The sequence below is a fragment of the Embleya sp. NBC_00896 genome (assembly GCF_045207785.1).
GTDB lineage: Bacteria > Actinomycetota > Actinomycetes > Streptomycetales > Streptomycetaceae > Embleya.
Window position 1 is genome coordinate 4579520 of the sequence record NZ_CP108776.1, and the last position, 56780, is coordinate 4636299.

General features: G+C 70.5%; 53 protein-coding genes (2 of these 53 running past the window's edge). 32 read left to right on the top strand and 21 right to left on the bottom strand.

What is annotated here, in order from left to right:
• On the bottom strand, positions 1-386 hold the 5' portion of the coding sequence (gene folP / locus OG928_RS20880) for a dihydropteroate synthase (RefSeq protein ID WP_406291102.1). The gene continues 427 nt to the left of window position 1, outside the view; the window shows 386 of its 813 coding nt (coding positions 1-386); its start codon is at positions 384-386; the stop codon falls past the left edge of the window.
• Between the two features lie 197 nt (positions 387-583).
• Between folP and OG928_RS20885 the strand changes: the two genes are divergently transcribed.
• Positions 584-1183, top strand: coding sequence for a DivIVA domain-containing protein (locus tag OG928_RS20885; protein ID WP_406285990.1), 600 nt, complete (start codon positions 584-586; stop codon positions 1181-1183).
• Positions 1180-1758: a DNA-3-methyladenine glycosylase I gene (locus OG928_RS20890; protein ID WP_406285992.1), complete on the top strand. Its 579-nt coding sequence runs from the start codon at positions 1180-1182 to the stop codon at positions 1756-1758. The genes OG928_RS20885 and OG928_RS20890 overlap by 4 nt, the downstream gene beginning before the upstream one ends.
• Before the next feature lie 142 nt (positions 1759-1900).
• On the opposite strand, the gene OG928_RS20895 is transcribed toward OG928_RS20890, so the two are convergent.
• Positions 1901-2698 (bottom strand): enoyl-CoA hydratase/isomerase family protein, encoded by a 798-nt coding sequence (locus tag OG928_RS20895; RefSeq protein WP_406285994.1) that lies wholly within the window; start codon positions 2696-2698, stop codon positions 1901-1903.
• Positions 2699-2979: 281 nt separating this feature from the next.
• Between OG928_RS20895 and OG928_RS20900 the strand changes: the two genes are divergently transcribed.
• Positions 2980-3147 carry a DUF3117 domain-containing protein gene (locus OG928_RS20900; protein ID WP_078976897.1) on the top strand — a complete coding sequence of 56 codons (168 nt, stop codon included), beginning with the start codon at positions 2980-2982 and terminating at the stop codon, positions 3145-3147.
• Between the two features lie 160 nt (positions 3148-3307).
• Here OG928_RS20900 and OG928_RS20905 read toward each other — a convergent pair whose 3' ends face one another.
• Positions 3308-3973, bottom strand: a complete 666-nt coding sequence (locus OG928_RS20905) for an O-methyltransferase (protein WP_406285996.1) — start codon at positions 3971-3973, stop codon at positions 3308-3310.
• A 336-nt stretch (positions 3974-4309) separates the two neighbouring features.
• On the opposite strand from OG928_RS20905, the gene sigE reads away from it, so the two are divergent.
• The 5 genes from sigE to OG928_RS20930 all read left to right on the top strand — a co-directional run bounded on the left by sigE (position 4310) and on the right by OG928_RS20930 (position 9036).
• Positions 4310-4927, top strand: coding sequence for an RNA polymerase sigma factor SigE (gene sigE / locus OG928_RS20910; protein WP_355535070.1), 618 nt, complete (start codon positions 4310-4312; stop codon positions 4925-4927).
• Positions 4928-5034: 107 nt separating this feature from the next.
• On the top strand, positions 5035-5655 hold the full coding sequence (locus OG928_RS20915; protein ID WP_406285998.1) for a zf-HC2 domain-containing protein: 621 nt from the start codon (positions 5035-5037) through the stop codon (positions 5653-5655).
• A gap of 178 nt (positions 5656-5833) precedes the next feature.
• Positions 5834-7483, top strand: coding sequence for a trypsin-like peptidase domain-containing protein (locus tag OG928_RS20920; RefSeq protein WP_406285999.1), 1650 nt, complete (start codon positions 5834-5836; stop codon positions 7481-7483).
• 152 nt (positions 7484-7635) lie between these two features.
• Positions 7636-8070: a sec-independent translocase gene (locus OG928_RS20925; protein WP_406286001.1), complete on the top strand. Its 435-nt coding sequence runs from the start codon at positions 7636-7638 to the stop codon at positions 8068-8070.
• Positions 8071-8391: 321 nt separating this feature from the next.
• Entirely contained in the window at positions 8392-9036 is a 645-nt protein-coding gene (locus OG928_RS20930; RefSeq protein WP_406286002.1) for a hypothetical protein, read from the top strand.
• A 121-nt stretch (positions 9037-9157) separates the two neighbouring features.
• Here the strand turns inward: OG928_RS20930 and OG928_RS20935 are convergent, their stop codons facing one another.
• A complete protein-coding gene (locus OG928_RS20935; protein WP_406286005.1) occupies positions 9158-10306 on the bottom strand; it encodes an Mrp/NBP35 family ATP-binding protein in 1149 nt (382 codons plus the stop codon).
• A 75-nt stretch (positions 10307-10381) separates the two neighbouring features.
• On the opposite strand from OG928_RS20935, the gene OG928_RS20940 reads away from it, so the two are divergent.
• The 3 genes from OG928_RS20940 to OG928_RS20950 are packed head-to-tail and all read left to right on the top strand — an operon-like array spanning position 10382 to position 13047.
• On the top strand, positions 10382-11275 hold the full coding sequence (locus OG928_RS20940; protein ID WP_406286006.1) for an amidohydrolase family protein: 894 nt from the start codon (positions 10382-10384) through the stop codon (positions 11273-11275).
• Positions 11276-11308: 33 nt separating this feature from the next.
• Entirely contained in the window at positions 11309-11785 is a 477-nt protein-coding gene (locus OG928_RS20945) for a macro domain-containing protein (protein ID WP_406286008.1), read from the top strand.
• 20 nt (positions 11786-11805) lie between these two features.
• A complete protein-coding gene (locus OG928_RS20950; protein ID WP_406286010.1) occupies positions 11806-13047 on the top strand; it encodes a benzoate/H(+) symporter BenE family transporter in 1242 nt (413 codons plus the stop codon).
• On the opposite strand, the gene OG928_RS20955 is transcribed toward OG928_RS20950, so the two are convergent.
• The 3 genes from OG928_RS20955 to OG928_RS20965 form a co-directional block, all read right to left on the bottom strand.
• Positions 13022-13603, bottom strand: a complete 582-nt coding sequence (locus tag OG928_RS20955) for a TetR/AcrR family transcriptional regulator (protein ID WP_406286013.1) — start codon at positions 13601-13603, stop codon at positions 13022-13024. The genes OG928_RS20950 and OG928_RS20955 overlap by 26 nt on opposite strands.
• Positions 13604-13721: 118 nt before the next feature.
• Positions 13722-14303: a DUF1003 domain-containing protein gene (locus OG928_RS20960; RefSeq protein ID WP_406286015.1), complete on the bottom strand. Its 582-nt coding sequence runs from the start codon at positions 14301-14303 to the stop codon at positions 13722-13724.
• On the bottom strand, positions 14293-15582 hold the full coding sequence (locus OG928_RS20965; RefSeq protein ID WP_406286017.1) for a magnesium transporter MgtE N-terminal domain-containing protein: 1290 nt from the start codon (positions 15580-15582) through the stop codon (positions 14293-14295). Before OG928_RS20965 ends, OG928_RS20960 begins: the two co-directional genes overlap by 11 nt.
• A 138-nt stretch (positions 15583-15720) precedes the next feature.
• On the opposite strand from OG928_RS20965, the gene OG928_RS20970 reads away from it, so the two are divergent.
• Both OG928_RS20970 and OG928_RS20975 read left to right on the top strand, forming a co-directional pair.
• Positions 15721-16476 carry a hypothetical protein gene (locus OG928_RS20970; RefSeq protein ID WP_406286019.1) on the top strand — a complete coding sequence of 252 codons (756 nt, stop codon included), beginning with the start codon at positions 15721-15723 and terminating at the stop codon, positions 16474-16476.
• Between the two features lie 106 nt (positions 16477-16582).
• Positions 16583-17533, top strand: a complete 951-nt coding sequence (locus OG928_RS20975; RefSeq protein WP_406286021.1) for a hypothetical protein — start codon at positions 16583-16585, stop codon at positions 17531-17533.
• A gap of 223 nt (positions 17534-17756) precedes the next feature.
• Here the strand turns inward: OG928_RS20975 and OG928_RS20980 are convergent, their stop codons facing one another.
• Entirely contained in the window at positions 17757-18293 is a 537-nt protein-coding gene (locus OG928_RS20980; protein WP_406286024.1) for a hypothetical protein, read from the bottom strand.
• A gap of 115 nt (positions 18294-18408) precedes the next feature.
• Between OG928_RS20980 and OG928_RS20985 the strand changes: the two genes are divergently transcribed.
• The gene (locus tag OG928_RS20985; protein ID WP_406286026.1) at positions 18409-19377 is read left to right on the top strand and encodes an HpcH/HpaI aldolase/citrate lyase family protein; all 969 of its coding nucleotides are present in this window, start codon (positions 18409-18411) and stop codon (positions 19375-19377) included.
• A gap of 106 nt (positions 19378-19483) precedes the next feature.
• On the opposite strand, the gene OG928_RS20990 is transcribed toward OG928_RS20985, so the two are convergent.
• Positions 19484-20386, bottom strand: a complete 903-nt coding sequence (locus OG928_RS20990; protein WP_406286028.1) for an RNA polymerase sigma factor SigF — start codon at positions 20384-20386, stop codon at positions 19484-19486.
• A gap of 180 nt (positions 20387-20566) precedes the next feature.
• On the opposite strand from OG928_RS20990, the gene OG928_RS20995 reads away from it, so the two are divergent.
• The 3 genes from OG928_RS20995 to gltX all read left to right on the top strand — a co-directional run bounded on the left by OG928_RS20995 (position 20567) and on the right by gltX (position 22984).
• Entirely contained in the window at positions 20567-20908 is a 342-nt protein-coding gene (locus OG928_RS20995; RefSeq protein ID WP_237535536.1) for an STAS domain-containing protein, read from the top strand.
• A gap of 182 nt (positions 20909-21090) precedes the next feature.
• A complete protein-coding gene (locus OG928_RS21000) occupies positions 21091-21462 on the top strand; it encodes an ATP-binding protein (protein WP_406286030.1) in 372 nt (123 codons plus the stop codon).
• A 154-nt stretch (positions 21463-21616) separates the two neighbouring features.
• On the top strand, positions 21617-22984 hold the full coding sequence (gene gltX / locus OG928_RS21005; protein WP_406291104.1) for a glutamate--tRNA ligase: 1368 nt from the start codon (positions 21617-21619) through the stop codon (positions 22982-22984).
• Positions 22985-23075: 91 nt separating this feature from the next.
• Here the strand turns inward: gltX and OG928_RS21010 are convergent, their stop codons facing one another.
• Both OG928_RS21010 and OG928_RS21015 read right to left on the bottom strand, forming a co-directional pair.
• Positions 23076-24671 (bottom strand): hypothetical protein, encoded by a 1596-nt coding sequence (locus OG928_RS21010; RefSeq protein ID WP_406286032.1) that lies wholly within the window; start codon positions 24669-24671, stop codon positions 23076-23078.
• 358 nt (positions 24672-25029) lie between these two features.
• On the bottom strand, positions 25030-26712 hold the full coding sequence (locus OG928_RS21015) for a hypothetical protein (protein ID WP_406286034.1): 1683 nt from the start codon (positions 26710-26712) through the stop codon (positions 25030-25032).
• A gap of 607 nt (positions 26713-27319) precedes the next feature.
• On the opposite strand from OG928_RS21015, the gene OG928_RS21020 reads away from it, so the two are divergent.
• On the top strand, positions 27320-27868 hold the full coding sequence (locus OG928_RS21020; RefSeq protein WP_406286036.1) for a hypothetical protein: 549 nt from the start codon (positions 27320-27322) through the stop codon (positions 27866-27868).
• 179 nt (positions 27869-28047) lie between these two features.
• Here the strand turns inward: OG928_RS21020 and OG928_RS21025 are convergent, their stop codons facing one another.
• Positions 28048-28494 (bottom strand): hypothetical protein, encoded by a 447-nt coding sequence (locus OG928_RS21025; RefSeq protein ID WP_406286038.1) that lies wholly within the window; start codon positions 28492-28494, stop codon positions 28048-28050.
• A gap of 278 nt (positions 28495-28772) precedes the next feature.
• Here OG928_RS21025 and OG928_RS21030 point away from each other — a divergent pair, with 278 nt between their 5' ends.
• Entirely contained in the window at positions 28773-29300 is a 528-nt protein-coding gene (locus OG928_RS21030; protein ID WP_406286039.1) for a hypothetical protein, read from the top strand.
• Positions 29301-29631: 331 nt separating this feature from the next.
• On the opposite strand, the gene OG928_RS21035 is transcribed toward OG928_RS21030, so the two are convergent.
• The 4 genes from OG928_RS21035 to OG928_RS21050 all read right to left on the bottom strand — a co-directional run bounded on the left by OG928_RS21035 (position 29632) and on the right by OG928_RS21050 (position 36719).
• On the bottom strand, positions 29632-30759 hold the full coding sequence (locus OG928_RS21035; protein ID WP_406286042.1) for a hypothetical protein: 1128 nt from the start codon (positions 30757-30759) through the stop codon (positions 29632-29634).
• Positions 30760-31109: 350 nt separating this feature from the next.
• A complete protein-coding gene (locus OG928_RS21040; RefSeq protein WP_406286044.1) occupies positions 31110-33479 on the bottom strand; it encodes a hypothetical protein in 2370 nt (789 codons plus the stop codon).
• Between the two features lie 375 nt (positions 33480-33854).
• The gene (locus OG928_RS21045) at positions 33855-35177 is read right to left on the bottom strand and encodes a WxL domain-containing protein (protein WP_406286045.1); all 1323 of its coding nucleotides are present in this window, start codon (positions 35175-35177) and stop codon (positions 33855-33857) included.
• A gap of 312 nt (positions 35178-35489) precedes the next feature.
• A complete protein-coding gene (locus tag OG928_RS21050) occupies positions 35490-36719 on the bottom strand; it encodes a hypothetical protein (RefSeq protein ID WP_406286048.1) in 1230 nt (409 codons plus the stop codon).
• An 839-nt stretch (positions 36720-37558) separates the two neighbouring features.
• Here OG928_RS21050 and OG928_RS21055 point away from each other — a divergent pair.
• The 9 genes from OG928_RS21055 to OG928_RS21095 all read left to right on the top strand — a co-directional run bounded on the left by OG928_RS21055 (position 37559) and on the right by OG928_RS21095 (position 48815).
• Positions 37559-38326, top strand: a complete 768-nt coding sequence (locus OG928_RS21055; protein WP_406286050.1) for a hypothetical protein — start codon at positions 37559-37561, stop codon at positions 38324-38326.
• A gap of 347 nt (positions 38327-38673) precedes the next feature.
• Positions 38674-40275 carry a hypothetical protein gene (locus OG928_RS21060; RefSeq protein WP_406286053.1) on the top strand — a complete coding sequence of 534 codons (1602 nt, stop codon included), beginning with the start codon at positions 38674-38676 and terminating at the stop codon, positions 40273-40275.
• Between the two features lie 269 nt (positions 40276-40544).
• Positions 40545-42284 carry a WxL protein peptidoglycan domain-containing protein gene (locus OG928_RS21065; RefSeq protein ID WP_406286055.1) on the top strand — a complete coding sequence of 580 codons (1740 nt, stop codon included), beginning with the start codon at positions 40545-40547 and terminating at the stop codon, positions 42282-42284.
• A 2-nt stretch (positions 42285-42286) separates the two neighbouring features.
• Positions 42287-43510 carry a hypothetical protein gene (locus tag OG928_RS21070; protein WP_406286057.1) on the top strand — a complete coding sequence of 408 codons (1224 nt, stop codon included), beginning with the start codon at positions 42287-42289 and terminating at the stop codon, positions 43508-43510.
• A complete protein-coding gene (locus OG928_RS21075; RefSeq protein WP_406286059.1) occupies positions 43507-44298 on the top strand; it encodes a hypothetical protein in 792 nt (263 codons plus the stop codon). Before OG928_RS21070 ends, OG928_RS21075 begins: the two co-directional genes overlap by 4 nt.
• Before the next feature lie 48 nt (positions 44299-44346).
• Complete coding sequence (locus OG928_RS21080) at positions 44347-45669, top strand: hypothetical protein (protein ID WP_406286062.1); 1323 nt, start codon at positions 44347-44349, stop codon at positions 45667-45669.
• A gap of 210 nt (positions 45670-45879) precedes the next feature.
• Complete coding sequence (locus tag OG928_RS21085; RefSeq protein WP_406286065.1) at positions 45880-46722, top strand: hypothetical protein; 843 nt, start codon at positions 45880-45882, stop codon at positions 46720-46722.
• A gap of 144 nt (positions 46723-46866) precedes the next feature.
• Positions 46867-47538: a response regulator transcription factor gene (locus OG928_RS21090; protein WP_406286067.1), complete on the top strand. Its 672-nt coding sequence runs from the start codon at positions 46867-46869 to the stop codon at positions 47536-47538.
• Positions 47539-47549: 11 nt separating this feature from the next.
• Entirely contained in the window at positions 47550-48815 is a 1266-nt protein-coding gene (locus OG928_RS21095) for an ATP-binding protein (RefSeq protein ID WP_406286069.1), read from the top strand.
• A 39-nt stretch (positions 48816-48854) separates the two neighbouring features.
• On the opposite strand, the gene OG928_RS21100 is transcribed toward OG928_RS21095, so the two are convergent.
• Complete coding sequence (locus OG928_RS21100; RefSeq protein WP_406286071.1) at positions 48855-49409, bottom strand: GtrA family protein; 555 nt, start codon at positions 49407-49409, stop codon at positions 48855-48857.
• Entirely contained in the window at positions 49406-49903 is a 498-nt protein-coding gene (locus OG928_RS21105; RefSeq protein WP_406286074.1) for a GtrA family protein, read from the bottom strand. The genes OG928_RS21100 and OG928_RS21105 overlap by 4 nt, the downstream gene beginning before the upstream one ends.
• A gap of 234 nt (positions 49904-50137) precedes the next feature.
• Between OG928_RS21105 and OG928_RS21110 the strand changes: the two genes are divergently transcribed.
• A complete protein-coding gene (locus tag OG928_RS21110; RefSeq protein ID WP_406286076.1) occupies positions 50138-51277 on the top strand; it encodes a 5-(carboxyamino)imidazole ribonucleotide synthase in 1140 nt (379 codons plus the stop codon).
• Entirely contained in the window at positions 51274-51807 is a 534-nt protein-coding gene (gene purE / locus OG928_RS21115) for a 5-(carboxyamino)imidazole ribonucleotide mutase (protein ID WP_406286078.1), read from the top strand. The genes OG928_RS21110 and purE overlap by 4 nt, the downstream gene beginning before the upstream one ends.
• Before the next feature lie 43 nt (positions 51808-51850).
• Here purE and OG928_RS21120 read toward each other — a convergent pair whose 3' ends face one another.
• Positions 51851-52276 (bottom strand): CoA-binding protein, encoded by a 426-nt coding sequence (locus OG928_RS21120; RefSeq protein ID WP_406286080.1) that lies wholly within the window; start codon positions 52274-52276, stop codon positions 51851-51853.
• A 106-nt stretch (positions 52277-52382) separates the two neighbouring features.
• Positions 52383-53702 (bottom strand): UDP-glucose dehydrogenase family protein, encoded by a 1320-nt coding sequence (locus OG928_RS21125; protein WP_406286083.1) that lies wholly within the window; start codon positions 53700-53702, stop codon positions 52383-52385.
• A 216-nt stretch (positions 53703-53918) separates the two neighbouring features.
• Between OG928_RS21125 and OG928_RS21130 the strand changes: the two genes are divergently transcribed.
• Positions 53919-55079 carry an acyl-CoA dehydrogenase family protein gene (locus OG928_RS21130; protein ID WP_406286085.1) on the top strand — a complete coding sequence of 387 codons (1161 nt, stop codon included), beginning with the start codon at positions 53919-53921 and terminating at the stop codon, positions 55077-55079.
• A gap of 292 nt (positions 55080-55371) precedes the next feature.
• A complete protein-coding gene (locus OG928_RS21135) occupies positions 55372-55833 on the top strand; it encodes a DUF6299 family protein (RefSeq protein WP_406286086.1) in 462 nt (153 codons plus the stop codon).
• Positions 55834-55878: 45 nt separating this feature from the next.
• On the opposite strand, the gene OG928_RS21140 is transcribed toward OG928_RS21135, so the two are convergent.
• On the bottom strand, positions 55879-56780 hold the 3' end of the coding sequence (locus OG928_RS21140; RefSeq protein ID WP_406286088.1) for a hypothetical protein. 1933 nt of this gene lie beyond the right edge of the window; 902 of the gene's 2835 nt are visible here — the last part of the coding sequence; its start codon lies beyond the right edge, outside the window — the gene reads right to left on this strand; it ends in the stop codon at positions 55879-55881.

Below are 56780 nucleotides of genomic sequence, written 5' to 3' on the forward strand. Positions count from 1 at the left end.
GGCTGCGCGCGCCCCGCGTGCGTGCACACGATGCCGACGTCGTACTTCGCGGCCACCTCGGCGAGCTTGGGGTCCACGCCGCCCCACGCGTCGTTCATCAGATCCGCGCCGGCCTCGCAGACCGCCTCGGCGACCTCGTGCCGCCACGTGTCGACACTGATCACCACGTCGGGGTGCCTGTGGCGCACCTCCGCGACGAACGACGCCGTTCGGCGGATCTCCTCCGCGACGTCCACCTCGGCCCCCGGCCCCGCCTTCACGCCCCCGATGTCCACGATCCCCGCGCCCTCGGCGACCGCGCGTTCGACCGCGTCCAGGGCCGGTCGATCGTCGAATGTCGCGCCCTTGTCGAAAAACGAGTCCGGCGTCCGGTTGATGATCGCCATGATCACCAGCTCGTCGCCACCGAACTCCCGTCGTCCCAGCCTCAGCGTCGTCACCCCGTCGACCTCCGCCCAACCACACCCGGCACGTGCCACTTGACCCCCTGATCGTGGCACGATCGTCCCGTGCGACGACCCGGGGGCTTCCCGAAGCGGCCCGGGCACCCATCACCTGCACCGCCGTCGAAGGGGAGCCGTCCGTGTTCTGGATCCAGCTTGTCGTGGTGACCGGGGTGATCCTCGTGATCGCCGCGGTCGTGCTCGGAGCGGGTGGCTCCCTCCCCGACTCGCACCGCGAACAGCCCGAGCTGAGGATGCCCGAGGACCGCCCGCTCACGAGCGCCGACATCGACCACGTCCGCTTCCCGGTGGTCTTCCGCGGCTACCGGATGAGCGAGGTCGACTTCGTGCTCGACCGGCTCACCGGCGAACTCGCGGCCCGCGACGCCCGCATCCTCGAACTCGAGTACAAGCTGGCCGGCACCACCCCGGCGGGCCTCGCGGTCGCGGCCCCGGGCGGTACCGCCGCCGTGGGCGCCACCGCGCTCGGCGCGAGCCGCTCGACCCCGCCACCGCGCGGATCCGGCACGACGCTGTCGCTGGAGAAGCCGGAGTCGGCCGAGTCGGAGCAGACGATCACCCGGACGGCGGATCGGACCGCCGACGCCGCCGAGACCGCCGACGCGCCGACCGTTGCCGAGGCGCCCGAGCCGGCCGAACCGACCGATGTCGCGGACGCCGCGGACGCCGCGCGGGACGCCGACGCCGAGAGCGACCCGAAGGGCGACCCGAAGCCGTGAGCGTCGTCGGCGGTCCGGTCGCGGGACCGGACGGACTCCTGCGGTGCCCGTGGGGCGCGACCGGCCCCGACGACTATCGGGCCTACCACGACACCGAGTGGGGCGTGGCCGTGCACGGCGAGGACCGGCTCTACGAACGGCTGTGCCTGGAGGCGTTCCAGTCCGGCCTCTCGTGGCTGACCATCCTGCGCCGCCGGGCGGGCTTTCGCGCCGCCTTCGCGGATTTCTCGATCGCGCGGGTGGCGACCTTCGACGACACCGACCGCGTGCGGCTGCTCGCCGACGAGGGGATCGTCCGCAATCGGGCCAAGATAGACGCCGCGATCGCCAACGCACAGGCCGCACAGGCCCTCCAGGGCGGCCTGGACGCGCTCGTGTGGTCCTTCGCACCCAAGGGCACCCGCAAGGCCCCCAAGGCCGTCTCCGACGTCCCGGCGGTCACCGAGGAGTCCACCGCCCTGGCCAAGGAACTCAAACGCAAGGGATTCCGCTTCGTGGGCCCGACCACGGCGTACGCCCTGATGCAGGCGTGCGGCCTCGTCAACGACCACCTGAAGGGCTGCACCTCGCGCTGAGCGGCACGGGCCCGGGTCCGGGGCGGCGTGCGGCACGCCCCGGACGCAGGGCCGAACGGGTGGTCGGCGGAACCCGCACGGGAGACGGGCGCCCACCCCGCGGGAGCGCGCGGGCGCCTTACGGCCGACGCCGCGGGTTCGCTCAGCGGCCGAGGAAGACCGGCTTCTCCTTGGCCACGAAGGCCGCGACCGCGATCCGGTGGTCCTGCGAGCCGCCCGCGCGCAGTTGCAGCTCGTTCTCCTTGTCCAGCGTCTCGACCAGCGAGTGCGACGCGCCGTAGGCCACCGACTCCTTGAGCGCGGCGAGCGCGACGGTCGGGCCCTCGGCGAGCCGGCGGGCCAGCTCGCGGGCCGTGTCGGCGAGCTCGTCGGCCGGCACCACCTGGTTGGCCAGGCCCAGCTCGAGCGCCTCCGCGGCCTTGACCGTGCGCGGGAGCATCAGCAGTTCGGTGGCCTTCGCCGGGCCGATCAGGCGCGGCAGCGTCCACGACGCCCCCGAGTCGGCGGTCAGCGCGACGCTCGCGAACGCGGTGTTGAAGCCGGCCGTGTCCGCCATGATCCGAAGATCACACGCCCACGCGATCGCCGCGCCCGCTCCCGCCGCGACGCCGTTGACCGCGGCGACGACCGGCTTGGCCATCGTCGCGATCGCGGTGACCAGCGGGTTGTAGTGCTCGCGCACGGTCGCGAAGGTGGCCTCGGGGCCGGTCTCCAGCTGTCGGATGTGCGCCTTGAGGTCCTGGCCGGCGCAAAACGCCCGGCCGGTGCCGGTCAGCAGCACGGCCCGCACGGCGGGATCGGCCGCCGCGCGCAGGATCGCGTCGCGCAGCGCGATCTTGGTCGGCTCGTCGAGCGAGTTCATCGCGTCGGGGCGGTTCAGCGTGACGGTCGCGACCGCGTCGTCGATCTCGTACAGCACATTGTCGGCCTTGTCGGCCATGACTTGCCTCCACGTCACTTACATCGGCGCAGGTGGGATGTGCACAGCATGGCGGACCGCTTCCCCGGGCCCACGCGCGCCCCTGACGGAACGTCAGCTGATTTCGGACCCGGGACGGACCATCTCATTCCGCTCCGTACGGACGGGGTTCGCGAGGTCGACGGGACCCGATGTTGCTCACCCCACCGTTCGATGCGGGATAATGGTCCCTGATCAATGCTCTCGAAGACCGGTGGCCGGTTTGAGCACCGGTGCGTCGATATGCAGGAAGGGGAACGAGCATGGCGGCCATGAAGCCGCGGACGGGCGACGGCCCGCTCGAGGTGACCAAGGAAGGGCGGGGCATCGTCATGCGCGTTCCGCTTGAGGGCGGTGGACGGCTCGTAGTCGAGCTGTCGGCCGATGAGGCCGGCGCCCTGAGCGAGGCGCTGAAGAACGCCGTGGGCTGACCCCCTGGGGCGACGCCCTCGACGAAAGTCGTGAGCGACGGCCCCGGTACGGACATGGAAGCTCATGTCCGTACCGGGGCCGTTGGCATGTGCCGGCCTTTGCCGGTCCCGTGCGGCTGCGCCGTTCGAGTGTCGTGTGCCGGCGTCGTCGTCGGGCGGATCAGCCGCGGCGGGCCGCGCACAGCAGGCCGTCGCCGACCGGCAGCAGGGCCGGGACGAGCGACTCGTGCTCGCGGATCACGCGCAGTACGTCGCGCACGGCCGCAGTCGCCGCGTCGCGGTGGGCGGGGTCGGCCACCCGGTCGTGCAGGAACGCGTTGTCGAAGCACACCACGCCACCGGGCCGCAGCAGCCGCAGCGCCTCGGCCAGGTAGTCCAGGTACTCGAGCTTGTCGCCGTCGCAGAACACCAGGTCGTAGCCGCCGTCGGCGAGCCGCGGCAGCACCTCCAGGGCCCGGCCCGGGATGAACCGCGCGCGACCGCTGGGAAAGCCCGCCTCGGTGAAGGTCTCCTTCGCGAGGCGCTGGTTCTCGGGGTCGGCGTCGACGGTGGTGAGCACCCCGTCGGGACGCATGCCCCGCAGCAGGTAGAGGCCGGAGACCCCGGTCCCGGTTCCGATCTCGGCGACCGCCTTGGCCGCCACCGCGGCCGCGAGGAAGCGCAGCGCGGCGCCGGCACCGGGACCTATCGGGACCACGCCGACATCCCGGGCGCGGGCGCGGGCGCCCGCGAGGACGGCGTCCTCGCCGACGTACTCTTCCGCGAACGCCCAGCTAGCCTGGCGATTGCCGGAAATGGCTTCCTCCTCTGTCCTGGCCGCCCGCACGCGTTCGGGGCGGGTCGGCCACCTGAGCGCAAGGGTATTACCGAGGGGTCACGCTCCTCGTCGGGGAGCGCCGCGCGAGCGCGTACACCCGACCGATGGGCGCACCGCGCCCGGACCGGGGAACCCCGCCCGGGCGCGGTTCGTTGGCCCCCCGGAAGACAGGTGAACGAGAGGCTCGTGGCCTCGCGGCACCGCAGGCGGGACGGATGAGCGCCCCGGCGCCCTTATCCGGGCTTAACAGGCAAGAGCTTTATGGTGGTTGCGCTACTCGGAAGAGGAGGTGTGGCAGTGGTCGACCACCGCGGGGAACAATCCTGTACCCGCGACGCGTCGCCGATGCCGGATCACGTGGCCGAAGCCGCAAACGCAACCAGCAGCCCAGCCCAGGCCGAATGGGTCCCGCCGTCGTGGGAGGACATCGTCCGCACCCACTCGGCTCGGGTCTATCGGCTCGCCTACCGCCTCAGCGGCAACCCGCACGACGCGGACGACATCACCCAAGAGGTGTTCGTCCGCGTGTTCCGATCGTTGTCGAGCTACACGCCCGGCACGTTCGAGGGTTGGCTGCACCGCATCACCACGAACCTTTTCCTCGACATGGTTCGGCGCCGTCAGCGCATCCGGTTCGAGGGTCTCGGCGACGACGCGGGCGAACGGCTCGCGGGTCGCGAGCTCTCGCCCGCGCAGGCATACGACGACGCCCACCTGGACGCGGACGTCCAGCAGGCGCTGGATGCCCTCGCCCCGGAATTCCGCGCCGCGGTCGTGCTGTGTGACATCGAGGGCCTGTCGTACGAGGAGATCGCCACCACGCTCGGAGTGAAACTCGGGACCGTGCGCAGCCGCATTCACCGCGGCCGGTCCCAGCTCCGTGCGGCGCTGCGGCACCGTGCTCCCCGGAACAAGGCAGGCCAGGAGACGGCTGCGGAGGTCCGGACCACGGTGCGGAGATGAGGGACCGTGATCAGTGGTGAGCCCGGCGATTGCATGGGCAGGGGGGTAGTGAGTGCGACACGGACGAGGCGCGCCGCGACCTTTCGTGTGGCATGCGAGGTGGGGACATGAGCCACCTCGACGACAGGCTCGGCGCCTATGTGGACGGCGAGCTGGGCCATGAGGCCCGAGAGAAGGTGCTGGCGCACCTCGCCGAATGCGCGGAATGCCGCGAGGAGGCCGAGGAACAGCGCCAGGTGAAACAACTGCTCGGCAAGGTGCCGCAGCCGGGGCCGTCGGGTGACCTGATGGCGCGACTGCTCGCGCTCGGCGAGCCCACGCGGGACCAGCCTCCGCCGCCCGCGGCGGGGGATCGCTTCACGTTCCCGACCGCCGGTCGACCGACGGCCTCGGCGCGGGCGCGCTCGCGATCGAGGGGTCCGCGGGCCGGGCGGCCGGGCAACATGCCCGAGCGGGTCCGCCCGCCGGTGAACCGGCGCCGGCTGACGTTCGCCGCCGCGGGTGCGTTCTCGATGATGGCCGTCGCGCTCAGCAGCGCGTTCGTGCCGGGTGGGACGAGCGGCGGCACCGAGGGTCGACCCGCGGCGCCCGCCGTCGAGCGATACCTCGTCGAGCAGGCCGCGACTACGACCCCGCTGCCCGCCGGCGCGGGTTCCAGGCGTCCGGGCCTCGTGCTGGCGGGGACACCACTGACGGTCCCGATACAGGAGATCGACTACGCGCGCTGAGCCCGCACGTGTGAGCCCGCCGATCGCCGGCGGGCTCACACGTGGGTCGGGGTCGCGCGCGTGGAGTGCTGTGGGGCGGGTATCCACTGCCGCCATGACGACACCGGTCGGCACGCGAAAGACTGTGACCGTGCCGTAGACGGTGCTCGGCACATCGGGAGCGGTAGGAAGGCACACGATGAGCGACGCATACGGCCGCGGGGGAGCGGAGCCGCCGCGAGGCGACGACGCGCCGGCCGCGCCGGTATTCGACCACGACGCGGAGCCGGAGGCATTCCCGACCAGACCGTCCCTGGACAAGCGCCCGTCGGGCGAGTCCGCCGAACCGGCGGCGGAGCCCGAGACGACGGTGCTGCCGACGGCCGATCCGGCCGCCGAGCCGGACGCGTTCGGGCCGGTCGCGCCGGACGTCCGGGAGGCGGTCACCGCGGAGGTGCCCGTCGTGCACGGAACGGCCGAGATGCCGGCCGCGGACGACCCGGGCTACGACCCGTTCGCGCCGCCCCCGCAGCCGCCGCCGGTCGCGCCGCCGGCACGGCCGCGGTGGTCCGGGCGGCCCGATGCGCCGTACGCGGCGTATCCCGGTGCCGCGCCGCACGGCTACGGGCCCTACGGTCCGTACCCCTCGTATGCCCCGCACGCGTCCTACGCGCCCTATCAGGCCGTGCCGTACGGCTATTCGGTACCCGGGGACATGACGGGCGCCGGCGGGCCCACAGAGGACCTCGGCAGGCGCTACGGCAAGCGGCTCGTGTTGTGGGCCGCGCTGGTCGCGTTGGTGGCCGGGTTGATCGGCGGCGGCGTCGGGGCCTGGGTCGCCGACCGGGAGGACACCAAGGTCCGGCTGGGCGAGGCGCCCGCGATCGGCCCGGCCCGGCCCAAGGACAGCATCGCCGGCCTCGCCGGCAGCACGCTGCCCGGCGTCGTGTACATCCACGTGCGCACCGGCCGGGGCGAGTCCACCGGCACCGGCTTCGTGCTGGACACGGCCGGCAACATCCTGACCAACAACCACGTCGTCGAGTCGGCCGCGTCGGGCGGCACGATCAGCGTGACCTTCAACGACGGCCAGCAGACCACCGCGACGCTGGTCGGCCGGGACACCGGCTACGACCTCGCGGTCGTGCGGGTGTCCGGGGTCCAGGGGCTGCACCCGCTGCCGCTGGGCAACTCCGACGGCGTCCAGGTCGGCGACCCGGTCATCGCGATCGGCGCGCCGTTCAACCTGGAGGGCACCGTGACCTCCGGGATCATCAGCGCCAAGGACCGCGCGGTCAGCGCCGGCACCTCGGGCAGCGACGTCTCGTACATCAGCGCGCTGCAGACCGACGCCCCGATCAACCCCGGCAACTCCGGCGGCCCGCTGATCGACGCGTCGGGCGCGGTGGTGGGGATCAACTCCGCGATCCGCTCGGCCGGCGGCGGCCAGGGCAACCCGTTCGGGACGCAGCAGGAGGCCGGCAGCATCGGGCTCGGCTTCGCGATCCCGATCAACCAGGGGCGCCGGGTCGCGCAGCAGCTGATCGACACCGGCAAGGCGTCCCACCCCGTCATCGGCGTCTCGCTCGACATCGCCTACCAGGGCGACGGCGCGCGGATCGCGACCGAGGACGTCAAGGGCACGCCGCCGATCCGCTCCGGCGGTCCGGCCGAGCGGGCCGGGCTCAAGCCGGGCGACGTGATCAAGGCGATCGACGGCCGCAGGGTGCACGACGCCAACGAGTTGATCGTCGCGATCCGGTCGAAGGCCCCGGGCGCGGTGGCCAAGATCACGATCGAGCGCGACGGCGCCGAGCGCACCGTCGACATGACTCTCGAAGCCGGGTGACCCGGACATGACGGGCGCGTGTCCGGCGGGTCACATCTTTCGCCGATAGGTGGTTCGGTGCCGGCCGCGGCCTTCCGCTTCGGGCGCCGCCGACTACTCTGAGGGGGTTCGGTCGCCCGGCCGAGCCCCCTCGCGCATCTCGTGGAGTCCAGGTGTTCGACGTCGGTGCGCCGGAGATGGTCGCGCTCGTCATTCTTGCGATCATCGTGTTCGGCCCGGAGAAACTGCCGAAGATGATCGGTGACGTGGCCCGCACGATCCGCAAGTTCCGCGATTTCTCCTCCGGTGCCCGGGCGGACCTGAAGAAGGAACTCGGCCCGGAGTTCCAGAACATGCACCTCGAGGACCTCAACCCGAAGACCTTCGTCCGCAAGAACCTGATGGGCGACGGCGACGACGACCTCGGGATCAAGGAACTGCGCGACTCGCTCGGCAAGGACTTCGAGGAGATCAAGGGCCTCGCGAGCGGCAGCCCGTACGACTCCGACGTCCCGGACACGTCCTACGCCCCGCCGTCGCTGCAGAAGAAGGGCAGCGCCCGGATCGAGCCCGGCGAGCGCCCCCCGTACGACGCGGACGCCACCTAGCAACCAGGCCACACCCGGCCCCGGCGGATCCGCCGGATCCCTCGGACGGGGCCTCGGCCCGCCCGGGGTGGATGTTCCCGGCCACCGTCCCCTCGAAAAAAGACCCGACCGCCTCCGCCGGACAGCGGTGCGGAGGTACGCGCGCGTTCGGGCAGTATGGATCCGAAGTACACGGGCGGTGTGTGGTCGGTTACTCGGCGGATACATGTACCGGGCGGTGGGTCCATCCGGAGTCGCCGGGGCGGGGCGTGGGCTCCGGGCATGGCATACCGAGGCAGCCGGCGGCGCCGTCGCGACGCGCGAGAGGACCTGAGGCGGAGTATGGACACAATCAGCCACGCGGGCGAGGCGTTGCCGGCCGACGAGGCCGGCAAGCCCGATCTGCTGGGGGAATACCTGGTCGCAGACTTTCCCTGGTACGGCCTGGACGAGGGCTGGAACGGGCGGCGCTGGCTGTCGTCGGTGTGCAAGGGCCGACGCGCGATCGAGTACGGGACGCTCGGTCACGGCGACCTGCGGAGCCGGCGGCCGGGTGACCCGACACCACGCCGATTCGTGTCCGTGGTGACCGTTCCACGACGGCCCAAGCGGCCGGCCGGGGACGGCACCGGACAGATGGAGGCCACCTCGAAGGCGAGCGCGGCGTCACTCGCAGGAGTGGCGTTGCTCGCCGACAGTTGGCCGTGGCAGTTGGACCGCACGACCCGCGCCGAGTGGCTGCATCAGCAGACCAACATCGCGTGGGACCTGTCCGACAACCTGACCGGGCCGGGCTGGACCGACCTGGCGATTCCGGTCGACGGCGTTCCGTCGCGGTTCCGCTATCGCGAGTCGACGTACGGCTGGGTGCTCGCGGGCGAGAGCTCGGGCGTCTTCCTCGGGATGTACGGCCGCGGCGCGAGCGCGTACGGCCTGGGTCTGTCCCGCTCGGTGGACCTGAGCAAGTACGCGACCCCGGACTCCTGACCGTGCCGCGTCGGCCGAGGTCCGGTGCGGAGGATCTTGACGTCATGGTCCGCCGACACCGCGTGTCGTGTCCATGACGTCAAGATCGACGCGGGGGAGCCCGGTCGGACGGTGGGCCCGGTCAGAAGTTGCGCAGCGGGGTCAGCCCCAGCTGCAGGCCGGACAGCCCGCGTTCGCGGCCGCCGAGCTTGGCGGCGATCTCGGTCAGCGCGATCGCGGCCGGGGAGTCCGGGGCGTCGACGACGACCGGCCTGCCGGTGTCGCCGCCCTCGCGCAGCCGCGTGTCGATCGGGATCGAGCCGAGCAGCGGGACCCTGGTGCCGGTGGCCGCCGACAGGCCGTCGGCGACGCGCTGACCGCCCCCAGAGCCGAAGATGTCGACCATCTCGCCGCAGTGCGGGCACGGCAGGCCGGACATGTTCTCGATCACGCCCGCGATCGTCTGGCGGGTCTCGACCGCGATCGTGCCCGCGCGCTCGGCGACCTCGGCCGCCGCCTGCTGCGGCGTCGTGACGACCAGGATCTCGGCGTTCGGGACGAGCTGCGCGACCGAGATCGCGATGTCGCCGGTGCCCGGCGGGAGGTCGAGCAGCAGGACGTCGAGGTCGCCCCAGTAGACGTCGGCGAGGAACTGCTGGAGCGCGCGGTGCAGCATCGGACCGCGCCACACCACCGCCGCGTTGCCGGGGGTGAACATGCCGATCGAGATGACCTTCACGCCCAGCGCCGACGGCGGCATGATCATGTTCTCGACCTGCGTGGGCTTGCCCTCCGTGCCGAGCATGCGCGGCACCGAGTGGCCGTAGATGTCCGCGTCCACGACGCCGACCTTGAGCCCCTGCGCGGCCATCGACGCGGCCAGGTTGACGGTGACCGACGACTTGCCGACGCCGCCCTTGCCGGACGCCACCGCGTACACCCGGGTCAGCGAGCCCGGTTGCGCGAACGGCACCTCGCGCTCGGCCTGGCCGCCGCGCAGTTGGTTCGCGAGCTCCTTGCGTTGCGTGTCGCTCATCACGTCCAGCTCGACCTCGACCGAGGTCACGCCGGGCAGGGCGGCGACCGCGGTCTCGACCCGGCTGATGATGGTCTCGCGCATGGGGCAGCCGCTGACGGTCAGGTAGACCGCGACCGCGACCCGCCCGTCCTCGTGGATCTCGACGGACTTGACCATGCCCAGTTCGGTGATGGGCCGGTGGATCTCGGGGTCCTGGACGGTCGCCAGCGCATCCTGGACGTCGTCCGCCGAGGGCAGGGTTTCTGAAGCCATACCGTGAGCTTACGACCCTGCCGCGAAAATCCTTTGAGAGCATCGACCTCCGAGCCGAACGGGGAGGTGGCCGAGATGACCACGGTGACCGAAGAGACGCGAGTGGCGCAGTTCCGGCGGGAGCTCGGCCTCGATTCGTTGATCGACGTGCACACGCACTTCATGCCGGGGCGTGTGCTCGACAAGGTGTGGGCGTATTTCGACGCGGCCGGTCCGCTGATCGGGCGCGAGTGGCCGATCACCTACCGGCTCGACGAGGACGCGCGGGTCGCGACGCTGCGCGGGTTCGGCGTCTCGGCGTTCACGTCGATGCTCTACCCGCACAAGCCGGCCATGGCCGAGTGGCTGAACGCGTGGTCGCGCGAGTTCGCCGAGCGGACCCCGGAGTGCCTGCACACGGCGACGTTCTTTCCCGAGCCGGGCGCGGTCGGGTACGTGCGCGACGCGATCGACGCGGGCGCGGCGGTCTTCAAGGCGCACGTGCAGGTCGGTGCGTACGATCCGACCGATCCGCTGCTCGACGACGTGTGGGGACTGCTCGCGGACGCCGGAGTGCCGATCGTCACACACTGCGGTTCGGGTCCCGTCCCGGGTCCGCACACCGGACCCGAGCCGATCGCGCGCGTGCTGGCCCGGCACCCGCGTCTGCGGCTGATCGTCGCGCACATGGGGATGCCGGAGTACGGCGCGTTCCTCGACCTCGTGGATCGCCACGACGGGGTGTACCTGGACACCACGATGGCCTTCACCGACTTCGCCGAGGAGTTCGCCCCCTTCCCGCCGGTCGACCGGCCGCGGCTCCTGGCGGCCGGCGAGCGGATCCTGTGGGGCAGCGACTTCCCGAACATCCCGTACGGCTACGCGCACGCGCTGGACGCGCTCACCCGATTCGACCCGGGCGACGACTGGCTCCGCGCGGTGTGCCACGACAACGCCGCCCGGCTGTTCGGTCGCGAACACGACGGGTGACGGTGCGTCAGGGCGGGCCGTTAGCGTGGCACCATGGGGACCATCACGTACGTACGGGGCGACGCCACCACACCGCTCGGCAAGGGCGTCAAGGTGATCGCGCACGTGTGCAACGACCAGGGCGGGTGGGGCAAGGGGTTCGTGCTCGCGCTGTCCAGGCGGTGGCCCGAGCCGGAGGCCGACTACCGGCGTTGGCATCGCGAGCGGGCGGGGAACGACTTCGGGCTGGGCGCGGTGCGTCTCGTGCGGGTGGACACCTACCTGTGGGTCGCCAACATGATCGGTCAGCACGGCGTCCGCACCGGCAGCAAGGGCCCGCCCGTGCGCTACCCCGCGATCGACACGGCCCTCGCCGGCGTCGCCGAGCGGGCGCTCGAACTCGGGGCCTCGGTCCACTTGCCGCGAATTGGCTGTGGTCTCGCCGGGGGCACGTGGGGCAGGGTTGAGCCGCTCATCCTCGAACGCTTGAGCTCGCGCGGTGTCTCGGTCACCGTGTACGACCACGGTTGACCGACAGGCGAGGCATCCCGGTGAGTACGGACACGACCACGACCGGCGACGCGACGGCGTCGCCCCCGACCAAGCCGAACCTGTGGCGGGACTCGTCGTTCTCGGCCGTCCTGGCCGGGCTGATCGCGGTGCTCGTCTCGTACTCGGGGCCGTTGGTGATCGTGCTGTCCGCCGCGTCGGCGGGCGGGCTGACCCAGGCGCAGACCGGTTCGTGGGTGTGGGCGATCTCGATCGGCAGCGGGCTCACCTGCCTGGGGCTGAGCCTGTACACACGGATGCCGATCATCACCGCGTGGTCCACGCCCGGCGCGGCGCTGCTGGTGACCAGCCTGGGTTCGTACCCGTACGCCGAGGCGGTCGGCGCGTTCGTGGTCACCGGAGTGGTGATCACCCTGGTCGGGGTCACCGGCGTGTTCGGCCGGCTGATGCGCCGGGTGCCGGGCGCGGTGGTGTCGGCGATGCTCGCCGGGATCCTGTTCTCGTTCGGGACCGGCGTGTTCACCTCGGTCAAGACCGAGCCGTGGACGGCCGGCGGCGTCCTGCTCGCCTACCTGCTCGCCAAGCGGTTCCTCCCGCGCTACGCGGTGCTCGTCGCGCTGGTGGTGGGCGTGGGGTGTGCGGCGGCGACGTCGCGGCTGCACGTCCACATCGACACGTTCGAGTTCGCCCGGCCGGAGTGGACCACGCCGCACTTCTCGGTGCCGGCCCTGATCGGGATCGCGGTACCGCTCCTGGTGGCCACGCTCGCGTCGCAGAACGCGCCGGGGATGGGCGTGCTGGCCGCGTCCGGCTACGCGCCGAACGACCGGGTGCTGATCGGCTCGACCGGCGCGATGTCCACGCTGCTCGCGCCGTTCGGATCGCACGCGGTCAACCTCGCCGCGATCACCGCCGCGATCTGTACCGGCCCCGAGGCCCACCACGATCCCCGCAGGCGGTACGTCGCGGGCGTCTCGTGCGGCGTCTTCTACCTGGTCGTCGGCATGTTCGGGTCGACCCTCGTGGCGCTGTTCGCCGGCCTGCCCACGGAACTCGTCGCGGCCGTCGCGGGCGTCGCGTTGTTCGGCGCGCTGGCGAACGGGCTCACCGGCGCGATGGCCGACGACGAGCACCGTGAGGCGGCCATGATCACGTTCCTGGCCACCGCGTCCGGGGTGACCATGTGGGGGATCGGGTCCGCGTTCTGGGGGCTGATCGCGGGCGTCCTCGCGCACGTGGTGCTGTCGGCCCGCCCGGTCAGTCGGCGCGGTTGGCGGCCATGAGCGCGCGCAGGCCCTCAGCGAGGTCGCGGCCGCTCGGCGCGTTGTCCGGATCGAACATCCACTGGCTGACGACGCCGACCAGTAGCGCCTGACACAGCGCGCCCACGGTGCGGGTCAGGTATTCGTTCCCGTCGCCGTCCACGCCCAGGAACACCGACACCAACCCGGCCCGGCCCTGGTTCTGCGCGTCGGCGAGCACCTTGCGGATCTCGGGCAGGTCGTCGAGGTTGGCCAGGATCTCGAAGTTGGCCGCCCACATCATCCGGTGCGCGTCCATCAGCTCGATCACTCGGGTCCAGACCGCCTCGAAGCGCTCCATGGGCTCCGAGTCGGCGCTCGCGGCGTGGGCGAGCGCGAGGCCGAGCTCGTCGCCCCACTCCTTCATCGACTCCAGGAGCGCCTGGTGCATGAGCGCGTCCTTGGACCCGTAGTGGTAGCCGATCGAGCCGAGGTTGGTGCCGGAGGCGGCGACGATGTCGCGCGCGGTCGTGCGGACGAAGCCCTTCTCGTACAGGCAGCGTTTGGCCCCGACCAGCAAGTCTTCGCGATGTCCCATGGAGCGATCGTAACCCGGATGTAGACGATTGTCTTATACATTTGAATAGGACATCTGTATAAAACCTGTGACGCCTCGTGTTCGCTCCCGGCGACCGCCGGCGGCCCTCGGCGCGACCTCAGGGCTGTTCGGTGTCCGGCGGTTGCTGCCGGCCCAGGTGCGCGTCGGTGACGTTGCGCCCCATCAGCCATCCGTCGGTCTCCCGACGCTCGTCCAACTCCTTGAGCATCGAATGGATTTCGGAGCGCAGGAAGTCACGGGTCGCGACCTCGCCGAGCGCGATCCGCAGCGCCGCCACCTCGCGGGTCAGGTATTCGGTGTCCGCGATGTTGCGCTCGTTGCGGGCCCGGTCCTGTTCGAGGTTGACCCGGTCCCGGTCGTCCTGCCGGTTCTGCGCGAGCAGGATCAGCGGCGCGGCGTACGACGCCTGCAGCGACAGCACGAGGGTCAGGAAGATGAACGGGTACTGGTCGAACCGCAGCGACGGCGGTACGAAGACGTTCCAGGCGATCCAGACGATCACCGTGGCCGTCATGTAGACGAGGAAGCGCCCCGTCCCCAGGAACCGCGCGATCCGCTCGGAGAACCGGCCGAACGCCTCCGGGTCGTACGCGGGCAGCAGCGACCGGCGGCCGGGATCGCGCGGTTGGTCCAGGCGCGGGCGGCGCCGCTTGTCGGCGGTCGTGGTCTCACGTGCCACGGCGCACACCTCCGCCCCCGTGACCCCCGTCGCCGTGTATGGCGCCCTCGCGCCAGTCCTCGGGCAGCAGGTGGTCGAGCACGTCGTCGACGGTGACCGCGCCGAGCAGGTGGTCGTCCTCGTCCACCACGGGCGCGGCGACCATGTTGTACGCCGCCAGGAAGCTGGTCACCTCGGCGAGCGGGGTGTCGGGGCGCAGCGGCATCAGGTCGGTGTCCAGGACGGCGCCGACGAGCGTGAACGGCGGGTCGCGCAGCAGCCGTTGGAAGTGCACGGTGCCCAGGTACTTGCCGGTGGGCGTCTCGGTCGGCGGACGGCACACGTAGACCTGGCTGGCCAGGGCCGGCGACAGGTCCGGGTTGCGCACGTGCGCGAGCGCCTCGGCGATCGTGGCGCCCGGCTCCAGGACGATCGGCTCGGTGGTCATCATGCCGCCGGCGGTGTCCTCGGAGTAGCGCAGCAGCCGCCGGACGTCCTCGGCCTCGTCGGGCTCCATCAGACCGAGCAGGCGCTCGGCGGTGTCCTCGGGCAGCTCGGAGATCAGGTCGGCCGCGTCGTCCGGGTCCATCGCCTCCAGGACGTCGGCCGCGCGCTCCTCCTGGAGCTGGCCCAGGATCTCGACCTGGTCGTCCTCGGGCAGTTCTTCGAGCACGTCGGCGAGCCGGTCGTCGTCCAGGGCCGCGGCCACCTCGGCGCGGCGCTTGGCGGACAGGTTGTGCAGCACGTTCGCGAGGTCGGCGGGCCGCAGCTGCTCGAACGTCGCGAGCAGGTTGGCCGCGCCCTGCTGGTCCTCCGGCCGTTCGAAGCCCACGACCGCGTTCCACTCGACCGTGATCGTCTCGCCGCGGCGCCGGCGCAGCCCGGACGTGCCGCCCTTTTGCACGAACAGCTTCGAGATCAGCCAGTCGCGCCCGCGTCCGAGCGCCATCGCGACGTCCAGCACGGTCACGGGCTCGTCCGTGTCGGCGAGGGTCACCCGGCGGTCCAGCATCTCGGCGAGCACGAGGGTCTCGCTCGGCCGCTGCACGAAGCGGCGCATGTTGACCAGGCCGGTGGTGATCACCTCGCCGGTCTCGACGCTGGTCACCCGGGTCATCGGCACGAAGATCCGGCGACGGGTGGCGACCTCGACGACCAGGCCGAGCACGCGCGGGGGCAGCTGGGCGGTACGCAGCATCACCACGACGTCGCGCAGCCGGCCGACATGGTCGCCGTTGGGATCGAACACGGCGACGCCCGCGAGGTGCGAGATGAACACCCGCCCGGATGACGCACCCATGCCGTGGTCCCTCCGTCGCCGATGCCAACGTCGATGTGTGCGCTGCCGCGCCTGTGTATGTGCCCCCGGACGGTCAGGCTACCGGTGAAGGTGGGCATGATCACGACACCTCGCGTCAGGCTCAGTACAGTGCGGCCCGTGCGCTTGCCTCAGACGAAGACCACGATCGCCCTCCTGGCCGCCTGCGTCCTCGCCGGCACGGCGTGTTCGAAGGAGGAGACCGGGCTCGGCACCGAGTCCCCGGACGTTATCGCCGGCAAGTCCAGGGCGGCGGCCTCGGGGGCCACGGCCGTCCACGTGCAGGGCGTGTGGAAGATCCAGAGCCAGGAGTTCCGGATCGACCTGCGGCTCAAACGTGAGGGCGGCGTGGGCACCGTGGTCACCGCGGACAGCACGATCGAACTGCTGCGGATAGGCGAGGACCTGTTCGTGCGCGGCGACGCGCGGCTCTACCAGGGGCGCGACGGCCGCGGCGGCGCGGACGTCGAGCAGTCGGCCGAGGCGCTGCGGGACAAGTTCGTCAAGGTCCCGCCGGCCGACCCCAGCTACGCCCGGCTGTCCGGCTTCACCCGGATGCAGGACATGATCACCGACCTGATCCGGCTCAACGGCAAGCTCAAGAAGAACGGCCGTGAGACGGTGCGCGGCGCCGAGACGCTCAAGGTGGTCGCCGACCGCGGTCGCGGCGGGGAACTGCGGGTGGCGCTGACCGGGACCCCGTTCCCGCTCAAGTACATCCCGTCGCCGACCGGCGGCGCGCTCGAACTCTTCGAGTACGACCAGGACTTCCCGCTGGTGCTGCCGAACGCCGACCAGGTCCTCGACTACGGCACGCTGACCGACGGCAAGGAGCCCACGGGCAAGTCGGGGGATCAGGTGCCGGGCACCGACTGAGGCGGCGGATTCCGGCTCCGGGATACGGTTTCCGGTAGGACGTCGACGCGGACGGGCGTCGAATGCGGACCATCGAGACATCGAACGACGACGAGGGATCCCAACGGTGGAACACGTGCGGCGCGGCTTCGTGGTGGCGACGGCTGTATCGGTCACGGTGCTGGCCGCCGGGTGCAGTGCGGGACGGCCCGCACATCGCTCGTGGCAGGCGCCGGTGGACGAACCGACGGCGGGCGCGCCGCTCGGGAACCAGGTGGACAGTCTCGACCCGGCGGCGATCCTGCAGCGCGCGCAGGCCGCGACGGCGGGCGCGAAGTCGGTGCACGTCAAGGGCGAACTGACGCTTCCGGGAACGGCGTCCAAGCCGGCCAAGCCGTTCAGCGTGGACATGCGCTTCACGAGCACGGGCGCAGAGGGCCAGATCGTCGAGGACGGCACGACCGCGTACATGACCCGCGTGCAGAGCCAGGTCTGGTTCCGCGGCGACGGGAAGTTCTGGTCGAAGGTGGACGGCCCGGCGGCCGAGCAGGCCTACCGGGACAAGTACGTACAGGTTCCGTCCGGTGACAAGAAGTACGCCGGGATCGTGGAGAACACGTACGTCGAACGGCTGACCAACAAGCTGATGGGCAAGCCCGGCAAGCTGGAGAAGGGCCCGACCAAGCAGGTCAACGGGCACCGGGCGATTGCCCTGGAGAACCGGACGCCCGGCGGGGGCGGCACGATCTGGGTCGCGACCGAGGGCGCACCGTACCTGCTGCGGATGGAGTCGGCGGCCGACGCGAAGCAGACCGGCGCGTTCGACTTCCTGGCCTACGGCGAGCGGGTGGACCTCCACGCGCCGGAGCCCAAGGACGTGGTGGACAAGGACCTGACCACTCAGGGCCGCCCCTCGTCCGGCAGCGGCAACGGCACCACCACACCCGGCTCGGGCACCAGAGGCTCCTCGGGCACCCCCACCACCTCGACCGGCCCCACCCGCCGCCCGGACATCGGCCGCGCCACCAAGCCCCCCCTCCCCAGCGGCATCAAAAACGACCCACTGCTCTTCTCCTGACCAAGCAGCCGGGCGGGGCTCGCTAGAGCCCGTCCGGCGCTTGAGGCCAAAAGCCCGCCCGGCGCTTGAGGGCAACCCTTCCAAGCCCGTCCGGCGTTTGAGGACAACCAGCCCGCCGGGCGCTTGAGGGCAAACAGCCTGCCCGGCGTTTGAGGGCAAGCCTTTCAAGCCCGTCCGGCGCTTGAGGACAAACAGCCCGTCCGGCGTTTGAGGACCCCCGCCGCTACCCCCGCCGCCGCAGCCGCCCGACCGAGAAGTTGAGCGGCGAAGCCCCCCGCGTCACCGCAGGCGACCCGATCGGCACCGCCCGCCCCGCCCCCGCAGCCGGCACCCGCCCCGCGCCCACCGGCATCAACCGCACCACATCGCACTCGCGCGCCCACCGCTCCGGCTGCGCCTCGCCGTCCGGCGCGTTCAACCGCGCCCCATGCAGCGCGAGCACGGCCGGTTCGTACAGCGGGTCGCCCGGCGCGACCACCGCGACCCGCGCGGTCCACCCGGGCAGCCGCCCGCCCTTGTCCTTGCTGCGCACGTCCACGAGCACCTCGTCGGCGCCCGCCAGGCCCTCCACGAACTGCTCGACCTCGCCGGCTCCGCGGGCCGTCACGACCCACGACGAGCCCTCCAGCCAGACGTGCCAGACCGGGCGGGCCGGCGCGGCCCCGACCGTGAGCCAGAGCAGCCCGGACTTCTTCGCGGCCTCTTCGACCAACGCGGCCTCGACGAGGGCGGCGTCCGGCAGGCTGTCGGTGTCCGTCATGCGCCCCAGCGTCCCACAGGCACCATCGGTCGAAAGTGCGCCACCTCATAGCCGCGTCGGGGTGACCCGTCGGTAACCTGACCGCACGATCCGCAGCACTGGGAGGACCAGACACATGGCCGCCACATCGCGTAGCTTGCGTTCCCGCCGTTCCTGCATGGCCGTCCCCGGCAGCAACCCGCGCTTCATCGAGAAGGCGCAGGGGCTTCCGGTCGACCAGGTGTTCCTCGACCTCGAGGACGCCTGTGCCCCGCTGGCGAAGGAAGGCGCGCGTCACACCATCGTCGACGCGTTGAACAACGGAGACTGGGGAAACCGGATCCGCGTCGTGCGGGTCAACGACTGGACCACGCACTGGACCTACCGGGACGTGGTGACCGTCGTGGAGGGCGCGGGAGCGAACCTCGACGCCATCATGCTGCCGAAGGTCCAGGACGCCGGCCAGGTCAAGGCGCTCGACCTGCTGCTGACGCAGATCGAGAAGACCGTCGGCCTGGAGGTCGGTCGGATCGGCATCGAGGCGCAGATCGAGAACGCCCGCGGGCTCGTGAACGTGGACGAGATCGCCGCCGCGTCACCGCGGGTGGAGACGATCATCTTCGGCCCGGCCGACTTCATGGCGTCGATCAACATGAAGTCGCTCGTGGTCGGCGAGCAGCCCCCGGGCTACGACACCGGTGACGCGTACCACTACATCCTGATGCGCATCCTGATGGCCGCGCGGGCCAACGACCTGCAGGCGATCGACGGCCCCTACCTCCAGATCAAGGAGGTCGACGGGTTCCGTCGGGTCGCCGGGCGCTCGGCCGCGCTCGGGTTCGACGGCAAGTGGGTGCTGCACCCCGGCCAGATCGAGGCCGCGAACGAGCTGTACTCGCCCACCCAGTCCGACTACGACCACGCCGAGATGATCCTCGACGCGTACGACTGGTGCACCTCCGCCGCGGGCGGCATGAAGGGCGCCGCGATGCTCGGCGACGAGATGATCGACGAGGCCTCGCGCAAGATGGCCCTCGTCATCTCGGCCAAGGGCCGCGCGGCGGGCATGGAGCGGACGCAGAAGTTCGAGGCCCCGCAGGGCTGACGGCCGATCGCACACACGCGTGGGGCGGGACCCGATCGGTGATCGGCTCCCGCCCCACGGTGCCTCGTATCCCGCCTCGAACACGGTCTCTCGTGCGGCCCGTCGGTCAGCTCTCGGTCAACAGGCCGGTGCGCAGCCTGCCCAACGTGCGCGACAGCAGCCGGGAGACGTGCATCTGCGAGATGCCCAGCTGCTCGCCGATCTCGGCCTGGGTCTTCCCGCCGAAGAAGCGCAGCATCAGGATGTGCTTCTCGCGGGCCGGCAGCGCGGCGATCAGCGGCTTGAGCGACTCGCGGTTCTCGACGAGCTCGATCGCGTCGTCGTCCGAACCCAGCCGGTCCATGGGGGCCGCGGCGTCCTCGTTGCCGGCGCCGCCGCCGGGGGCGTCGAGCGAGGACGCGCTGTAGCCGTTCGAGGCGATCATGCCCTCGACGATCTCCTCCCGGGAAACCTCCAGGAAGGCCGCGAGCTCGGCGACCGTGGGCGCGCGGTCGAGTTTTTGGCCCAGTTCGTCGCTCGCCTTCGCGAGCCGAAGGCGCAACTCCTGTAGGCGGCGCGGCACCCGGACCGACCACGTGGTGTCCCGGAAGAACCGCTTGATCTCGCCGAGAATGGTCGGCATCGCGAAGGTCGGGAACTCGACCTCGCGCTCGGTGTCGAACCGGTCGATCGCCTTGATCAGCCCGATCGTGCCGACCTGGACGATGTCCTCCAGGGGCTCGCTGCGGGTGCGAAAGCGCCCGGCGGCGAAACGGACGAGGGGCAGGTTGAGCTCGATGAGGGTATTGCGGACGTATTGGTACTCGTGCGTGCCCTCTTCGAGCCGCTTCAGCCGTTGGAACAACGTCTTCGAGAGCGCGCGCGCGTCGGTGGCGCCCATCGCACCGATTTCGGTCTCGTCGAACTCGTGCGTGAGTCCGTACAGATCCAGCTCTTCCGCCCCTGTGTTCGTTTCCGGCGGCCGCTGCGACTCCCGGACCTGCATCTCGGCTTCGAGCTGTACTGCCATGCCTCCCCCTCGTGACGCCGTTTTGAGGTCTCCCCTCAGCGCCTAACCCGGATGGGCGAGAGCAAACGCCATCGCCTCGAAAAACTTGTATCGGGCCGGTGAGCCCCACCGCACGGGGAAGGTCGTCTATCGTGTGCCCGGGCCGGAATACTCGGTGGTAAAGGGCAGCAGGAGGCTGGAATGCAGGGCGGCTTGACGGTGTCCGTGAGCACCAATGGCACCTCTGCGATCGTTACGGTCGCCGGTGAGATCGACGTGGACAGTGCCGCAGCGGTTCGGGACCGCCTCTTCGAGTGTGTCGAGCAGGGCAGCACGCGCCTGGTGATCGACTGCTCCGAGCTCGATTTCTGCGATTCGACCGGGCTGAACGCCTTCCTCGCCGCCCGTCTGCGCGCGCAGGCCGCAGGGGGAGCAGTCCACCTCGTGGGCGTTCAACCTGCTGTTGCGCGGGTATTCGAGATCACCGGTGCGGTACAGGGGTTCACGTTCCACGAGACCCTGGCAGAGGCGGTCGGAGAGTAGCTCGTGACTTCTGGTGTCCTCCAGCGGGATGCGGGCAACTATCACCGCGTAGCAGCGTGAGCGAGGTGAGCCAGTAGATGTGCGCCATGCGATCGCAGGCGCCCGGCGACGGGGGCGCCTGTTTCTCGACCCCACCGCTTCGTCAGGTGCGGAGGTTGCCGTTCGACGGCACGACGGGGGCGGTGGCACGGTCGAGGACGTTCATCCGCAACACGCTCCACGCGTACGGGTGGTCGGGCTCCGACGACGAACAGGTGATCCTGACGTCCGACGACGTGTTGCTCGTCGCGGTCGAGCTGGTGACCAACGCGTGCCTGCACGCGGGGGGTCCGGTGGAACTGCGCGTCGTCCGCACGACGGACCTGATCCGGATCGAGGTCGACGACCGCAGCGAGGAACCTCCGCTGGCGCGGGCGCCGCATTCGGGAACGCGGCCCGGCGGCCACGGACTTCACATCATCCGGCGCCTGACGCTGGACTGGGGAGTGGTCGTGCACAAGGGCGACGGCAAGACGGTATGGGTCGATATGCCGGTCCCCGAGGCCGTGCGCTGACCCGACCGCCGGGCGGCGAACCGACCCGGCGTCGGTTCCGGTCGACGTTCGGTCGGGTCCGCCCGGGTCGGCCGAGCGCGGTCCGCGCGGCGGATACCCTTGGGGCATGTCTGCCTCTTCGGTTCGTGTTCGTTTCGCTCCCTCTCCCACCGGCATGTTCCACGTCGGTGGCGCACGCTCCGCGCTGTACAACTGGGCCGTCGCGCACAAGGCGGGCGGCACGTTCGTGCTGCGGGTCGAGGACACCGACGAGGCGCGGAACCGGCCCGAGTGGACCGACGGCATCATCAGCGCGCTCGCCGCGATCGGGATCAACGCGTCCGCCCCGGCCTTCGAGGGCCCCTACTTCCAGTCGCAGAACGCGACCCTGCACCGCGAGTCGGCGGTCCGGCTGTTCGAGGCGGGCCGCGCGTACTACTGCGACTGCACGCGCGAGGACCTGGAGGTCCGGACCGGCTCCAAGCACCTGGGCTACGACGGCTTCTGCCGGGATCGGGGCCTGGCGGCGGGCGAGGGGCGCGCACTGCGGTTCCGGACGCCGGACGAGGGCGCCACGGTCGTGGCCGATCTGGTGCGCGGCGACACCGAGTTCCCGAACGCGTCCCTCGAGGACTTCGTGGTGGCCCGCGGCAACGGCTCGGCGGTGTTCCTGCTGGCGAACGTGGTCGACGACGTCGACCAGCGGATCACCATCGTCATCCGCGGCGAGGAGCACCTGTCCAACGCCGCCAAGCAGCAGCTCCTGTGGGAGGCGCTCGGCGCGACCCCGCCGCAGTGGGCACACCTGCCGGTGATCGTGAACGAGAAGCGGCAGAAGCTGTCCAAGCGCCGCGACAAGGTGGCCCTGGAGTCCTACCTCGACGAGGGCTACCTGCCCGAGGCGCTGGTGAACTATCTGTTCCTGCTCGGCTGGGGCCCCAAGGACGACATCGAGATCCGGCCGTACGCGGAGCTGGAGCAGCTCTTCGACCTGCGCGACGTGAACAAGTCGTCGGCCTTCTTCGACGTCAAGAAGCTGGCGTCGTTCAACGCCGACTACATCCGCGCGCTCGACGCCGACGCCTTCGTGCGGGCCTGCGAGCCGTGGGTGCTCGGGCCGAAGGCGCCGTGGGCGAAGGACGCGTTCGACCCGGCGGTGTTCGCCGAGGTGGCGCCGCTCGTGCAGACCCGGATCACGGTGCTCGACGAGGTCCCGATGTACGTGGACTTCCTGTTCCTGGACACGCCCGCCGAGGACGAGGCGGCGTGGGCCAAGGCGATGAAGCCCGGCGCCGCGGACATCCTGACCAGCGCGCGCGAGGAGCTCGCGAAGGCCGAGTGGAACGTGGACGCGCTCAAGGCCGCGGTCGAGGCCGCGGGCGCCGTACACGGGCTCAAGCTGTCCAAGTCGCAGGCCCCGGTGCGGGTCGCGGTGACGGGGCGCACGATCGGCCTGCCGCTGTTCGAGTCGCTTCAGGTGCTCGGCCGCGAGCGGGTGCTGGCCCGGGTCGACGCGGCGCTGGAGAAGCTCGCGGCGGCCTGACGAGACGTCACGGGGCGGGTGGCCGGGCGTACAACGGGAGCCGCCCCCGCGATTGTCGTCGCGGGGGCGGCTCCGGTGTGCTCGGGCTGCGTCAGCTGATGGAGAGCGTCAGCGTGGCGTTGTAGGTGCCGACCGCCTGGTACGCCGGAACGGCGAGCGACAGGTCCGCGTCGGCGGCGAAGGTGCCACCGGTGACGGCGGCCGCCGGAGCGGATGCCAGGGTGGCGCCGCCGCCGATCGGGCCGGCGCTACCGGCCACCGGGACGCTGGGCGAGCCGGCGCCGGCGGTGACCTTCGGGGTCCAGGTGAACTTGTCGGCGGTGATCTTGCCGCCGGTGCCGTTCGTGAAGTCCGAGACCGCGCCGGTCAGGGTCCAACCGGTGTTGCCGCTGCGGAAGTCCTTCACGGTCACGGTGTTCAGCGCGCCGGTCATGTTCTGCGCCTGGCCGTTGAGCGTGATGTCCGACAGCTTGATCGCGCCGGCTTCCTGCGAGATGGTCAGGCCGCCTGCGACGACCTTGCCTTCCACGGTCTGCGACAGGTTGCTGCCGGGGACGGTCACGCGGAAGGGCTTTTGGACGGCGGTGTCGTCCGTGCCCTCGCTGACCTTGATCGACGTGATGGAGTCCTTGCTCACCACGAAGTCGGAGATGGTGAAGGAGCCGTCGGCGCCGGCCTGGGTGTAGGCGGTGACGTCGTCTTCCTGGTAGTCGCCGGACATGCCGTACGCCAGGACGTAGTTGCCCGGAGTCCAGCCCGAACCCGTGATGACGACCGGGGTGCCGACCGGACCGTTGTCGACGCTCAGTGCGATCTGGCGCTGGGTCGCCTTGACCTTGACCACGCCGCTGATGGCCTCGACGCCGCTGCCCTTGACCTTCACCTTGTAGTCGCCGCCGGCGACCAGCACGCCGATGGTGACGTTGCCCGTGAGCTTGCCGTCGGCGACGGTGAGGGTGTTCGCCGAGATCTTGGCGGGGTCGCACGCCGTGCCGTCGGCGGCGCACAGCTCCGGGACCAGGCCACCGGCGGGCCAGTTGTCGCCGGCCAGGGTGACCTGGCCACCGGCGTTGACCTCGCCGGGGGTCGCGGTGACGGTCGGGTCGGCGGTGCTGGAGCCTTCGACCTTGATGGTGCTGCCGGGGGCGACGGGCGTCACCGGCGAGCACGCGGTCGCGACATCGCTGCCGAGTCCGGCGTCGACGTACGACGTGTAGTTTCCGGGGGCGAGGTTGAGGTCACCGGGCTTGGTCAGCGTGATGTTCGCCGTCATGTCCGAGAGCTTGAGCTCCTCACCGGGGGCGGCGTCCGGGTTCAGCCGAGGGCCCTCGACCGGCACCGAGGCGTTCAGCGCGCCGGTCAGCAGCACCTCGCCCTTGGGCAGCGCCTTGTCCTTCTTGACGTGCATGCCGAAGGGAGTGTTGATCGGCACGATGCCGTTCTTGAGCCAGTGCCAGGTCACCGTGACCTGGTCGCCGACGGTGTAGGTCGGCTTCGCGGGCGTGACCTGGATGTCCATCTTCACGTCGCCGTCCGCGATATCCGCCAGGTACGGGTTCGTGCAGTGCGCGCGGTAGTCGACCGAGGCCGCGGAGGCGGACGGTGCGAACGCGATCAGACCGGCGGTACCGGCCATTGCCAGCGCGCCGACCAGCGCGGTGCTTCTACGTGGAGCGATTCTTCGCATTCGGGACACTATTCTCCTCGCCGGGGTGGAATATGCCTACCGCCACTGTGGAGCTGAACTTCGACACTCGACGAGAAAGACCTGCGGCGTTGGTCGCCGGCGATGGCGAGGCCGGTCGGACTCCCGTCCGGAATGTGCGGGGTGTGGCGGTGATCGGCAATAGATGGTCCGACACCGTATTCATCCGGTAATCGCTGACAAAGTCAATAACTGTTTCGCGGGAATCGAAGTGTCACGTGTCAACAAGATCGACTTTCCTCGATACCCGAAGATTGGAATCGCATATTCCGTTTGCACGCGCGGCCGAGGCCGCCGTCCGGTCGGACGGCGGCCTCGGCGCATGCTGCTCTATTCGGGGTCAGGTCGTGGTGAACGGGGTCGAGGCCTGACGGTCGGGGTGGAAGGTCTCCGACGCGACGATCCCGGTCGTGTTCGTCTTGGTGATCAGGATCCAGATGCTGAAGTCACCGTTGGCGTTTGCCCACGCGCCGGCCCAGTCGCTGGTCTTGGAGCCGCCGGCGAGACCGTTGACGTTGACCCACGCGAGCGAGCCGTAGCCGTGGCCGGTGACCAGGACGAACGTGCACGGGCTGCCCGAGGTCTTGTTCAGCTCCAGCCAGCGGCGCTGCACGGTGACCGCGGCGAGGGCGGAGTTGCTGCCGTCGCTGAGCTTGAGCTTGTACGTGCCCTCGCCCACGTTGCCGGCGATCGTCACGTTGCCGGCCAGCGCGCCGTCCGCACCGATGTGGATCGGACCCGAGGTGATCCGAGCCGTGCTGCAGGCGGAGCCGTCGGCCGCGCACAGGGACGCGGTCGCGGTGCCGTTCGGGGTCCAGTTGTTGCCCGTCACGGCCACCGAACCACCGGCGTGGGTGGTGGTGGGAGACGCGGAGAGCGTGGCCGGCAGGGCCGCGCCGATGGTGAACGGAGCGCTCACCATCGTCGTCTCGTCGGTGCCCTCCATCAGGATGATCGAGGTGATCGAGTCCATGCTCGCGACGAAGTCCGGAATCACGACGGAGCCGTCGGCGGCCGACTCGGCATAGGCCAGGGTGTCGTCCAGCAGATTCCCGGCCGCGTCCCGGCCGTAGGCCAGGATGTAGATGTTCGGGTTGAAGTTCTTGCCGGTCACGGTGACGCCGGTACCCACGGGCCCGCGATTGGGGCTCAGCGAGATCTGCCGGGCGACCGCGTTGATCTTGACCGGGGCGAACGCCTCGCCCGCACCGACGCCGACGCGCAGCTTGTAGTTGCCACCGGGCACGGTCGCCAGGGTGTTGACGCTGCCCGAGAGCGCGCCGTTGGTCACCACGAGGCTGTTGGCCGCGATCTTGCTCGGGTCGCACGAGGCGCCGTTGCTGTCGCACAGCGAGACGGTGGGCGTACCGGCCGCCCAGTTCGCGCCGGACAGCGCGACCGTGCTGCCCGCGTTGAACTCACCGGGCGTCGCGGTCACCGTGGGCTGGCCCTGGGAAGGGCCTTCCACGGTGAGGGTGCGTGAGACCGCGATCGGGTTGATCGGCGAGCACTTGGTCTCGACGTTCTGGCCGACCGCCGTGGTCCACGTCGAGTAGATGTCGGGCGTCAGGTTGACCTGGCCCGCCTGGGTCAGCGTGAAGGTGCCGACCGGGTTGCTCAGGATGAGGTCCTCGCCCGGCAGGGTGCGCGGGTTGATCTTCGGGCCCTGGATCGCGAAGTTGCCGGTCTGCGCGCCCGTCAACTTCACCGTACCGACGGGATACGTGGAGTCCTTGGCGATCTCGCCGACCACCGGGATGGTGGGCGGCGCCTTCGGGTAGAGCTTCCACTGCCACTCGACCGTGACCACGTCGTTCACCTGATAGGTGCTCTTGGCGGGTGTCACGACCAGGTCGATCTTGACGTTGCCGTCGGGCGGCGACGAGTACGGGTTGGTGCAGTGCGTCGCGTAGTCGACCGTGGCGGCCTGCGCCGAGGGGGCGATCGCGACGAGCGCGCCGGTGCCGGAGACGGCGGCGACCGCGGCGATGGCGATCAGTCTGCGTGGAGCGATTCTTCGCATTCGGGACACGATTCTCCTAGCCGGGTGGGGACGTGCCGAGTGACGCGTGGTGCGGAGATCCGGCTCACCCCGGCTGCGCCCGAAGGACGACGATTCGCCGATCGCCGCCGTCGTCGTCCGTCTTGTACGGGCGTCTGGAGCGATGACCGAGAAGCGCGAAAAGCGACGGGGAAGGCGAACTCCGACGGTGGTGCTGGTCTTCCGAAGATCTAGCGAACAAGGGCCCAGGAAGCAATGCGTAATTGGTGATCATCTTGGTGTCACGTGTCACCATGATCATTCTTGATAAACCCTCGATGGGGGCCCTTTCCGAAGTTGACCGTGTCAATAGGTCGGGGCCTTCGAATGCTGGTTGTTGCCCAGTGAATTCATCTACAAAACCGTATTGACTTCTTCCGGTTGCACAGTTTCACTCATGGCTGTGCCGGAGGGGCCCCGAAGCGTGGGGCGAAGCGCCCCGACCCGGATCCCGATTCCACAGCCGTGCAATGCGGCTGTACGTCGGGATGCCCGCCGGTAGCTCCACCGTTTTCGCCTGCGGCGTGCAGGCCAGGGAGAACGTGCGCCACCACCAGGTATCCGGAAAGCGTCGACAAGGAGCTCCACCATGTCTCGTTCCAAGCTGGCCACCACCGGCATCGCATGCGCGGCGGCGGCGTTCGCCGCGACGATGGCCCTGTCCGGCACCGCGCATGCGGTTCCCGATTCCCGCGGCGTGACCCTGACCTGCAAGGACAGCACCGGCACGACGTGGGTCACAGGTGGCGCCGGCACCCTGACGTCGAGTGACCCGGGGGGCGCGAACCCGCAGAAGATGAAGCTCGCGTCGCCGATGGTGGCGCCGGTCGCCATTCCGGCCAACTCGCTCGCCACCACCATCCGCACCGTCCAGACCGGCGCCGGAGCGGGCACGATCCGCGACTTCGTCGGGACGGTCAACCCGCCGATGAACGTCGGCAACCCGATCACCCTCGGGGCGATCCCGGCGACGGCGCGCCTGGCGGCGGGCACCACCGTGCGTCTTCAGGACACCTCGGCCGCCGCGCCCAGCGCCACGAACTGGTCGATGAAGATCAACACGACCATCTCGGGCTCGTCGGTCGACATCTACTGCGCCGGCAAGCAGGACCCGGCCTCGGGCGACTTCGGCTTCTAGTCGCCGCTCGGCCGGGTGTGCCGGCCGCGCCGAGGATGTGCGTACGAGAGGTTGCTGCGTCAATGCCTGCCCGGACGGCGATCGTGCCGTCCGGGTGGGCGTTTTCTCGTTTCCTCCGGGCGCCCGTTGTGCCTTCGGGCGGGCCGGGAGGGAATGCCGGAAACCGTTTTAATCCGGTGTCACGTGTCACTTGGATGGAATTCGATAAACCACGATTCGCTTCCGGTCCCCAGGTCGCGCCGGCGCTCCGTGGTCTCGGCCGATCGATATTCGCAGGTACGGGCTTCGATGGCGACGTGCGGCGTGATCTGCAATTGCGTGGGTCGATCCGGCGAGATCGGGTGGGTGGTGTCGTCGGCGGCCGGCGCGCGGGCGGTGGCGGGATCGGGTCCACGGGACGGCATCGACGTGGTCTCGGCCTCGACTTGGGCCGCGGCCGGCGTTGCCGATTTCATGATCCGATTACGTCGGACCGAACGGCCCGGGTGCCGCCCCGGGGTCGGCGTCATTTGTTTTAAGTGGGCATTCCATCGAGTGGAATCACCGTAAGTGATCGCGCCTATATAGTGACGCGTGTCACCATGATCGAAGTTATGCATTTGATGATCATTGACATTGAGCGTCATGTCTCGGTCAATATGGTTGGAAGGTACTCGAAGATCACTTGGCATTGCAAAGGTGGACATTAGGCATTGACTTCTTTTCGTCCTCCCGCTTCACTCTCCCTTGCCGGAGGGAACCGAACTCGGAGCAATGCGGATCCTCTGCGGTAACGCTCGCATCGTCGTTCCTGTCGTTCTTGTCGATGCCGAGATACCGCCGGCGGTACCAGCGTCTTGCCTGCTTCGGGTACTCGGGCAAGCGTGTCTTCATTCGGAAAGCCGTGAAAGGAGCACTACCTCTCATGTCTCGTTCCAAGATCGCCACGGTCGGCATCGCCTGCACGGCGGGTGCCTTCGCGGCCACGATGGCCCTCGCGGGTACCGCCTCCGCCCTTCCGCCCGAGAACCGCGCGGTCACCCTGACGTGTGTCGACATCAACAGCGGGATCACCTACGCCACCAACGGCGCGGGCACCCTGTCGTCCAGCGACCCGGGCTCGCCCAACCCGCAGAAGATGAAGCTCACGTCGTCGATCCCGGCGCCGCTCACGATCCCGCCCAACTCGCTCACCACCACCATCAAGTTCACCGGTGGGATCACCTTCAGCGGGACGATCAACCCGCCGATGAACCCTCCGAACCCGATCACTCTCGGCCCGGTCCCCGCCGCCTCGCGGATCGCGTCGGGTACGTCGGCCACGCTCGTGAGCACCTCGGGCGCGCCCAGCGCCACGAACTGGTCGGTGCGCATCCAGGCGTCGTTCGCGGGCACCGCGGCCGACATCCGGTGTGTGGGCAGCCAGGCCGCAGGAACCACTTTCACCTTCTGACCGGACCCGGTCCTCGGCCAGAGGGCCGGACCCGCGGAAGACACGGGTGTCACACGCCTGTTCCGGCGGCCCCTGGGCTGCCGGGGCAGGCGTTCCGCATGACCGGACAGTGCCGACCACGACGCGCGTCGATCGCGCCCCGAACCGGTCGTTCCGCTTCCGGAACCCGATCCCCGGTGCCGGCAACGACATCCACCGCGCCGGCGGCCGGAACGCAGGGGGAGCGGACTTCGCCCTCCGACCCGGCTGCCGTCCGGGACGGACGCAGGTCGGCCCCGGTACCCGAATGCGGGTACCGGGGCCGACGCGTGTGCGGGTGGCGCGAAACCGGCTACTTCACCGTGATGCCGGCCATGCCGAGCTTGTCGAACTTGAAGCTCGTGTCGATCTCGACCGCCGTGATGCCGGTGGTCTTCTTGCTCGTGACCAGGATCCACGAGCTGAACTTGCCGTTCCGGTCGGTCCACGCGAGGCCGAAGTTGAACGTCGGGTTCGCGCCTTCCACACCGGCGAGGGCGATCAGCGTGTTCGGGGTGAAGTTCTCACCCGTTACCTTCACGAACGTCCACGGGCGGACGGTGCTCTTGCTCAGCGTCACCTTGCGCTGGACCACCGGGACGTCGGCCTTCTTGACCGTCAGCGGCGTCGACGCGGTGCGAGTGCCGTCGGTGACCTGGACGCTGTACGAGCCGTCCGCGGTGCCGGGGGCGACCGTCACGCCGCCGGAGAGCACACCGTCCGCGCCGATCCGCAGGCTGTTCGCGGAGATGCCCGCGGCGTTGCACGCGGTGCCGTCCGCGGCGCACAGGGACGGCGTGGCGGTGCCGCCCTTGGTCCAGTTGGTGCCGGCGAGCGTCGTCTCCTTCCCGGCCTCCACGGTGCCCGGGGACGCGCTCAGCGTCGCGGTCTCCGGGGTGCTCTGCACGGCGATGCTCTGCGCGACGCCGGAGCCGCCGGTGACCGCGCACGGCGTGGTGAAGTTGCCGTACGGCGTCACCGTCGCGGTGGTGGTCTTGGTCGGGGTCAGATCGACGGTGCCGGTCGCGGTCGCCGGGATCTGCAGCTTGACGTTGAACGGCGGGCTCTGGATCGGCGTGTTGGCCGGGATGTCGATGGTGGTCTCGGCGCCGGTGAGGGTGACCGAGCCGGTGGCTCCGCCGGACAGGGCGAAGTCGATCGACGGCGTCATCTTGATGCCGTTGAGCGCCGCCGGGCTGGTGGCCGGGCTCGCGCCCAGGGTGATCTTGAGGTCGATCGTCTCGCCGGGCTTGGCGGTGGTCGGGCCGTCCACGGTTACCGACATCGGCCCGGTCTTCTCGCCCTGGCCGAGCGGCAGCGAACACGTGACGGTCGGCGTCGTGGTGCCGGCCAGTGCGACAGGCGCGGTGGCGAGGAATCCGGTGATCGCCAGGGTGCCGACGCCGAGTCCGGCGGCGAGGCGCATGGTGCGCTGCTTCATGAGGTGGTGCTCCCTTTCCTGCGTTCCTTGCCGATGGCGGGAGTTGGCGCCGCGCCGGGGCATGGGGGCGGATACGCGTGTACTAAGTGGAACGTGTTACAGAAGTGGGGCGGGTCACATTGATGCGCCTTCGTCCGACGAAGTCAAGAGCCTCGAAAAGCCGAAGTGACCGGCGGGTAGGGCCTCGGCAGGGCGCTGACCTGCGGTGACACGTGTCGTCTGGAGCAGGTGGAACGAGTTCCACCCGTGATCCGGATGTGTCCCGCGAACGGGGTCCGGGAACGCGAACGGGGCGCCCCCCGCCACCTCGGAAGGTGATGGAGGGCGCCCCGCGCGGGGCTGACGCGCCGTCAGGAGATGGTCAGCGTCAGCGTTCCCGTGTACGTTCCGGCCGCCTGGTACGCCGGGACCGCGAGCGACAGGCCCGCGTTCGCGGTGAACACGCCACCGGTCTTGTGCGCCGGGTCCGTGGACGCCGCCGCGCTGCACAGCAGACCGCCGTTGACCGCGCCCGCCGAGCCCGTCACGACCTGGCTGGCCGAGTCCGCCCGAGCCACGCACCCGGGCGTCCACGACAGCGCGGACGCGGGCAGCGAGCCACCCTCGGCCGACTTGAACTCGGAGACCGAGCCGGTGAGTTCCCAGCCGAGCGTGCCCTTGCGGGCGTCGGTGACGGTGACCGCGTTGAGCGAACCCGCCATCGCCTGGTCCCGGTTCGAGAACGCGACGTCCGCGAGCACGACACCGTTCGCCGCCTGCGTCATGGACAACGTGCCCGGTTCCTCACCGGGACCACCGCCACCCTCGAGGGTGAAGGCGGCGAGCGCCATCTTGTTCGGGTCGCCCTTCTCGGACGCCCGGATCTGCGTCGTGCCCGGCTTGGTCACCGTCAGATCGACGGCGAACGTACCGTCCGGGCCGGCCGCGACCTCGACCGTGTCACCGGTCGCGCCCAGGTTGGCGTCCAGGGTCTCCAGGACGACGGCCGCGCCGGGGGTGAAGTTCTTCCCCGTCACGTGCGCCTTCGTCCCCGAGGGGCCCTTGTCCGGTGTGGCCGTGATCGCGCGCGGCAGGACGACCGCCGACGTCACGGTGACGGGGGCCGACAGCGAGGTGACGCCGACGGTGACCTTCACCTGGTACTTGCCCGGCGTCACGTGCGTGCCGAGTGTGGCCTGGGCGGTGAGCGCGCCGCCCTGGGCCACCGAGCCGTTGCCCGCGGTGAACGCCGAGCCGGTGCAGCCCGAACCGTCCTCCTGGCAGAGCTGGACCTGCGGGTTGCCCTGGCCGGTGGGCCAGTGCTCGCCGGTCAGGTGCACCACGTCGCCCGGCTTGAGCAGGCTCTGATCCACGATCAGGTTCGCCTGGGCGGGCTCGCCCACCGCGATCGAGTGCGACGGCGCCGGGTCACCGGTGGGGACACCGCTCGACGACGTGTGGATGACCTTCATGCCATATCCGGCGGGAGCCAGGTCGATCCGGCCCGCCTTCGTGATCTTGAAGCTGCCCTTCATGTCGCCGACCTGGAGCACCTTGCCGCCCTGGCTGGCCGGGTTCCCCTTGGGGCCGGTGACCTGGACGGTGCCGGTCTGCGCGCCGGACAGCTTCACGGTGCCGTTGGGCGTCACCGTGTCCTGCAGCGCGACGACCCAACTGGAGGGGTTGCGCGGATACTGGATCCACTTCCAGTCGACCGTGACCTCGTCGCCGATCTCGTACCACGGCTTGACGGGGCTGACGGAGAGCGCGACCTCGGGTTCCCAGACGAAGTCCGGACCGTTGGCCGGCGCCGGCGTGTAGCGCACGCTGTAGCGAACCGGCTCGGAGTGCCGCAGCGCGTTCTTGTCGACCGAGATCGGCACCGTGATCGACGCCGTGGCGGAGCTGATCCTGACCTGGTGGATGGCATTCGGCAGGTCGGCGGACAACCGGACCCAACCCTGCAGCTTTCCGGAGGCGTCGACGGTGAGGGTGGAGCCCGACGCCCTTTCCGGTCCGCAGCCGCTGCCGTCCTGGTTGCACAGCTCGACGGTGACGCCGCTCGCGCTGGTCGGCCAGTTCTCGCCCGTCACGTCGATCTTCGAGCCGGGACGCGCGATGTTTCGGTCGAAGGCCACCGTCGCGGGCTTGATCGCGCCGTCGACCTTGAGCGTCGCGCCCACGCCGGGCGTGCCGTTGGTGGTGCACGGCGTGTCCCAGGAGCCGAACATGCTCGCGGTGCTCGTATAGCCGCCGGGGGAGAGGTTGAGCTCACCCGGTTTGGCGATCTTCAGCTTGCCGGTCATGTTCGACAGCCACAGCTTCTCACCGCCGGGAGTCTGCGCGTTCTTCTGCGGACCCTCCATGGCGATCTCGCCGCCCTGCGCGCCGGAGACGAGGACCTTGCCCCGAGGCTTGACCGCGTCGGCGTTCACGGTCACCGAGGACGGGTTCTTCGCCGCGTCCTTCCAGGTCCAGGTGACGGTGACCTCGTCGCCCACGTTGTACTTCGCCTTGGCCGGCTCGACCGAGAGGTCGACCTGGGCGTCGAAGTCGAACGGACCGCCACCGATGCTCGGCGGTACACAGTGCACGTTGTACGTCACAGCGGCCGCACTCGCGGACTGTGCCCCCGCGCCCACGCCCAGGGCACCGGCCACGAGGGCGGTACCGAGCACGCCGGCGATGCGTTTGTTGCGGAATCCGGACCCAGTGCTTTCCCTGGTTCTTGGTCTGAGCATGTGGTGCTGTCCCTCCTCGGGATGCCTGCCTGGCCCGCCGGGGGAGCGGGCAGTCGAACACCACACCGGGACCGGTCCGCCGCCGTCGGTGACCCGCGCGGCGCGGGGCGGTCGATTCGGTGCCGTGCGCCGATTCGACGTAGGCGGGGTGATACCCGACCCCGCCGTTGTCACCCGGTCGTTCCTGCTGATGAAACCTGTTCCAGAAAACAGCGCCTCCCATTCAGCCCGGGGGCGTTTGCGAAGTCAACAGCGGAACGCGATCCGGCGACAACGATTTGTGTGCGGATTCGACGGGCGGGAACGGGCGACGGGACGCCCACCGCGCAGTGAGGGAATGCGGCGGGCGCCCCGTCGGTGAACCGACGAATACTGTCAGGAAATCGACAGGGTCAGCGTCGCGCTGTAGTCGCCGGCGCCCTGGTAGGCCGGAACCTTCAGGTCGATGTCGGCGTCGGCGGAGAAGGTGCCGCCGGTGTTGGTCGTGCCCTGGGCCACGGAGGCGAGGGTCGCACCCGCGCCGATGGTGCCCGCGCTGCCCGCGACCGGTGTGCCCTTCGACTTCTCGTCGGCCTTGGTGGCCTTCGGCTTCCAGGAGAAGCGGTCGGCGGGGATGGTCTCGCCGGCCTCCGTCGCGAAGTCGGTGATCGAACCGGTCAGCGTCCACCCGGCGTTGCCGCCGCGCAGGTCGGTGACGGTGACGGTGTTGAGCTTGCCCGTCATGGTCTGGTCCTGCGCGCTCACGCCGACCTCGGACAGCCGGATGCCGCCGGACTGCTGCGTGATGGTCAGCGCGCCGGCGGTGATCGTGCCGTCGAGCTTCTGGGTCAGGTCGCCGGGCTTGGGCGGCTCGACCTTCTTGCGGACCAGGAGCTGCGCCTGGCCGGCGTTGCCCGCGCTGTCGGCCACCGCGAGCGTGTGCGTGCCGTTGGCGACGTCGCCGGCGAGCTTGACCTTGCCGGTCAGGTTGCCGGCCGCGTCCACGGCGAGCGTGGAGCCGGCGATCCCGGCGGCGTTGCCGTCCAACGTCGCGGTCACCGCGCCGGGGGCGAACTTGGTTCCGGTCAGGGCCACTTCGGTACCCGGCTCGACCGCGCCGGAGGGCGCGCTCAGCACCGGCTGGTCGGCCGCGCCGACCTTGAGGGTGGCCGAGGGGGCGACCGTGTTGACCGGGTTGCACTTGGTCTCGGCGTCCAAGCCGAAGGCCTTGGTGAAGGTCGAGTACAGCCCAGGGGTCAGCGTCACGTCGCCGGCCTGGGTCAGCTTGACCTTGCCGGTCATGTTGGTGAGCACGAGCTCCTGGCCCGGACCGGTCTCGGGGTTGATCCGCTGACCCTCGACCGCGACCGCACCGGTGGCCGCGCCGCCGAGGGTGACGCTGCCCTTGGGCAGCGTCGAGTCCTTGTCCACCTTGCCGACGACGGGGATCTCCGGCGGCGCCTTCGGGTACGACTTCCAGGTCCAGGTGACCGTGACCTCTTCGCCGATGTCGTAGCGCGCCTTGGCCGGCGCGACCGTCAGGTCGATCTTCAGGTCGCCGTCCGGGATCACCAGGTCCTTGACGATCTGGTTCACGCAGTGCGAGGTGTAGGACACCTCCGCCGCGTTCGCGGCGGGTGCGAGCGCCACCATGCCGACGGTGCCGGCGATCGTCACGACGCCGAGCGACGCGGCGAGTTGCTTGTTTGCCTTGAACATATGGTGCGTTCCTTTTCTCGGTTACCGCTCTGCCGGCGCCGGGGAAGGCGGGGCAGCCGAAACACCACATCGAGAGGCCGCGCGTGTGGTCGGCGGGTATACACGCCCGCGCGGGCCCCGATGCCTCGTGCGCGGCCGGGCGGGTGCCGCCGCGAGGTGCGGCCCTGCCAGGTCGGTGGAACGTGTTACAGAAATTGTGCTCGCTCATTCCGCGTCAGCAAGATCACAAAGTCAAGGGATTCGGGCGGGAAAAAACGGAAGGACGCCCTCCTCATGTCGCGCGAGGAGGGCGTCCCGATTGCCGACGGTGACTCAGCTCAGACTGAGCGTCAGATTCCCCGTGTAGGTGTCGGAGCGCGAGCCGCCGGGGAGCGACAGGTTCAGCAGGGCGTTCGCCTCGAACGCGCCGCCGGTGACGGCGCCGGTGCTCGGGTTCTGCCGGCACAGCACCTCGGCGCTGCCGCCGACCGTGCCGGGCACACCGGTGCCGACGGTGGCGGGCGGGCCCTCGACGGTCGTACAGGCCGGGATCCAGGTGAGCTGCCGGGCGGGGATGACCTCGCCGCCCTGGCCGACGAAGTCGCTGGTCTGGGCGGTCAGCGTCCACCCGAGCGTGCTGCCGCGTCGGTCCACGATGGACACCGGGTTGAGCCGACCCTCCAACTGCTGCGGGTCGCCGGTGGGTTGGAACTGCGGCATGGTCACCCCGGCCTGATCCTGGCGCATGAACAGTGGTCCGGCCACGGCGTCCACGGGCGTCTGCGGTACCTGGCCGGCGGGTGGCAGTGGAAGGGTGCTCGGCGGAGCGGTGGACCCGGTGGTGGGCCCGGCCGTCGCGCCGGTTCCACCGAGCGTCGGATCGCCGACGGTGCCGGCGGGCGGGCCGGTGGAGGTGCTGCTCGGGGGCGGGGTGGAGGGTGTCCCGGACGAACCGGCGGCGGTGCCCGAACCGCCGTTGGCACCCGGCCCCGGCGTCTGGCGGATGCCGACCTCGATGCTCGCCGAGACGGGCAGGCGGTCGGGATGTACCGGAGTGCAGGGCGAGTCCCGGATCAGGAACTGCTTGAGTACGTACGCCCCGGGGGCCAGGTCGATCCGACCCTCCGCCGCGATGGTGAACCTGCCGGTCATGTCCGCGAGCGGGAGCGGCTCGGAGCGGCCGACGGCCGGGTGCTTCGCGGGGCCCGCGAGCGCGATGTCGCCGACCTGGGCGTTGGAGAGCTTGACCGTGGCGTTCGGAGTCTCGGTGTCCGGGAGGACACCGGTCCACGTCCACGGGTTGCGCGGGGGTGTTGCCCAGTGCCAGGTGACGGTCACCTCTTCGCCGACCTTGTACGTGCCCTGCTTGGGCGGCGACACGGAAAGCTCGATCTTCGGCTTCCACGTGAAGACGGGACCGGCGGCGGGCGGCGGTTCGCAACTCACCTCGTGCTCCACGGGCGCCGCCTGTGCCGCGGGTGCGACAGCCGTGAGACCTGCCGCGCCGGCGGCGAGCACGCCCGCCCCCAACATCGCGAGCAGCCTCCTGCGGGGTGGAACCATGCGCGGGACGCTCCTTTCCTGTCGGACCCCGGATCCACTGGGACGCGAGGGACCTGAAACGTGTTCCATAAATGAGCCAAATGCCCATTGATTCCGCTTGCCTGACGTGGTGTCAAGGGATCTTCCCCGGCTGTGACGGGTTCGAGAAGCGACGGCACGGAGCGTCGTCGTCGACACGGTCGAGCGTCACGTCCGAGGCGGTCGCGGGCCGGTCGCTCGGCCCGACACGCCGTCGACGACGGTCCCGTGGTCGTGGAGTCGAGCGCGAAGGTGGGCCTCGGGCATGTTCGCCCGGGGTCCCCCTTTCTTTCCGGGGCGAAAGCCGCACCTCGCTCGACACGTGTCGAGTTTGTGACGACCTGTCAACCGTCTTGTCGACACAGCGATTCCGCAGGTCCGCGCGATATGGAACCGTGTCCGACGGATGCAGATTTTCTGCTTATCGCTGTTGTCCGCTCATGCCACTTGTCGTACCGTCACCCGAAGATCTGACGTGACATCAAGTACTGGAACAGTGTCGATGTCTCCCGGATGCGCCAAGGGAAGCCCCTTCCAGGGAACGCAAGGCGTGTCCCGCCGGTGCTCGCGTGGTCCGGGTTTTCCGCCCGGTCCGCGCCTCGAAAGGGGGAAGTCGGGTGTGGCGACCGCGTGTGCCCGATGAGTCGGGGCGCGTGACGGGTCGGTGCAGGCCGACGTGCCGGAACGGCCCTGCTGAGCGCGTGCCGCTCCGGCCGTTCCGATCAGGACTGCGTGGCAAGCAAGAGATCCCCCGAAGGGAGAATCACCCTATGGTCAGGCCCCACAAGCGAACAGCGGGCGGATTGGCGGCGATTGCCGTCATGGCGGGCAGCATGCTGGCGTTCGCGCCGCAGGCGAACGCGGCGCCGATCACCACTCAGGTGAAATGCGACTTCAGTGACCCCGTCGTCGCGGCCGCCATGGGCGGGCCGAGCAAGTCGGGTCCCCAGCCGTTCACGGTCACCGGTCCGAGCTCGGCCGAGCCCGGCAAGTCGATCCAGTTGAACATCGATCCGGGCGTCAGCCCGGCGGCCTCGCCGATCAAGGCCACCGTCAAGATTACGCCGACGCTGACCTTCACCGCGAAGTACGAGGGCGGCTCCGCCACCGTCACCGCCGTGGGCGGCACGGCCAGCCTGAGCGTCGAGGCGGCGGCCGGGATCGACGTGGGCGCGTTCGCGGCCAACGTCTCGGTGCCGGCCGCGGCCAAGGGGAAGCTGGAACTGATCCCCAAGAAGTTCTCCCTGAAGATCGAGGTCCCCGAGCCGCCGCTGACGCTGAACGTCCCCTGTGACGTCACCGGCACGGCTCCGGTGGCGTTCTCGGTGCAGCTCCCGGCCGCGAACACGACGGGGACCACCGGGACGACGGGCACGACCGGTACCACCGGGACCACGGGGACCACCGGGACCACGGGCACGACCGGAACCACCGGGACGACGGGCACCACCGGCGGCGGCACGCTGCCCAAGACCGGCCCGCTCGACGACGCGCTCTCCATGGGTCTGCTCGGCGGCACCGTCGGTCTGCTCGGCATCGGCGGCGTCCTGCTCGCGACCCGTCGGGTTCGGGCCTCTCGCAACGCTTGATCGATGGCACGGAGCGGTCGGCCTTCCATATTCGGAAGGCCGACCGTGTCGCTCACCGTCGGCTATTGACTATGCGGCGTGATCGCGCGTGAATGGCACGCCAGAATCTGTAACAGGTTTCAATTCGCACCAGCAGGGTCCGCGCCCCGCAAGGGAATCGACGGACAGTGAGACGGCCGCCTCGGCCGTGTGCAAACGGATCTCGAGCGAGGCGACCGCCCCAGGTACGGCACCGGAGCGCCGGTCTCATGGTAGTGCGACGCTCCCCGACACCGGCTCCGGTGTGGTGTTCGACCGCCCCGCCCCCTGGCGGCCGGTGGTAACCCCCTGAAGGGAGCAGCACCACAATGTTCAAACCCAGCAAGAAGGTTGTCGCGTCGCTCGGCGTCGCGATGATCGCGGGTACGGCCGGACTGATCGCGGGCGCGCCGATGGCATACGCCGGATCGGTCAACCCGGACCTGACCTGCACCGAGCCGATCCTGAACTGGAACAAGTCCGGCAAGCAGACGTTCGACGTGGCGCTCACGCCGGACACCGGTGACGCGCCGGGGACGGTGCAGGCCAAGATCGACGCGGGCGAGAATCCACTGCGGCCGGACACCGCCTTCCCCGGTATCGGCTTCGTCGGCCAGTACACCTTCGCGTTGAGCACCGGCGGCGAAGTGACCCTGACCGCCCCGAAGTTCACCGCGGACATCGGTCCCACGGTGGGCATCAACCCGCCCGAGTTCACCGCCGACCTGGCCATTCCGCAGGCCGCCCCGGGCACCAAGATCGACCTGACCCTCAAGACGTTCGCACTGGACGTCTACCTGCCCGGTCAGGCGAACAAGATCACCACGGCCACCTGCCAGGTGACCGGCAGCAACGGCGTCGTCGCGTCCTACAAGGTCGCCGACACCCCGCCGTTGGACCCGACCCTGACCACGACTCCCGGACAGGTCAAGCCCGGCGGCGCCCTCACCGTCGCCGGTACGAACTGGCCGGCAGGTACCCCCACGGTCGCGCTGTGCGACTCGACCGGCAACGCGTGTGACGCGACCAAGGTCACCGGGGCGCTCACGGTCACGGACGGCGCGCTCGCCGGTACCGCGACGATCGGCGCGACCGTCGCGGACGGCTCGTACCAGCTCAAGGTCACCGTCGGCGACAAGTCCAAGACCTCGAACGTCTCGGTCAAGGCGGACGTCCCGAGCAACCCGCGCAAGCTCACCCTCGACCCGACCCACGGGCCGGTCGGCACCGAGGTCACGGTCGCCGGCGAGGGTTACACGCCGGGCGCCGACGTGTACGTGATCCCGACCAACGCCGCGCAGCAGCCGGATGTCCCCGGTCTGGTGATGGCGAAGGCCGGCACGGACGGCAAGTTCACCGCGAAGGTCAAGGTCAACAAGGCCGACACCACGCTGATCGCGGCCTCCGAGGACACCACCGGCACGCTGTCCGCAGGCGCGCCGTTCACGGTCGACGGGGTCGAACCCCCGGCCGGCTCGTTGAAGCAGGACCTCACCGGCAAGATCGCCGGCGGCGCCCTGACGATCTCTCAGGAGAACGGCGGGATCAAGCTGTCCGACGTGACCCTGAACGGGACCGAGCAGAACATGACCGGCGCCCTGAACACGGTGACGGTCAAGGACTACCGCGGCGGGGCCACCGGCTGGACACTGACCGGTTCGGTGACGGACTTCAGCAACGGCGCGGGCGGCACCATCGCGGCGGAGAAGTTCTCGTGGACCCCGAAGGTCACGCCGGGCGAGGGTTCGCCGAGCCAGGCCGTGGCCGGTAGCGCCGGCCCGATCGGCAAGACCGGCGCCACGCTGGCCTCCGCGCCCAACGCGGCGGTCACGGGTGGCACGTTCGCCGCCGACGCGGGTCTGGCCCTGGCGGTTCCCGCCTACCAGGCCCCCGGCACCTACAGCGCGACGCTCACCCTCTCCATCTCCTAAACCGGAACCCTCCGGCGCGGAGACCTCGAACGGCCTTGAAACCAGGGGCTCGTGGGCCACGGACACCATCCGTGGCCCACGATCCGCCGGCGCGGGCCGCTGCGGATCGACGCAGAGCGGAGGGTGGGGCGGGCAGCCGGCCCGTCCCGCCCACACCGCACTCGTCCGATCCGCGTCAGCACCACTCAGGCACACAGCGCGGGCCCTTCGGATCCGCTCCCGAAGCCGGCCCATTCGATCCGCAGCACACAGACCAGCTGGAGACACCGATGACGGGCACCTCGGCCCTCCCGAGCCGCCGGCAAGGCGGACGCACACGAACCCTGGGCACGCTGTTCGCAGTGCTGGCAACGCTGTTCGCGGCGCTGACCCTGGTCGCGCCGACGCCCGCGTCGGCCGCCGGAAACGGCGAATGGTCGGTCGATCCCTTCGTGCCCGACGGCACCAGCCAGAACGCGCGCCGCTACTTCTTCCTCGAAGGCGCCGCCGGCACGACCGTCCCGGACACCGTGACGGTGCACAACACGAGCCCGGCGCCGCTCACGATGAAGCTGTTCGGCGCGGACGCGTACAACACGCCCCGCGACGGCGGCTTTGCGTTGCGCACGGTCACCGACAAGCAGACCGACATCGGCACCTGGATCCAGGTCGCGCCCGAGAACCAGACGCTGACCCTGCAGCCGGGCGAGAAGCGCGCGGTCCCGTTCAACATCGTCATCCCGCCGAACGCGACTCCCGGTGACCACCCCGGGGCCGTGGTCGCGCTCAACACCGCGGTCGAGGGCACCAAGCAGCAGGGCCAGATCAAGGTCAACATCCAGCGCCAGATCGGTGCCCGTGTCTATCTCCGGGTCCAGGGCGACGCGCTGCCGGCCGTGGACATCCAGAAGATCGACGTCGAGCGCAACGCGGGCTTCGGCCAGTTCTTCGGTTCGGGCAGGGCGAAGATCACCTATCGGATCGTCAACCGCGGCAACGTGATCCTGCGCCCCAAGTTCGACATCGAGGCCAAGGGCCTGTTCGGCCGCGAGCTGTTCGACAAGGTGGACGAGGGCACCGAGATCCTGCCCGGCGCGACCGTGGAGAAGGTCATCGACTGGAAGGACGCGCCGCGTCTGGACCACGTCACGATCAAGGTCAGCGGCGGGGCCGCCGACCTGAACGTCAAGGACAGCGCGAGCGTTTCCTACACGGCGGTGCCGTGGCCGAGCCTGCTCACGCTGGCCGTCCTCCTGCTCGCCGGCGGGTTGGGCTGGAACCTGTGGCGCAACAACCGCAAGGGTGGCAAGGGCGGGGACCCGGCCAAGCCCGAGGGGCCGAGCGGCCCGACCGACGACACCACCGTGCTGCCGCCGATCCCGGCCGCACCGGCTGCGACGAAGGCCGCCGAGCACGCCGAGACGTCCGGCGAGCCCGAGCCGGCGAAGGCGCCGGTCGAGGCGGAAGCCGCGCCGGTGCCGGACCCCGAGCCGGCGAAGCCGGCGGCGCCCGTGGGTGCCGCGAAGGACGACGAGTCGGTCGAGTCGGTCGAATCCGCGTCCGAGGCGCCCGCCGAGGCCGAGGAAGCCGTCGCCGAGACGCCGGTTGCCGTTGCCGACTCCGGTGACGAAACGGCCGCGGCCGACGACGTCGAGGTGACCGAGGGCAAGGCGGCCGAGGACAAGGCCACCGAGGACAAGGCGACCGAGTCTCCCGAGGCCGACGCCGAGCCTGTCGCGAGCGAACTCCCCGCGGCGGTTGCCGAAGCGGAGCCCGCGGCGGACAAGCCTGCGACGGACAAGCCCGCCGAGGACACGGCCGCCGAAGCGGACGAGCCCGCCGCCGCGCCGGCCGAGCCCGCCGAGCAGCCCGCTGCGGCCGCCGACAAGCCCGCTGCCGCCGCCCCGAAGAAGACCGCCAAGCGCCCGAAGGGCAAGCAGCCGCCGCCCCGACCGCGCGCCGACGCCCCGGCCGCCGAGGAAGCGGCGGACTCGGCGGACTCGGCGGACTCCGCGGGGGTCGGCCGTTGATCATGGGTCACCGCGTCCACAACGCAGCTCGGGTCGGCCGCTCCCGCGGTGCCGCCCTCGCGCTGATCGCCGTGCTGCTGCTGGGGTTCGTCGCCCTGGGCGGCACGGCGCCCGCGCGTGCGGCGGACCCGCCGCCGGGCGCCAACCCCAGCGCGTCCATCGACCCCGGCAAGGCCGCGGTCGGGGACAAAGTGTCCGTGGTCGGCGGCGACTGGACGCCCGGATCGCTGGTCCAGGCGAGCATCTGCGGCGAGAACGGCCTGCGCGGCACCGTCAACTGCGCCGCGGCGAGCGCCGCGAGCGGCACCGTCGACGCGGGCGGCAACGTCGCGATCACCCTGACGGCGGTCGTTCCGCCGTCCCCCTGTCCGTGCGTCGTCCGGATCGCCGTGGTCATGAACGGCCCGGCGAAGGACGCGAGTGTGCCGCTGGAGATCGACGGCGCTCCGTTCGCGCCGCTGCCGCAACTGGTCAAGACGCCCGGGCGGCTGGTGTTCATCGACAGCGCGATGGTCGGCGAGGACACGATCTTCACCTGGTTCGGTTCACCGGTCCAACGCCGGTTCCGGATCGAGGTCGGGAACATGGGCCAGACGGCGATCATCAACCCGACCTTCCGGATCGGTTTCTACGAAGGCGTCTACGCCCCGACGTGGGAGGACTTCGAGTCGCACATCACGATCGCGCCGGGTCAGCGGACCACCGTCTCGCTTCCGGTGGAACTGGACGCCCGGCAGCACGGCACCTTCAGTTGGCGCGTGATGTACGACGGCCAGATCGTGGACGAGCAGGCCCTGGAGGTCGGCCGACCGTGGGGCGTATACATCTTCGGCGCCCTCCTGGTGATCGTCGTCCCCGTGGCGATCTGGCGACTGTTCCTGCGGATCGTCGAGTTGATCGGCGAGCAGCGAGCCCGGCGGACGTCCGAGCGCGAGCGCGAAGTCGGGCTGCCGGAGACGTCCTCGCTCACCGGGAGGCCGATGCGCAACCGAACACCCGTCGAGGACACGGCGGATGACGGAGCGTCAGCGGCCAAGACCGCGAACCGCCGCCCGCCGGCCGCACCGGACGCACCGGCCGAGCCCGGCGAACCGGTCGACCTGAGCAAACGCCCCATCCGTTCGATTGTCGAGACGGTGGTGATCGGCGGTCCGCTGTACGCCGACGCCGAGCCCGCCGAGGGCGGCCGGCCCCGACCCGACGAGTCGGGGGGTCGGGACCGATGACCACCCGCCCCCGTACGGGAGCCGCCGCCCTCATCGCGACCGTCGCGGTGGTCGGCAGCGTGCTCGCGCTCTATATCGGGCCGGGCGGCGGCGAGTTCGGCCCGTCGCAGTCCAAGGTCACCGACCAGCCCGGCCCGGACGGCGGCGGGGTGTTCCGGCCCGCGCCGAGCACCACCGAGGGCGCGCTCTCGGCGCCGCCGAGCGACGGCGCGACCACCGGCGACTCGACCGGCTCGGGCGACGCCGGCGGCGGCACGACCGACGGCCGGACCGGTTCGCCCGGCGGATCCGGGGATCTCGACTGGGACACCAGGATCGAGCAACCCCGGTCCCCGGCCCGGGTGGACGGCAACGTCAACCCGGGAGTCCTGGCGGTCAGTACGCCGGGCACCGGCCAGAGCCGGCTCACGGTGGATCGGGTGAGCGGCACCGCGAAGGGTGCCTTGAACCCGATGCTCGTGCAGGACTTTCGGGGTTCGCGCCACGGCTGGACCCTCACGGGTGCGATGTCCGACTTCCGGGCGGAGGACGGAACCCGGATCGAGGCACACAACCTCGTCTGGAATCCGTACTGCACCCCGCATCCGGGGCGCGGCCCCTATCCCAGCTCGGCGAAGCCCGGAAACCGGGCGCAGTCGAGTCGGACGGCAACCCTTTGCTCTACATCGGCGTCACCGAGCGTCACGGGGGGTGAGTTCGACGTCGGAGCGGACCTGATCCTGCGTCTGCCCGACCGGAACACGTCGGCCGAGAGCTACTCGGCGACCTTGACGCTCACGCTCAGCTGACCGAACACGACGGGGTGAGTCCCGCCCCGACGAAGGGAGCACAACCTGATGAGCAAGGCCAAGACACGACTCGCTACAGCCGCGATCGGCGGCATGCTGGTGGCGGGTGGCACCGGCATGATCGCGCTGGCGCCCGCCGCGCAGGCGGCCGACCCGGTCAAGGTCAACATGACCTGCAAGATCCCGTTTCCGGCGGGCTCGCCGGACGTCACCGACGACTTCAACATCGCGGTGGAGATGCCGACGGCCAAGACCGCCCCGGGCGGCACGGCCACGGTCAAGGTGTCCATGGGTGCCACCCCGGTCAAGGGCCCGCTGACCTTGCCTGCTCCGGTGGACTTCACCGCGACGCTCGACGCCAAGGCGTCGGGGGGTTCCACCGATGCCCTGAAGCTCGAGGGCGAGACCGGGAAGGTCTCGGTCACGGAGGGGCAGCCGATCACGCTTCCCCCGTTCAACGCGAAGATCAAGGTGCCGTCGAACGCCACGGGCGACATCGAGCTCACCCCGACCAAGTTGGTGCTCAACGCGGGCGGTCTCGATGTGCCGTGCACCGTGAACGGCGCGCCCAAGCTCGGGAAGCTGCCGGTCGACGCGGGCGCGACCCCGCCGCCCACGACGACGCCGCCCACGACCGAGCCGCCCGGTACCCAGGGACCGCCGAACGGCAAGGAGGTGACCATCGAATACAAGTGCAAGACCGTGGTCGAGGGCTTCCCGATCGAGATCCCGGACACGACGCCGACCTATGCCGCCACAATCACCGTCGCGAGCACGGCCAAGAAGGGTGACAAGCTCGACATCTCGGCGAAGTTCAAGGACAACGTCGTCGGCCAGGCGCCCGCGTCGCTGCCGATGGACAACATCGAGCTGACCTTCACGCCGACCTTCAAGGTCGACGTGGAGGAGGGCAGCAACAAGAAGTCGATCGACCTGACCGCCCCGGCGAAGACGATCACGGTCAACAAGGGTGACGCCCTGATCCTGGACGGTCCGGTCACGGGCAAGTTCGACGTCTGGGGTGGCGGCGACTTCACGTTCAAGCCCGGTGAGCTGAAGGTGGCCACCTCGGCCAAGGTCGGCACGCTCAACGCCAAGTCCACCACCACCTGCTCGGTCACCAAGACCACGGTGTCGGCCACCCTGAAGGCGACCGGCGACCAGGGCACGCCGCCCGCGAACTCCGAGACGCCCTCGCAGACCCTCTCCCAGACCCCGACGGGCAACAACAACCCGGGCGACCTCGCGAACACCGGTGCCGAGGGTGACGGCATGACCGCGTTCGCCATGGCGGCCGGTACGGCCGTGCTCGGCGCGATCGCGCTGATGCTGTTCGTGCCCTACCGCCGGCGCATGCGCAACCAGATCTGACGTTCCGTCGGTTCCCGGTTGTAACAAGCGCGGTGGATGAACTCCATGGCACAGAAGGGTCCTCCGGCCGGTCCTCACCCGGCCGGGGGGCCCTTCGGCTATATTCCGCCACCTCGGTACATCCCCACCCCACCCGCACCAGCGCGACACCGACAACTCCCAGGTCACCGGCGTCACGCAGGTCACCCACGAGAAGGAACGCGACACCCGATGGCTCTCTCGGCTCCACGCATAGCGAGCGCCGCCCTCGCACTGGGCTGCACGGCCGGCACGGCGCTCGCGCTCGCTCCGCCCGCTGCGGCGGAACCCCTGACCGTGCAGGTGCACTGCGTCATCCCGCTCGACCAGCCCCCCGTGGACGGCCCGCAGCAGATCTCGCTCGACGGCCCGACCGATCCGGTCCGCCCCGGCGACAAGGTACGGATCAAGGTCACCCTCGGCGGCAGCCCCGCGACCAGCCCGCTTCCGTTCCCGGGGACGCCGCTGACGCCGTCGATCCAGCTCGTGCTCTCCGGCGGCGCGGCCGGCGAACTCACGCTCCAGGGCCCGAAGATGCGCGTCGACATCCCGGGCACGCCGGCGCAGATCGTGGTGCCGCCGTACGAGGGCGAGATCACCGTCCCGCTCGACGCCCGCGGCGACATCATGATCGCCCCGGGGAAGATGGTCACCAGCACCGCCATCTTCGGCGACCAGATCACCACGTGCTTCCCCGCGAGCCCGGCGCCGCCCGCGCTGACCCTCAAGGTCGACCTGCAGGACAAGGGCCTGGACGGGCCGTCGGGCCGCGCCGATTCGCAGTCCCCCGCGCAGGCGCCGGTGTCGACGCTCGCGCAGACGCCGCCACAGCGCGCCGAGAGTCCCGCCGCGGACCCTGCCGCCCTCGCGAAGGAGGCAGGCAAGGCGACCGGCGACGCACAGGCCGCACCGGCCGGGGACGACGACGGCATGTCCGGCGCGACGATCTTCGCGATCGTGTGCGGCGTGCTGATCCTCGCGATGGCCGTGGCGACGATGCTGTACTCGTGGCGCCGGCACGAGGAGGACGAGTGAGGCGATCCGGGGGAGCGGGAGCCCGGTCGGCGTCCTGGGATCGGGGAAAAATCCCCCTCGGATTCCCCACCGATTCCCGGTGCCCGAAGGTCTGTCGGCCGGAGCTCGTCAACCTCACGCCGATGGCTCAGTAACATCAAGGTCATGACCCGCGTACTGCTCGCCGAGGACGACGCATCCATCTCCGAACCGCTCGCGCGTGCGTTGCGCCGAGAGGGCTACGAGGTCGAGGTGCGCGAGGACGGCCCAAGCGCTCTTGAATGCGCCGCGCAGAGCGGGGTGGACCTGCTCGTCCTCGACCTCGGTCTACCCGGCATGGACGGCCTGGAGGTGTGCCGGCGGCTGCGTGCCGAGGGGCACGGCTTCCCGGTTCTGGTCCTGACCGCGCGCGCCGACGAAGTGGACACCGTGGTCGGCCTCGACGCCGGCGCCGACGACTACGTCACCAAGCCGTTCCGGCTGGCCGAACTGCTCGCGCGCGTGCGCGCCCTGCTCCGCCGCGGCGCCGCCGATGTCGGCCAGGGCGTGCACGGCGTGCGGATCGACGTCGACTCGCATCGCGCGTGGATCGGCGAGGACGAGCTCCAGCTCACCGCCAAGGAGTTCGACCTGCTGCGCGTGCTCGTGCGCGACGCGGGCCGGGTGGTCACCCGTGACCAGCTCATGCGCGAGGTCTGGGACACCACGTGGTGGAGTTCCACCAAGACGCTCGACATGCACATCTCGTGGCTGCGCAAGAAGCTCGGCGACGACGCGGGCAACCCCCGCTACATCACGACCGTGCGCGGCGTGGGCTTCCGCTTCGAAAAAAGCTGACGGGACCCACCTTGCGTCGCAGGCTCATCAACACCACGCTCGGCGTGGTCCTGGTCGTCGTGGCCGTGCTCGGCGTGCCGCTCGCGTTCGTGGAGACGCACGCGATCGAGACGACCGCGAGCGACAGCCTCAAGGCCGAGGCCGCGCGGGTGCTGGAGGTCGTCGAGCTGCGGCTCGCGTCCGGTGAACACCCCGACGCCGATCTGCTGCACCGGCAGGTCGAGCCGCATCGCTACGCGATCGTGAGCCTGCCCGGGCAGCCCGACCTGGTGATCGGGCGCAAGCCCTCCGGCCGGCTGTTCGAGGAGCCGATGACCGGCGAGACGGGCGAGCGGGTCGTGGTCGGCGAGTCGCGGGACCGGGTCACCGGCAAGATCCGCGAATCGCTGCTGCTGATCTTCGGCGTCGCGCTGCTCGCGGTCGCCGCGGCCGCCGCCCTCGCGGTGTGGCAGGCCCGCCGGCTGGCCCGGCCGCTGACCGACCTGGCCGAGACCGCCGAGCGGCTCGGCTCGGGCGACCCGCGCCCGCGGCATCGCCGGTACGGAGTGCCCGAACTGGACCGGGTCGCCGAGGTCCTGGACCAGAGCGCGGAGCGGATCGCGCGGATGCTCACCGCCGAGCGCCGGCTGGCCGCGGACGCGTCGCACCAGCTGCGTACGCCGCTCACCGCGTTGTCCATGCGGCTCGAGGAGATCATCGCGACCGAGGACCCGGAGACCGTCAAGGAGGAGGCCGCGATCGCGCTCTCCCAGGTCGAACGGCTCACCGATGTGGTCCAGCGACTGCTCACCAGCAGTCGGCGCGGCAGCGCCGGGCGCGACCCGCGCAACATGTCCGCGGTCACCGTGCGGGTGGACGACGTGATCCAGCAGCAGATCGACGAGTGGCGGCCCAACTTCCGTGAGGCCAAGCGCAGCATCCGGGTCGAGGGCGAGCGCGGCCTGACCGCGGTCGCGACGCCGGGGGCGCTGTCCCAGGTGCTCGCCACGCTCGTCGAGAACACCCTCATGCACGGCGCGGGCGCGGTGAACATCCGGACCCGCACCACCGGCACGTCGGTCGTCGTCGAGGTCGAGGACGAGGGCCCGGGCGTCCCGGACGAACTGGGTGCGCGGGTCTTCGAGCGGGCCGTCAGCGGCCACAACTCGACCGGTCTGGGCCTGGCCGTCGCCCGCGACCTGGCGGAGGCCGACGGCGGCCGATTGGAACTGCTCCAGCAGCGTCCACCGGTGTTCGCGGTCTTCCTGGGCGCCCATCACGACTACCCCGTCGACTGATCGGGTGCCGCCCCGGCCCGCCACGCCCCAGGACACGCCCTAACGGGTCGTCTTGGCTTCCTCGTCGACCAGGCGGGCCGCGGCCGCGTCCACCCCGATGTCGTCCGACTCGACGTGCTCCGGCGGCACGACCACCTGGACCGGCTTGCGGTCGCCCTGGTGGGCCCCCGTGAACACCCACGTGCGGTACGACCAGAAGCGGAACAGCGTGCCCAGCGGCAGACCCACCGCGTACTTCGCGACGTTGTCGGCGAGCAGCGAGGGATACCCGAGCCAGTAGTGCGAGATCGCCACCGTGCCGGCCTCGATCGCCATGCCGACCCCGCTGAACACCATGAACAGCACGAACTCGCGCCGCGTGTCGGTGGATGTCCGGTGCCGGAAGGCCCAATAGCGGTTGCCGAGGTAGTTCACGATGATCGCGACCGCCGTCGAGATCATCGACGACCGCACCGAGGCCAGACCCAGGTGGTTGCGGCAGATGTTGAACACGATCACGTTGACGATCACGCCGAACCCGCCCACGGCGCCGAACTTCAGCGTCTCGTGCAGCAGGTGCCCGACCCGGTCGTACCAATCGCGGAGCGCCTTCACGACATGCCACCTTCGACGACCGGTACGGCTTCCGGTCGTTTGTGCTTGAACACCCAGGTACGGAACGCCCAGAAGCGGAACAGCGTGCCGAGCGCCATGCCGATGATGTTCGCCGAGATGTTGTCGGCGAGCTTGCTCTCGTAGCCCATCAGGTTGTGCGAGACGAAGACGCTCGACGCCTGGATTCCGGCCGCGATCGCGCTGAACACGAAGAACAGCGTGTACTCGCGGCCGACGCCGGTGCGGTCCCGCTCGCGGTAGGTCCAGTAGCGGTTGCCGATGTAGGCCACGATCGTGGCCGGGATCGACGACATGATCTTCGCCGCGACCCCGCCCATCCCGAGCGAGAGGCCGAGGTTGAACACCAGCACGTCGACGGCGTAGGCGAGCCCGCCCGCGACGAGGAACTGCACGACCTCGGAACGAAAGCGTGTGATTCGGCTCGGCGGCGGCCCGGGGTCCGCGTCGGGGCGGGTGCTCACGGGCGAAGTCAAGGACGCTCCTCTGGCACCGCGGGTGCTACCGGCATGACGATTCACCTGACGAGGGTATCCGCCGTTGCCGTTCGACATCGGCGGACGGTCTCCCGCTCGTTGCTGACTCTTTACCGGAACATCTCCCAACACACATGTCACACGTTGCTCAGGGCCGTTCGGGGGTACCACTCCCACGCCTGCCCCGAACGCCCGCCGGCACGCCCACGGGCGCGGGGTCGGTACCCTTCCCCCGTGACGTTCCCAGTCGTCGGCATGGTCGGCGGCGGCCAGCTCGCCCGCATGACGCATCAGGCCGCAATCCCGCTCGGTGTGCGCTTTCGCGTGTTCGCCGCCTCCCCGTCCGAATCCGCAGCCCAGGTCGTCGGCGACGTCGTGCTCGGCAGCGAGGACGACCTCGCCGACCTGCACCGTTTCGCGCAGGGCTGCGACGTGGTCACCTTCGACCACGAACAGGTCCCCACCGCGCTCCTGACGGCGCTGAAGGCCGACGGGGTCGCCGTGCGCCCGGGCCCCGAGGCGCTCGTGCACGCCCAGGACAAGGGCGTCATGCGGGCCAGGCTGGCCGAGATCGGCGTCCCGTGCCCGCGCAACCGGATCGTGGCCGATCCCGCCGACGTCGCGGCGTTCGCGGCCGAGGTGGGCGGCTGGCCGGTCGTGCTGAAGACCACGCGCGGCGGCTACGACGGCAAGGGCGTGTGGATCGTGCGCGGCGAGCAGGACGCCGCCGTGCCGTTCGCCGCCGGGGTGCCGGTGCTCGCCGAGGAGAAGGTCGACTTCGCCCGCGAGCTCGCGGCGTGCGTGGTGCGCTCGCCGCACGGCCAGGCGGTCGCGTACCCCGTGGTCGAGTCGATCCAGGTCGACGGCGTGTGCCGCGAGGTGATCGCGCCCGCGCCGGATCTGGCGCAGGAGCGCGCGGTCGAGGCGCAGCGGATCGCGCTCACCATCGCGGGCGAGCTGGACGTCACCGGCCACCTCGCGGTCGAACTGTTCGAGACGAGCGACGGCCGGATCCTGGTCAACGAGCTCGCGATGCGTCCGCACAACAGCGGCCACTGGACGATCGACGGCGCGGTCACGTCGCAGTTCGAGAACCACCTGCGGGCCGTGCTCGACCTTCCGCTCGGCGACCCGCGCGCCCGCGCGCCGTGGACCGTCATGGTCAACGTGCTGGGCGGCGACTACCCGGACATGTACCACCCGTACCTGCACGTGATGGCCCGCGATCCCGGGGTCAAGGTGCACATGTACGGCAAGGACGTGAAGCCCGGCCGCAAGGTCGGACACGTCACCGTGTGCGGTGACGACCTGGACGACGTGCGCGAGCGCGCTCGGCACGCCGCCGACTACCTCCGAGGGGACATCACCGAATGAGCACGCAGCCCGTCGTCGGCATCGTCATGGGATCCGACTCGGACTGGCCGGTGATGGAACTCGCCGCGCAGGTCATGGACGAGTTCGGGGTCGCCTACGAGGCCGACGTGGTCTCCGCGCACCGGATGCCGCAGGAGATGATCGCGTACGGCACCGAGGCCGCCGGGCGCGGCCTGAAGGCGATCATCGCGGGCGCGGGCGGTGCCGCGCACCTGCCCGGGATGCTCGCGGCGGTCACGCCGCTGCCGGTGATCGGGGTGCCGGTGCCGCTCAAGTACCTGGACGGCATGGACTCGCTGCTGTCGATCGTGCAGATGCCCGCGGGCGTGCCGGTGGCGACCGTGTCGATCGCGGGTGCGCGCAACGCGGGGCTGCTCGCGGTCCGGATGCTCGCGGCGCACGACCCGGTGCTGCTCGACCGGATGACCGCGTTCCAGGCCGACCTGAAGGCGCAAGCCACCGAGAAGGGGCGCAAGCTGCGCGAGCGGGTCGGCGCGGCCGGGTCGTCCTCGGACACCGGACGGGCTTGAGCGGCCCGTCCGGCGCGGCGGGCCGGGCCCGGCCGGTGGACGGTCAGTGGCGGGCGGTGCCGGTCATGGTGATCCGCTGGAGTTCGACGGCCGAGCAGCGGTCCATGACCATGTCCAGGCCCGCGTCGCGGACCCGGGTGTAGGCCTTCTCGTCGATCACGTCGAGCTGGAACCACACGGCCTTCGCGCCGATCTTGACGGCCTGGTCGGCGATGTCGCCGGCGTGGTCCGAATTGACGAACACGTCGACCGCGTCCACCGGGAACGGGATCTCGGCGAGCGTGGCGTAGCCCTGCTCGCCGTGCACGGTCTCCGCCTTCGGGTGCACCGGTACGATCCGCTTTCCCCACTGGCGGAGGAACGCGGCTACTCCATATGCGGCGCGGTGGGAGTTGGTGCTGAGCCCCACCACCGCCCAGGTGTGAGTGTCGAGGATCCGTCGGATCGTGGCCTCGTCGCCGTACGGCATGCTGATGACCTCGCAGTCCTTGTCTCGCTGCTCGCGGTGCCCCCCGACAGACGGACGGCGCGACGCCGTCAGCCGGGTGAGTGTGCCCCCGGGGCGGGCCGGCTACTCAGGGGCGACCGAGTGCCCGGTAGGTCCATCCTGCGCCGCGCCAGCGCACGGGGTCGAGGGCGTTGCGCCCGTCGAGTACGCGGCGCTCGGCGACGATCTCGCCCAGCGCGGCCGGATCCATCTCGCGGAACTCCGGCCACTCGGTCAGATGCAGCACCACGTGCGCCCCGCGAGCGGCGTCGAACGCGGTCTCCGCGTACGTCAGGCCGGGGTACATCTTGCGGGCGTTGTCCATCGCCTTGGGGTCGTACACGGTCACCTCGCCGCCCTGGAGCTGCACCTGGGCGGCGACGTTGAGCGCCGGCGAGTCGCGGATGTCGTCCGAGTTGGGCTTGAAGGCGGCTCCGAAGACCGCCACCCGGCGGCCCAGGAAACTGCCGTCGCACTGCTCGCGGGCGAGGTCGACCATCCGGAACCGACGGCGCATGTTGATCGCGTCGACCTCGCGCAGGAACGTCAGTGCCTGGTCGGCGCCCAGTTCCCCGGCCCGGGCCATGAAGGCGCGGATGTCCTTGGGCAGGCAGCCGCCGCCGAAGCCGAGGCCGGCCTTGAGAAAGCGCCCGCCGATGCGCGGGTCGAGCGCGAGCGACTCGGAGAGCTGCTCGACGTCGGCGCCGGCGGCCTCGCACACCTCGGCCATCGCGTTGATGAACGAGATCTTGGTGGCCAGGAACGAGTTCGCGGCGGTCTTGACCAGCTCGGACGTGGCGAAGTCGGTCACCACCATCGGCACGCCCTCGGCGAGCAACGTCGCGTACACCTCGCGCAGCACGTCCTCCGCGTGCCGCGAGCGCACGCCGATCACGAGCCGGTCCGGGTGCAGGGTGTCCTGGACGGCGTAGCCCTCGCGCAGGAACTCGGGGTTCCAGGCCAGCTCGACCGCGACCCCGGCCGGCGCGAGCTCGGCGAGCCGGGTGGCGAGCCGCTCGGCGGTGCCGACCGGGACGGTGGACTTGCCCACCACCAGGCACGGGCGCTCCAGCAGCGGGCCGAGCGTGTCCACGACCGCGTCGATGTAGGACACGTCGGCGGCGAACTCGCCCTTGCGCTGCGGCGTGTTCACGCACACGAAGTGCACGTCGCCGAAGGCCGCGACCTCGTCGACGTCGGTCGTGAAGCGCAGTCGCCCCGACGCGACGTGCGGGGCCATCAGCTCTTCGAGCCCCGGTTCCCAGAACGGCACCCGTCCGCTCGCGAGGGTGGCCACCTTGTCGGGGTCCACGTCCATCCCGAGTACCTCGAATCCCAGCTCGGCCAGGCACGCCGCGTGCGTGGCGCCCAGGTAGCCGGTACCGATGACCGTGATGCGGGGTGCCACGTACGTCACCTGACTTCTTCGTCGGGATGGAGCGGACCTTGGTGGACCGGGGACGGACGGCGTCCGCAATGGATCGTATCCGCCGGGATCGGGGCGCCGTCGCCCAACCGGGACCGAGATGAGACGGGCGCCGAGCGGGTACGGCTGAATAATTGTCGGCGCGTATGTTGTTTACTGAGCGGTAATAAAAATCTTCATGTCGAGAGGCAGGCACCCGTGGCCGGACGTAAAGACTTCGACCTCTTCCGCGTTTCCGAGGAGCACGACATGCTCCGCGAGTCGGTCCGCGCGCTCGCCGAGGCGAAGATCGCTCCGCACGCCGCAGAGGTCGACGAGCGGAGCCGATTCCCGCAGGAGGCGCTCGACGCGCTCACCGCCAACGATCTGCACGCGGTCCACATCCCCGAGGAGTACGGCGGCTCGGGCGCGGACGCGCTGGCGACCGTCATCGTGATCGAGGAGATCGCGCGCGTGTGCGCGTCCTCGTCGCTGATCCCCGCGGTCAACAAGCTCGGCACCATGCCGGTGATGCTGTCCGGGTCCGAGGACCTCAAGCGGCGCTACCTCGGCGCGGTCGCGCGGGGCGACGGCATGTTCTCGTACTGCCTGTCCGAGCCCGAGGCGGGTTCGGACGCCGCCGCGATGAAGACCCGCGCGGTGCGCGACGGCGACTCGTGGGTGCTCAACGGCGTCAAGCGCTGGATCACCAACGCGGGCGTGTCCGAGTTCTACACGGTGATGGCCGTGACCGACCCCGAGAAGCGCTCGAAGGGCATCTCGGCGTTCGTGGTCGAGAAGTCGGACGAGGGCGTCTCGTTCGGTGCCCCGGAGAAGAAGCTCGGCATCAAGGGCTCGCCGACGCGCGAGGTCTACCTCGACAACGTGCGCATCCCCGCCGACCGGATCATCGGCGCCGAGGGCACCGGCTTCGCGACCGCGATGAAGACGCTCGACCACACGCGCGTCACGATCGCCGCCCAGGCGCTGGGCATCGCGCAGGGCGCGCTGGACTACGCGAAGGGGTACGTGCAGGAGCGCAAGCAGTTCGGCAAGGCGATCGCCGATTTCCAGGGCATCCAGTTCATGCTCGCGGACATGGCGATGAAGCTGGAGGCGGCCCGCCAGCTCACCTACGCGGCGGCGGCCAAGTCCGAGCGCGGCGACGCCGACCTGACCTTCCACGGCGCCGCGGCCAAGTGCTTCGCGTCCGACGCGGCGATGGAGATCACCGTGGACGCGGTCCAGCTCCTGGGCGGCTACGGCTACACCCGGGACTACCCGCTGGAGCGGATGATGCGCGACGCGAAGATCACGCAGATCTACGAGGGCACGAATCAGGTGCAGCGGATCGTGATGGCCCGCAACCTGCCGCGTTGACGCATGGCAATCTCGATGTAGTCGGCCGCCCCGAGTAACCGTCCACGAGGACGGTATCCACCGGGGCGGCCGATCGATGTCGCGGGCCGCCGACGGGGACATCTGCGGCGCCGAGTCGTGCTTGCGCAGGCGGATGCCGGATGCCGGCATCGGTCTTCCTCCGGGACGGAGACGACGTCGGTGGAGTTGCTCGTGAGATGGCCGGGCGGGCATGGCCGCCCGGGGACGGCGGCCGTTCGCCCATCCGTACGCACGGCCGGAACCTTCTCCGGGGCGCGTCGTTGGCGACGGCATGATCATCACAGGCAGTCGTACGTCCATCGTTGTGTCGGCCGGATTCGCCGGTCTCGTGCTCGCGCTTTCGCCCGTTGCCGCGCAGGCGCACACGCTCGATCGCGGCATGGATCGCGCCGGGGGTGACCGGATCTCGATCGATCGCACCGTGCGGGTCGGGGAGGACGGCGCCGTCACCGTCTCCGGCACCTACCGGTGCTCCGGGCACAGCGGCACCGTCCTGGTCGGCGGCAAGGTGCGTCAGCAGGGCCGGGACGCCTCGATCGGCGGCAGCGTCGCCACCTGTGACGGGAACGAGCACAGGTGGAGCAACACCGAACAGACCCGCGTCGCCATCGAGCCCGGTGCCGCCCGCGGCGAGGCTACCCTGCTCGAACTCGAACCGACGGGCGGCGTCATCCCGCTGCTGCCCAACGTCCTCGCGACCCACGCGCGCGACGTGGTCGTCGAGCGCGGGTAGGCGGCTCGTCGCCCGGGCCCGTCGCGCGGTCCCGGGCGACGATGCTCAGTCCTGCGTCAACTCCGCCCGCAGCTTCGTCACCTCGGACACCTCCGCCGCCTCCGCCACGTCGGCCGCCGCGCACACCGCGAGCGCCGCGTCCAGCCTGGCCACCGCCGCCGGGCGCTCGTCCAGGCCGAACGCCTCGATCCGCGCGGCGAGTTGGACGGCGTCCAGATACGCCTCCGTGTCCTCGGGCAGGAGCGGTTCGAACGCGGTCGCCGCCCGGTCGGCCGCGTCGCGCGCGGGCGAGAGCCGGTCAGCCCGGGCCAGCAGGTGGGCGAGCTGGTGCTGGGTGCTCGCGTGCTCGGCCGCCACCATTGCGGGATCGTGCTCGTCCGCGGCGCCGGCGAGCTCGCGCAGCGCCTCCCCGAACAGCGCGATCGCGCGGTCCACGCCCGACGGGTCCTCCCGATCGGTGCTGCCCGCGATGTTCCACGCCTTCGCCCGCAGCGCGCGCACCGTCTCGCGGAGATCCCCCTCGGCGCGCAGGAGTTCGATCGCCCGCCCGAACGCGGCCTGGGCCTGCGGCGCCATCCCCGCGTCGTCGAGCGCGTGCGCCGCCGCGACCGCGATCTCGGCCTGGACCGCGCGTTCCGCGACCTTCGTCGCGGCCTCGGCGGCCATCGAGAGGTGGCGGGCCGCCTCCCGGTTGTCGCCGAGCCGGCGCAGGCACAGGCCGAGTGCCCACCGCTCGTGCAGCGCGTGCTCGGCCCCGTGGTGCTCCTCGACGTCCGGGAGCAGCTCCTCCAGGATCGCGGCCGCCTCCGCGTCGCGCCCGAGGCCGAACAACATCCGCACCGCGCCGCTGCGGCACGCCACGGCCATCTCGGGGTCGCCCTCGTCGTCGAAGACCTGCGCGGCCTCCAGCGCGTACGGCAGCGCGTCCTCGGGCCGGTTCTGCGCGC

Excerpts from the sequence above, each read along its gene's own strand:
- OG928_RS21025 (WP_406286038.1), bottom strand. The coding sequence starts at position 28,494 with ATGACGCTCAATGTCAATGATCATCAAATGCATAACTTCGATCATGGT.
- OG928_RS21090 (WP_406286067.1), top strand. The coding sequence starts at position 46,867 with ATGACCCGCGTACTGCTCGCCGAGGACGACGCATCCATCTCCGAACCG.
- OG928_RS21060 (WP_406286053.1), top strand. The coding sequence starts at position 38,674 with ATGTTCAAACCCAGCAAGAAGGTTGTCGCGTCGCTCGGCGTCGCGATG.
- OG928_RS20895 (WP_406285994.1), bottom strand. The coding sequence starts at position 2,698 with ATGGCCGACAAGGCCGACAATGTGCTGTACGAGATCGACGACGCGGTC.
- sigE (WP_355535070.1), top strand. The coding sequence starts at position 4,310 with ATGCCGGATCACGTGGCCGAAGCCGCAAACGCAACCAGCAGCCCAGCC.
- OG928_RS21075 (WP_406286059.1), top strand. The coding sequence starts at position 43,507 with ATGACCACCCGCCCCCGTACGGGAGCCGCCGCCCTCATCGCGACCGTC.
- OG928_RS21010 (WP_406286032.1), bottom strand. The coding sequence starts at position 24,671 with ATGCGAAGAATCGCTCCACGTAGAAGCACCGCGCTGGTCGGCGCGCTG.
- OG928_RS21050 (WP_406286048.1), bottom strand. The coding sequence starts at position 36,719 with ATGGTTCCACCCCGCAGGAGGCTGCTCGCGATGTTGGGGGCGGGCGTG.
- OG928_RS21135 (WP_406286086.1), top strand. The coding sequence starts at position 55,372 with ATGATCATCACAGGCAGTCGTACGTCCATCGTTGTGTCGGCCGGATTC.
- OG928_RS20940 (WP_406286006.1), top strand. The coding sequence starts at position 10,382 with ATGACCACGGTGACCGAAGAGACGCGAGTGGCGCAGTTCCGGCGGGAG.
- OG928_RS20990 (WP_406286028.1), bottom strand. The coding sequence starts at position 20,386 with ATGGCAGTACAGCTCGAAGCCGAGATGCAGGTCCGGGAGTCGCAGCGG.
- OG928_RS21070 (WP_406286057.1), top strand. The coding sequence starts at position 42,287 with ATGGGTCACCGCGTCCACAACGCAGCTCGGGTCGGCCGCTCCCGCGGT.
- OG928_RS21030 (WP_406286039.1), top strand. The coding sequence starts at position 28,773 with ATGTCTCGTTCCAAGATCGCCACGGTCGGCATCGCCTGCACGGCGGGT.
- OG928_RS20945 (WP_406286008.1), top strand. The coding sequence starts at position 11,309 with ATGGGGACCATCACGTACGTACGGGGCGACGCCACCACACCGCTCGGC.
- gltX (WP_406291104.1), top strand. The coding sequence starts at position 21,617 with ATGTTCCACGTCGGTGGCGCACGCTCCGCGCTGTACAACTGGGCCGTC.
- OG928_RS20985 (WP_406286026.1), top strand. The coding sequence starts at position 18,409 with ATGGCCGCCACATCGCGTAGCTTGCGTTCCCGCCGTTCCTGCATGGCC.
- OG928_RS20920 (WP_406285999.1), top strand. The coding sequence starts at position 5,834 with ATGAGCGACGCATACGGCCGCGGGGGAGCGGAGCCGCCGCGAGGCGAC.
- OG928_RS20955 (WP_406286013.1), bottom strand. The coding sequence starts at position 13,603 with ATGGGACATCGCGAAGACTTGCTGGTCGGGGCCAAACGCTGCCTGTAC.
- OG928_RS21045 (WP_406286045.1), bottom strand. The coding sequence starts at position 35,177 with ATGTTCAAGGCAAACAAGCAACTCGCCGCGTCGCTCGGCGTCGTGACG.
- OG928_RS20930 (WP_406286002.1), top strand. The coding sequence starts at position 8,392 with ATGGACACAATCAGCCACGCGGGCGAGGCGTTGCCGGCCGACGAGGCC.
- OG928_RS20900 (WP_078976897.1), top strand. The coding sequence starts at position 2,980 with ATGGCGGCCATGAAGCCGCGGACGGGCGACGGCCCGCTCGAGGTGACC.
- OG928_RS21065 (WP_406286055.1), top strand. The coding sequence starts at position 40,545 with ATGACGGGCACCTCGGCCCTCCCGAGCCGCCGGCAAGGCGGACGCACA.
- OG928_RS21080 (WP_406286062.1), top strand. The coding sequence starts at position 44,347 with ATGAGCAAGGCCAAGACACGACTCGCTACAGCCGCGATCGGCGGCATG.
- OG928_RS20965 (WP_406286017.1), bottom strand. The coding sequence starts at position 15,582 with ATGGGTGCGTCATCCGGGCGGGTGTTCATCTCGCACCTCGCGGGCGTC.
- OG928_RS20935 (WP_406286005.1), bottom strand. The coding sequence starts at position 10,306 with ATGGCTTCAGAAACCCTGCCCTCGGCGGACGACGTCCAGGATGCGCTG.
- OG928_RS20995 (WP_237535536.1), top strand. The coding sequence starts at position 20,567 with ATGCAGGGCGGCTTGACGGTGTCCGTGAGCACCAATGGCACCTCTGCG.
- OG928_RS21055 (WP_406286050.1), top strand. The coding sequence starts at position 37,559 with ATGGCGGGCAGCATGCTGGCGTTCGCGCCGCAGGCGAACGCGGCGCCG.
- OG928_RS21035 (WP_406286042.1), bottom strand. The coding sequence starts at position 30,759 with ATGAAGCAGCGCACCATGCGCCTCGCCGCCGGACTCGGCGTCGGCACC.
- OG928_RS20915 (WP_406285998.1), top strand. The coding sequence starts at position 5,035 with ATGAGCCACCTCGACGACAGGCTCGGCGCCTATGTGGACGGCGAGCTG.
- OG928_RS20980 (WP_406286024.1), bottom strand. The coding sequence starts at position 18,293 with ATGACGGACACCGACAGCCTGCCGGACGCCGCCCTCGTCGAGGCCGCG.
- OG928_RS21015 (WP_406286034.1), bottom strand. The coding sequence starts at position 26,712 with ATGCGAAGAATCGCTCCACGCAGACTGATCGCCATCGCCGCGGTCGCC.
- purE (WP_406286078.1), top strand. The coding sequence starts at position 51,274 with ATGAGCACGCAGCCCGTCGTCGGCATCGTCATGGGATCCGACTCGGAC.
- OG928_RS21085 (WP_406286065.1), top strand. The coding sequence starts at position 45,880 with ATGGCTCTCTCGGCTCCACGCATAGCGAGCGCCGCCCTCGCACTGGGC.
- OG928_RS21020 (WP_406286036.1), top strand. The coding sequence starts at position 27,320 with ATGTCTCGTTCCAAGCTGGCCACCACCGGCATCGCATGCGCGGCGGCG.
- OG928_RS21040 (WP_406286044.1), bottom strand. The coding sequence starts at position 33,479 with ATGCTCAGACCAAGAACCAGGGAAAGCACTGGGTCCGGATTCCGCAAC.
- OG928_RS21120 (WP_406286080.1), bottom strand. The coding sequence starts at position 52,276 with ATGCCGTACGGCGACGAGGCCACGATCCGACGGATCCTCGACACTCAC.